The sequence below is a fragment of the Acidovorax sacchari genome (assembly GCF_042847045.1).
GTDB classification, from domain to species: domain Bacteria; phylum Pseudomonadota; class Gammaproteobacteria; order Burkholderiales; family Burkholderiaceae_C; genus Paracidovorax; species Paracidovorax sacchari.
In genome coordinates, this window is sequence record NZ_AP035783.1 from 1,342,638 (window position 1) to 1,397,870 (window position 55,233).

Here is a 55,233-nt window from a genome sequence, read left to right on the forward strand (position 1 = left end):
TTGGCGCTGTCCTCGATGGGCTCGGCACGTCCGAGCTGGCTGTCGCCCGTGGTGAGGTGCACCACGCTGCCGCCGAGCTGGTACATGCCGGCCTCGAAGCTCACGCGCGTGCGCGTGCTGGCCTTCTCGAAGATCATGGCCAGCGTGCGGTCCGTGAGCGGATGGTGCTTCTCGTAGCGCTTGAACTTGCCCTTGATGACCGCCGCGCGCTCGAACAGGTAGGCGTAATCCTGGGCGGAGAGGTCCTTGAATTGCAGGTAGTGCTTCATGTCGGAGACGGCTTTCATTCGGCCAGGAAGGCCTTGACCAGCGGGGCGAGCAGGGACACGATCTCGTCGGCCTCTTCGCGCGTGAGGATGAGCGCGGGCACCATGCGGATCACGCTGTCCGCGGTGACGGACAGCAGCAGGCCGGCTTCGGCGGCACGGCCCACCAGCACGCCGCACGGCCGGTCGAGCTCGATGCCCAGCATCAGGCCCTGGCCGCGGATCTCCTTCACGCCGGGCAGCCCGCCCAGCTCGCGCTGCAGCGCCGCCTTCAGGTGCGCGCCCACGTCGGCCGCGTTCTGCAGCAGGCCGTCTTCCTCCATGATGCGGATGGTTTCCACGCCGGCCCGCATGGCCAGCGGGTTGCCGCCGAAGGTCGTGCCGTGGTTGCCGGGCGCGAAGATGTTCGCGGCCTTGGGGCCCGCCACCACCGCGCCGATCGGCACGCCCGAGCCCAGGCCCTTGGCCAGCGGCATCACGTCCGGCACGATGCCGGCCCACTGGTGCGCGAACCACTTGCCGGTGCGGCCCATGCCGCACTGCACCTCGTCGATCATCATCAGCCAGCCGCGCTCGTCGCAGAGCTGCCGCAGTTGCTGCAGGTACTCGATGCGCATGGGGTTCACGCCGCCTTCGCCCTGGATGGTCTCGAAGAACACGGCCACCACGTCCGGGTTGCCTTCAGTGGCCTTGCGGATGGCCTCGATGTCGTTCATCGGCACGCGGATGAAGCCTTCGACCAGCGGGCCGAAGCCGGCCTGCACCTTCGGGTTGCCGGTGGCCGACAGGGTGGCGATGGAGCGGCCGTGGAAGGCCTTTTCATAGACCACGATCTGCGGGCGCTCGATGCCCTTGTCGTGGCCGTACTTGCGTGCCAGCTTGAGCGCGGCCTCGTTGGCCTCCAGCCCGGAATTGCAGAAGAACACGTTCGTCATGCCGGAGCGTTCCACCAGCTGGGCGGCGAGCTGCTCCTGCAGGGGAACGTGGTAGTAGTTGGAGCTGTGGATCAGCTTGGCCACCTGCTCCTGCAGCGCCGGCACGAGCTTTGCATGGTTGTGGCCCAGCGTGTTCACTGCGATGCCGCCCAGCGCGTCGAGGTACTGCTTGCCGTTCACGTCCCAGACCCTGCAGCCCTGGCCTCGCTCGAGCGCGATCGGCAGGCGGCCGTAGGTGTTCATCACGTGGGGCGAGGCGGGCTGGGCGGAAGCGCTCATGCAGAAATCTCCAGGCGTTCAATGCGTATCGGGAAAGAATGCGCCGGTCCGGGGAGAAGGCCGGCCGGCGCGCGAAGCACGATTCTAGGTGCAGGGCATGACGGTGCCATTGCCGATTGCGCATCACAGCCATGCGAGCCGCCGGGAACGCCAGGGTCTTTGGGGTGGGTAGCTCTTATATAAGAGTTAGAATGCTGGTCAGTAGCGCCTGGCGGCGATCCTGCGGCGACTTCCCTCCACGACCCCCCGATCCCCCATGGTTTCCCCCAACTCGAAAGAAGTCTTCATCCAAGGCATCACCCACGACGGGAAAACCTTCCGCCCCAGCGACTGGGCCGAGCGCCTGGCGGGCGTCATGAGCCAGTTTCGGCCCGGCGGCGCGCGGCCCGGCAGCCACCTGAGCTATTCCCCCTGGTGCGTGCCCACCACCATGAATGGCGTGAAATGCGTGGTGGTCCACCGCGACCTGCAGACGCATGAGCCCATGGCCTGGGATTTCGTCATGAATTTCGCACGCGACAATGGCCTGCAGGTGGCCGAGGCCTGCCTGCTGCCGGACGGCGCGCCCGCTCCCGGCAAGGCCTGAGCGCTGTCCTGGCCCGCCGTGCTTGCGCACCGGGCACGACTGCCGGCCATCGGATCGGCACCCATGGTTTTGTTCCTGCGCCGCTAGCCGCCCCCCGGCCCTCCACCCATCAAAAAAGCCGCGCTGACGGCATTGCCATCCAGCGCGGCTCAGGCGGTACGCCTGGGCATGGCCTCAGAGTGCCTGCATTTCCTTGTTCAGGCTGCGCGGAGCGGCCGGTGCTGCGGCGGCAGGCGCTGCCGGCTGCGTGGCGGATGGGGAGAGATCGGCCGGAACATCCAGGTAGGGCAGGTGCAGGGCCGTGCTGGTCATGCGCCGGATCTCGTTGGTCGTGGCGGCGCTGTCGTTGATCTTGCGTCCATACGACGGGATGATCTGCTGCAGGCGTGGCTTCCAGCCGGCGTCCGCCATCTGCCGGGGGAACGCCTTGGCCATCAGGTTCAGCATGATGTAGGGCGCCGTCGATGCGCCGGGAGAGGCGCCCATCAGGGCCGCGATGGTGCCGTCGGCGTCGGTCACGATCTCCGTGCCGAACTGCAGCACGGCACCCTTTTCCGGGTCGCGCTTGATCACCTGCACGCGCTGCCCGGCGGTCACCAGGCGCCAGTCCTCGCGCCTGGCCTGCGGGAAGTAGGCCTGCAGTTCCTTGTAGCGGTCCTCGTCGGTGAGTTCCGCCTGCTGCAGCAGGTATTTCACGAGGTCGAGGTTGTGGATGCCCACGCGCAGCATGCCCACGAGGTTGTCGTGCGTGACGGAGGAGAACAGGTCGAACCAGGAGCCGTTCTTGAGGAACTTCGTGGTGGCCAGGGCGAAGGGGCCGAAGAGCACGACCGGCTTGCCGTCCAGGTTGCGTGCATCCATGTGCGGGACCGACATCGGCGGGGAGCCGGTCGAGGCGATGCCGTAGGCCTTCACGTCATGGCGCGCGGTGAGTTCGGGGTTCTCGGTGGCGAGGAACTGCCCGCCCACGGGGAAGCCCGCGTAGTTCTTCGACTCGGGAATGCCCGATGCCTGCAGCAGCTTGAGGGCCGCACCGCCGGCGCCCACGAAGACGAAGCGGGCCTTGACGGTCTTTTCCTTGCCGCCCTCGGCCAACTGGGCCACGGTCACGTTCCAGGTCTTGTCGGCGTTCTGGCGCAGCGCGCGCACTTCGTGCTGCAGGCTCAGCGTGAAATTCGGGCTTTTGCGCAGGCCCGCCATGAGCTGGTTCGTCACTGCGCCGTAGTTCACGTCGGTGCCCAGGGGCATGTAGGTGGCGGCGACCTTCTGGGCCGGATCGCGGCCCTCGATCATCAGCGGAGCCCATTTCCGGATCTGGGCCTGGTCCTCCGAGTACTGCATGCCGTAGAAGAGCGGGTTGCGGACCAGCGCGGCATGCCGCTTGCGCAGGTAGGCGATGTTGTCATCCCCCCAGACGAAGCTCATGTGCGGCGTCGGGTTGATGAAGGTGCCCGGCGCCTGCATGGCGCCCCGGCCGATCTGGTGCGCCCAGAACTGGCGCGACACCTCGAACTGCTCCGCGATGCCCACGGCGCGCTTGGTTTCGATGGAGCCGTCGGGAAGCTGGGGGGTGTAGTTCAGTTCCGCGAAGCCCGAATGCCCGGTGCCTGCGTTGTTCCAGCCGTTGGAGCTTTCCAGGGCCACGCCGTCCAGGCGCTCGAAGACCTGGATTTTCCAGTCGGGCTGCAGCTCCTGCAGGTAGGTGGCCAGCGTGGTGCTCATGGTGCCGGCACCGACCATCACCACATCGATGGGCTGGTCGTTCTCGGCAGGAGGGACGGAGCGGGGGAAGAGGGGCCAGTACAGAAACAGTACAGCGGCCAGGGCGAGCACCAGCACGGCGCCGGACAAGGCTTTGATCGTCTTTTTCATGGAACACGAAGGCAGCGCGCGGAAAAGGCCTGCCCTCAGGGATGGGCAGATCGGGCGGCATTACCGGAGAACAGGAATTTTTGGAAGCGGGATTCTCCCATCAAAGAGAAAACCTTTGCAAAAATCAAGCTTCGTTTTCCCAGGGCATGGTATTGAAGTACGAAGTTCCGGGAATGGTCCGCGTGCTGCGCCACTTGCGAGCCAGCGACAGGGAGCCCGGAAACGAAAAAACCGCCCGAAGGCGGTTTTCCGTTTCTTGCTGACAGCGCACCCGTTGCAAACGGCGGGCGGCAGGGCCACCCGGGCTGTTTTGCCTGAAGAGGGTCAGGCGGCCAGTGCCAGGGCTTTCACCTTGGCGGACAGGCGGCTCTTGTCGCGAGCGGCCTTGTTCTTGTGGAAGATGCCCTTGTCGGCGATCGTGTCGACCACGGACTGCATCTTCGCGAACAGTTCGGATGCCTTCGTCTTGTCGCCGGCCAGGACGGCCTTCTCGACGTTCTTGACGGCGGTGCGGTACTTCGAGCGCAGCGAGGTGTTGGCCGCGTTCAGCTTCACGTCCTGGCGCGCGCGCTTGCGGCCGGAGGCGAGGCGGGGGTTCTTTTTCTTGGGCTTGGCAGATGCCATGATGGATTCCTTAAGTGTCTGAGGATGATGTCAGCAAAGCCGGCGATTATAGCCCAGGCGGCCCCGGGCGCCTTCCCCGCCTCTGCTGCGGGGCCGCAGGCCGTGCTGCGCAGCGCATACACTCCTGCCCGTGTCCCTGTTCAAAGCCGCCTCCACCGTCTCTCTGCTGACCCTGGCCTCCCGCGTGACGGGGCTGGCGCGCGACCTGCTCATGGCATCGATGTTCGGCGCCAGTGCGCTCACCGACGCCTTCAACGTCGCCTTCCGCATTCCCAACCTGTTCCGCCGCCTCTTCGCCGAAGGGGCGTTCAGCCAGGCCTTCGTTCCCGTGCTGGCCACGCACCGGGCGCAGCACGGCGAGGACGCCACGCGTGCGCTGATCTCGAGCGTGGCCACCGCGCTCTTCTGGGTGCTGCTGTTCACCTGCATGGCGGGCGTGCTGGGCGCGCCGCTGCTGGTCTGGCTCCTGGCCAGCGGCCTGCGGCAGAACCCCGAGGGCTACGGCGCGGCCGTGCTGATGACGCGCTGGATGTTCCCCTACATCGGCTTCATGTCGCTGGTGGCGCTGTCTGCTGGGGTGCTCAATACGTGGAAGCGCTTCGCCGTGCCGGCGGCCACGCCGGTGCTGCTCAATCTCTGCATGATCCTGGCCGCGTGGCTGGGTGCACCGCAACTGGCAGCGCGCGGCATCGAGCCCATCTACGCGATGGCGGGAGGCGTGATGCTGGGCGGCATTGCGCAACTGGCCGTGCAACTGCCGGCGCTGCACCGGCTGCGGCTGCTGCCGCGCATCGGCATGTCCCCCGGCGCGATCCGGACCGCCTGGCAGGCACCCGGGGTGAGGCGCATCCTCGTGCTCATGGGGCCCGCGCTGCTGGGCGTGGGCGTGGCGCAGATCTCCCTGATGATCAACACGCAGATCGCCTCCTACCTGGCACCGGGCAGCGTCACCTGGCTGTTCTACGCGGACCGCCTGATGGAGTTCCCCACCTCGCTGCTGGGCGTCGCCCTGGGCGTGGTGCTCACGCCGCAACTGGCGGCCGCCCGTGCCGCCGGCGACGCGCAGCGCTACTCCGCCATGCTGGACTGGGGCCTGCGCATCGTGGTGGTGCTGTCCGTTCCGTGCGCCGTGGCCCTGCTCACCTTCGCACAGCCGCTGGTGGCCACGCTGTTCCACCATGGTGCGCTGCACGATGGCGACGTAGGGCAGATCGCCCTGGCGCTCGCAGGCTACGGCGTGGGGTTGCTGGGGCTCGTCGCCATCAAGGTGCTCGCTCCCGGCTATTACGCCAGCCAGGACATCCGCACTCCCGTGCGCATCGCGGTGGCCGTGCTGTGCGTGACCCAGCTGCTCAACGCCGTCCTGGTGCCGACGCTGGAACACGCGGGCCTGGCGCTGTCCATCGGGCTGGGCGCGCTGGTGAATGCCCTGTGGCTGCTGGTGGGTTTGCTGCGCCGCGGCAGCTTCCAGCCGCAGCCCGGCTGGGGACGCCTGTTGCTGCAGGTCGTGGCGGCCAGCGCCCTGCTGGCGATTTTCCTGATCTGGGCCAGCCGGTACATCGACTGGATCGCTATGCGGGCCCACGAGGCACAGCGCGTGGGATGGCTCGCGGTGTTCCTGGCGGGGGCGGCGTTGCTGTATTTCGGCGCGCTGTGGGCGGCGGGGATGAAGCTGCGCCAGCTGCTGCGCCGCTGAACCCCGACAAAAAATTTACCAATGCGTGGAATGCGTCTGCTTGACGCCCCCCGGCGCACGCCCGTACAACCACTGGCATGGCTCTGAGCTATTCCCTCCCGACACCGCTCGAATACTTCGCCGCCCTCGTGCAGAGCGACGAACAATTCCCCTTGCTGGAAGCCGCGGCCTGCATCGCCCACGACGAATACCCCGAATTCGACGTGCAGCAGTTGCTGGGTGACATGGACCAGTTGCTGGCGCGCGTGCGCCGCCGGTTGCCGGAGGACGCCTCGTCCCTGCAGCGGCTGCGGTCGCTCAACCAGTTCTTCTTCCACGACCTGGGCTTCGGCGGCAACGTCAACAATTACTACGACCCGGACAACAGCTATCTGAACGCCGTGCTGCGCACGCGCCGGGGCATCCCGATTTCCCTGGCCGTGCTGTGGATGGAACTGGCGCAGGGTCTGGGGCTGCATGCGCGGGGCATCTCGTTTCCCGGGCATTTCATGGTCAAGGTGCTGCTGCCGCGCGGACAGGTGGTGCTGGACCCGACCACCGGCCAGTCCCTGTCCCGCGAAGACCTGGCCGAGCGGCTGGAGCCGTTCCGGCGGCGCAGCGGCCTGGTGGACGATTTCGAGGTGCCCCTGGGGCTCTATCTGCAGGCCGCCCCGGCCCGCGAGGTCATCGCGCGCATGCTGCGCAACCTGAAGGAAATCCACCGGTCGCAGCAGGACTGGGTGCGCCTCGCGGCCGTGCAGGAGCGGCTGGTGCTCCTGCTGCCCGATGCCTGGGGCGAATGGCGGGACCGCGGCCTGGCGCGGGCCGAACTGGGCCATGCGGAAGGGGCGGTGTCGGACCTCGAAACCTACCTGGCCCATGCCGAGGATGCGCTCGACGTCGATGCCATCGCCGCGCGGCTCGAGCAACTGCGGCGTGCCGGGGACTGACCCTACTGCCGCGCCGTGCGGATATTGGCGGGCAGTGCCTGGGGATGGCTGGTGCGCAGCGGGTTGATGTCCAGCCCGCCGCGCCGGGTGTAGCGTGCATACACCGACAGCTTGATCGGGCGGCAGCGCGTCCACAGGTCCATGAAGATGCGCTCCACGCACTGTTCATGGAACTCGTTGTGGTTGCGGAAACTGACCAGGTACTGCAGCAGGCCGGCCTGGTCGATCTGGGCGCCGCTGTACTGGATGCGCACGCTGCCCCAGTCCGGCTGCCCGGTCACCAGGCAATTGCTCTTGAGCAGGTGGCTGGTGAGCGTTTCCGTGACGGGGGCCTCGCCGTGGTTCGCATGCAGCAACTCCGGCGCGGGGCTGTAGTGCGTGCACTCCACGTCCAGGCGGTCCAGCAGCAGGCCGTCGAGCTCCTGCACGGGCTCGCGGTCGAACATCTCGGGCAGCACCAGTTTCACGCCCACGGTCGCCTGGCGGTCCGAACCGCGCCATGCGGCCTCGCTGATGTCCGTCCGGATGCGCGCCTGTACTTCCGCGGCATCCGCGAATCGCGTGTTGTTGAAGCTGTTCAGGTAGAGCTTGAACGACTTGCTCTCGATGATGTTGGGCGTCTCGCAGGGAACGGTGATGTGCGCGAGCGCGACCTGCGGCTTGCCGCGCAGGTTCAGCCACGACAGTTCGAACGCGGTCCACAGGTCCGCCCCGAAAAAGGGCGGGGCGCCCGTCACGCCGATCTCGTCGCGCTTGGGCTGGCGGGGCAGGGGGAACAGCAGCGAGGCGTCGTACTGGTCGGCGTAGCCGGAGACACGGCCCAGCTGGGATTGGTCGGGAGTATTCATGGTGTGTTCGCAGGCGTCATTCGAAGCGCCGCTCGCGCAGCCACTTCGTGGCGATCCATTTGTCGCCGGCGACGACGGGGGCTCCGCCATGGAGCGTGCGCGTGGAAGGGTGGGGGCGCTCGTAGCTGAAGAACACCGCGTTCCCGCGGCGCGGAGCCACTTCCAGATGTACGTCGGGGAAGGTGGTGCCACCGCCCTTTTCCGGATCGTTGAGGTAGATGACGATCGTGGCCACCCGCTGTCCGCCCCGGCGCAGGATGGTCGGCGTGCCGGGCTCCGCGGGGTCGAAGTAGTCGTAGTGGGGCTTGTATTCGGCGCCGGGCCGGTAGTGCAGCACCTGCAGGCCCTCGCCGTTCTCCAGGGGCCAGTTCACCAGCCGGGCGATGCGCGCCTCCAGCCGTGCCACCATGGGGTTTTCTTCGCGCTGGAAGAACATGCCGTTGCTGGTGCGGTCGTCGTTGACTTCCTCGCCGCCCGTGCGCGTGGCGACGGTGAGCGACCGGGCCATCCGGGGGCGTGCCGCATCGATGATGGCGTCGCATTCCTCCGGCGACAGCAGGTTGCCGAACAGCACCACGCGCGGCTGGGCCATGGCCATGAGCACGTCCACGCGGCGGTCGCCGACGTCGATGCTGCCGGGGGATTCCGCCAGGTCCGGCTCGGGCACGCGCGAGGCTGCCGGGTGGCCCTGCTGCACCGCCAGCGTGTCCAGGTGTTCGCGCAATACGTGTTCCATCGCATAGGTGGCCACGTCCTCGCTCCAGCCAGCGTCGAGCATGGATTGCAGCACGGCGGGCGCACCGAAGCCTGCCTGCGCCTGCGCGACGATCCAGGTGCGCAGTTCCGGCGTGATGGATTGGGAGAGGGCGGCGTCCGTGTCGGCGCGCGCTGCGAGGGGGCGGTTGGCGGACATGTGTTCGGTCGGGAAAGTGGATGGGGAAGCAGCCATCGGCAGTCGGGTACGTTAACCCCCGTGCCAAACACGGCCGCCGAGTGCGGTTTTTAGGGCACGCCTCAGCCGGCGTCCTTGCGGCGGAAGACGAGGCGGTCCTGCGCCGAGGCGGATGCGTCGAACGCATAGCCTTCGAGATCGAACCCTTCCAGCTGGCGGGGCGCCACCACGCGGTGCTGGATGGCATAGCGCGCCATCAGCCCGCGCGCGCGCTTGGCATGGAAGCTGATGATCTTGTAGCGGCCGCCCTTCCAGTCCTCGAACACGCATTCGATCACGCGGGCCTTCAGAACCGCGGTGTCCACGGACTTGAAGTACTCCTGGGACGCGAGGTTCACCACCACCGGCGTGGCGTCGGCCGCGAGGCGCTGGTTCAGGTGGTCGGCGATGCGCCTTCCCCAGAACCGGTAGAGGTTGGCGCCGGCCTCCGTGGCCAGCCGCGTGCCCATTTCCAGGCGATAGGGCTGCATCCGGTCGAGGGGCCGAAGCACGCCGTAGAGGCCGCTCAGGATGGCAACGTGGTCCTGTGCCCAGCGCAACCCGTCGCCGTCCAGGCTGTGGGCGTCCAGGCCCTCATAGACATCGCCATTGAACGCGAAGAGCGCCTGGCGGGCGTTCTCGGCCGTGAACCGCGGCGACCATGCAGCATAACGCGCGGCATTGAGCCCGGCCAGCGCGTCGCTGATGTCCATCAGGGACGCGAGCTCCTGCGGAGACTTCTCGCGCAGCACGCCGATGAGCTGCGTTGATTCAGAAATGAAAGGGGGAAGGGTGTGGGCCAGGCCTGGCGGCAGGGGGGTGTCGTAATCCAGGGATTTGGCAGGAGACAGCAGGAACAGCATCGGTGCGGATTCCCTCGGGGCGAACGGATGGTGCGGAAAAAAATGCGGACGGCCGGCGGCGCCATGCACATGGCGCCGCCGGCCGTCCGGTTCCGTCAGGCGACGGACGAAGGCTGCTGTTCGAACGGCAGCTTCAGGTCGCGCAGGTCGCGGCGGGTCTCCACGAGCACCAGCGGACCTTCATCCAGCACGACGGCCGGAGGCCGTTCGCGCGGCACATGCACCGGGCGGGGCTCCGCGGCGATCGCTGCCTGCGCGGCGGCGATCTTCTCCGCATCGGAGTTCACCCACTGCAGGCCCGAGCTTTCGGCGATCCGGTTCAACTCATCCACCGGCAGCTGGAAGGCCTGCACGCGTGGCAGCCCCGGCACGGCCGCGGCTGCGGCCGGTGCAGGCGCTGGCGCGGCGACCGGGGCGGGCGCAGGGGCCGTTGCCACGGGTGCAACTGCGGCAGGTGCCGGCGCTGCCACCGGGGTGCTTGCCGGTGCCTGCGCGGGTTCCGCAGGGGTTTCGCTGTGCGAGGCTTCGGATGCCACCGGCGCGCCGGTGGGCACCGGTGCGCCGCCTCCCTGGCTGAAGTAGCTGCGGCGCGGCGCTTCCTGGGCAGGGCTTTCGCCGCCCACGTCCTGCACAGCCTGTGCCGTGGTGGATTCGGCCACCGGTGCGGCTTCCGCCTCGGCGCCTTCACGCGGCGCACGCTCCCGGCGGTCACGCCCGTAGCGGTCGCGCGACCGGCGCTCGCGGCGCGGCTCCTCGCCCTGAGCGGAGTCCGCGGCCGGGCTGCCGGCTTCTCCGCCGGTCAGGTCCAGATCGGGCAGCGAGGCCATCGGGGACGTGTCCACGAACTCGGCCTGGCCTTCTTCTCCGCGCGGACGGCGGTCGCCGCCGCGTTCACGGCGTTCACGTCGCTCGCCGTTGCGAGGACCCCGCTCGCCACGCTCCTGCGGTGCGGCACCCTGGCCTTCGATGCCGACGTCCGGAGCCACCGCCGCCATGCCGGCGTCAGTGCCCAGCGGCTGCTGACGCGGTGCGTCCCCGGCCTCCCGGCGCTCGCGGCCACGGCCGCCTTCGCGGCCTTCACGGCCATTGCGGGGCGCGGATTCTCCTTCGGCACGACCGGATGCATCGCGTCCGTTCTCGCGGCCGCCTTCGCGGTCGCGATCGCGCTCCCGTGCCGGCCGGCCTTCGCGGCCCTCGGCATCGCGCGGGCCCCGGCCGTTGCGCGGCGCTTCGCCTTCGGCGCGATCGGGGCGCTCTCCGCGCTCGCCACGGCGTCCTCGGCCTTCCGCGGCACCGTTCTCGCGCTGCCCGTCACGGCCGCCGCCGTTGCCGTCGCGTCCTCCGCGCCGGCCTCCACGGCGTCCGTCACGCGGGGCATCGGCGGCAGGCGCGGGGGCCGGCGCAGCGGCCGGCGCAGACACCGGTGCCGGAGCGGGGCGCGGTCCGAAGCCGAAGAGGCTCTTGAGCCATGCGAAGAAGCCCTGTTCCTGGGGCGCAGCCGGTGCCGGCGCAGGGGCCGGTGCAGGCGCCTGTGCCGGGGCGGGCGCGGCGGCCGCGTGCGCGCCGTTGCGTGCGCCCGCCGTGCGCTGCGTTTCGGGGCGCGGCTCGGCGACCGGGGCCGGCGCATCGGGCAGAACGCCCTTGATCACCGGGGTCTGCTTGTTCGTCGGCTCCTGGGAGCGGCGCGTCACCGTGGTCGGGTCCTCCATCTCCTCGGCCAGCTTGTAGCTCGCGGCGATGTGGTCCAGGCGCGGGTCGTCGTGCTTCAGGCGCTCGAGCTTGTACTTGGGCGTCTCCATGGTCTTGTTGGGAACCATGAGCACGCTCACGCGCTGCTTGAGTTCGATCTTGGCGATCTCTGTGCGCTTCTCGTTGAGCAGGAACGAGGCCACCTCCACCGGCACCTGGCAGTGCACGGCGGCCGTGTTGTCCTTCATGGACTCTTCCTGGATCATGCGCAGGATCTGCAGCGAGAAGCCTTCCGTGTCGCGCACGTGGCCCGTGCCGTCGCAGCGCGGGCAGCGGATGTGCGCGCCTTCGCTCAGCGAGGGCTTGAGGCGCTGGCGGCTCATTTCCATGAGGCCGAACTTGCTGATCGTGCCGAACTGCACGCGGGCGCGGTCCTGGCGCAGCGCGTCGCGCAGGCGGTTCTCGACCTCGCGGCGGTTCTTGCTCTCCTCCATGTCGATGAAGTCGATCACGATCAGGCCGCCCAGGTCGCGCAGGCGCATCTGGCGGGCCACCTCGTCGGCGGCTTCCAGGTTGGTGCGGGTGGCGGTTTCCTCGATGTCGCCGCCCTTGATGGCGCGGGCCGAGTTCACGTCCACGGACACCAGCGCTTCCGTGTGGTCGATCACGATGGCGCCGCCGGAGGGCAGGGTCACGGTGCGCGCGTAGGCGGATTCGATCTGGTGCTCGATCTGGAAGCGGCTGAACAGCGCAGCGTCGTCGCGGTATCGCTTGACCTTGGCGGCATGCTCGGGCATGACGTGCGACATGAACTGCTGTGCCTGTTCATAGATGTCGTCCGTATCGATGAGGATGTCGCCGATGTCGTTGTTGAAGTAGTCGCGGATCGCGCGGATCACCAGCGAGGACTCCTGGTAGATCAGGAAGGCACCCTTGCCGCCCCTGGCGGCGCCGTCGATGGCGGTCCAGAGCTTGAGCAGGTAGTTCAGGTCCCATTGCAGCTCGGGCGCCGAGCGGCCGATGCCGGCGGTGCGCGCGATGATGCTCATGCCCTTCGGGTACTCGAGCTGGTCCATCGCCTCCTTGAGCTCGGCGCGGTCCTCGCCCTCGATGCGGCGCGACACGCCGCCGCCGCGCGGGTTGTTGGGCATCAGCACCACGTAGCGGCCGGCCAGCGACACGAAGGTGGTCAGGGCCGCGCCCTTGTTGCCGCGTTCTTCCTTCTCGACCTGGACCAGCAGTTCCTGGCCTTCGCGGATCACGTCGTTGATGCGGGCCTGGCTGGGCGAGACGCCCTCGGCGAAATACTGGCGGGAGATTTCCTTGAAGGGCAGGAAGCCGTGGCGGTCCTCGCCGTAATCCACGAAGCAGGCTTCCAGGCTGGGCTCGACGCGGGTGACGACCGCCTTGTAGATGTTGCCCTTGCGTTGTTCGCGTCCCTCGATCTCGATCTCGTAGTCCAGCAGCTTCTGGCCGTCCACGATGGCGAGGCGCCGTTCTTCGGGCTGCGTGGCATTGATGAGCATCCGCTTCATGATGCGTTTCCTTCTTCGTATGGGTGCGGGACGCCGCGCAGCACAGGGTCTGCATGCGTCCCGGGTTCAACCGTTGACACAGGCTCTTCAGGAGCCATGGATGCCAGGGCCGACGCACTGAAACGAAGGGAATTGCCGCTGAAAGCCAGGCGGCCGCGAAGCTGTTGACTAGCTCGGCAGCCGGGGTGGTGGGGCGTGGATGGGGGCGATGAAGGAAGCGTGCTTTCTGGCCGGGAAGAATGTCGCCGGCAGGGCACGCCATGCGGGCGCCTGCGGCATGCGGACGGCCCGCGCCAGGGGCTGCTGCCCCTGCCACAGTGCCATGATCCAAGCCATCAGCGCCAACATGTTTTCGCTTTGATCCGCGGCAGGGGCGATCTCCGTGGAGAGGCGGCCTGCCGGTTGGGGATTCCGTTTGGGTGTTTCAATTTGTCAGCCGGACCGGGCGGCATGCGGGCCTTCGCAGGCAATCGGCCTGCAATCTGCGCGCACGACACCCGTTGGCATCGACCTTCCTGTGCGGCGTGTCGGGTCGGGTGGACTAAACTCCAGACAAATCAACCACTTACACAACGTCGCACAGGTGAAACACATTATAGGGGCCAAACCGGCGCCCGGCCGTCCCCCCGCCGACTCCGAACCGGCTGCCGTGGCCGTGCGCTGGATGGAGGTCGATGCCGAGTCCGCGGGGCAGCGGCTGGATAACTTTCTGATACGCGAACTGAAGGGCGTGCCCAAGACGCACGTCTACCGCATCATCCGCAGCGGCGAGGTCCGCATCAACAAGGGGCGGGCCGCGGCCGATACCCGCGTCGAGGCAGGCGACGTCGTCCGTGTGCCGCCGGTGCGCATTTCCGACAAGGTGGCCGCCAGGGCGGAGCGGCCCGCGCCGGCCCGGGAGTTTCCCCTGCTGCTGGAGGACGAGCACCTGATCGCCCTGGACAAGCCCGCCGGCGTGGCGGTGCACGGCGGCAGCGGCGTGAGCTTCGGCGTCATCGAGCAACTGCGCCAGGCGCGCCCGCAGGCCCGCTTCCTGGAGCTGGTGCATCGCCTGGACCGGGAAACCTCGGGCATCCTGCTGGTGGCGAAGAAGCGTTCCGCATTGACGCACCTTCAGGACCAGTTCCGGGAGCGCGAAACCGGCAAGACCTACCTGGCCCTCGTGGCGGGTGAGTGGCCGGAGCGCCTGAAGGTCATCGACGCGCCCCTGCACAAATACCTGCAGGCCGACGGCGAGCGCCGGGTGCGCGTCACCACCGAGGACGATCCCGACGGCATGCGCTCCATCACGCTGGTCAAGGTGCGCAGCCGCGTGCCGGCCCGGCCGGCCGAGGGGCTGCCCGCCATGGCGCTGCTGGAGGTGACGATCAAGACCGGCCGCACCCACCAGATCCGGGTGCACCTGGCCAGCCGGGGCCACGCGATCGTGGGCGACGACAAATATGGCGACTTCGATCTGAACCGCCGCGTCCAGAAGCACGGGCTGCGTCGCATGTTCCTGCATGCATGGCGGTTACAGTTCAGCCACCCCGCCAGCGGAGAGCGCATCGAACTGCATGCCGAACTGCCGGCGGAGCTGTCCGGCTTCCTCCCCGCCGCTCCCGCTCCCACCTGACGCCCGCCGCTCCATGTCCGCCACCCGTGCCCGCCGCTTCGATCTCATCGCCTTCGACTGGGATGGGACCCTGTTCGACTCCACCGCCATCATCGTGCGCTGCATCCAGGATGCCGTGCGCGACGTGGGCGGGCAGGTGCCCAGCGACCGCGACGCCGCCTGGGTGATCGGCATGGGGCTGATGGAGGCGCTGGCGCATGCCGCCCCCCACGTGCCGCGCGAAAAGCATGCGGAGTTGCGCGCCCGCTACGGCTACCACTATGCGCGCCACCAGAACGACCTGAGCCTCTTCGGGGGGGTGTTGCCGATGCTGGAGGACCTGCGCGCCTCCGGCCACCTGCTGGCCGTGGCCACCGGCAAGAGCCGGCGGGGGCTCGATGAAGTCCTGCACACGGTCTCGCTGCGGGGCATGTTCGACGGCTCCCGGACGGCCGATGAAACCGCCAGCAAGCCGCATCCCCTGATGTTGCACGAGTTGATGGCGGAATTCGGCGTGCCGCCCGAGCGGCTGCTGATGATCGGCGACACCACCCACGACCTGCAGATGGCCCGCTCGGCCGGCTGCGCCAGCGTGGGGGTGAGTTACGGAGCGCACGAGCCCTCCGGATTCCATGCGCTGGAGCCGCTGCATGTCGCCCATTCCGTGGCCGATCTGCACGATTGGCTGGTGCGCAACGGCTGATTGCCCGGTGTGCTGCTGGAGGATCGAACATGACCGACGCCCCGGGACCGGCCATTCCCCTGTGCCCGAGCGATGCCCTGCGGGAGGGCGGCGACGCCGTTCCATTCGATGTCGTGTGGGCCGGGCAGTCCTGCCGCGCCTTCGCCATCCGCTACCAGGGGCAGGTCCATGCCTACCTGAACCAGTGCACCCATGTGCCCATGGAGATGGATTGGCAGCCCAACCGCTTCTTCGATGACACCGGGAACTGGCTGCTTTGTGCCTCGCACGGCGCGGCCTACCGCCCCGACACCGGCGCATGCGCGGGCGGCCCCTGCCGTGGCGGACTCGTGAAGATCGCAATTTCGGAAGAGTCCGGAGTGGTGCGCTGGCATACTGGGTCCCAGTTGCAACCCGTGGAATTTTGAGACATCCCATGACCGATCCGACCCGGAAAGAACCCTCCGGCCTGGAAGCTGATCCGTCGCCCACGCCTGATCTGTGGGCCAAGAGTGCTCCTGAAAATATAGCTAAAGATGCGCCGTCCGCGACCGTGAAGGCCCCCGGCTGGGAGCGGGACGTGCTGGAAAAGCTCGTATTCGCCACCCTCGCCGAGCAGCGCTCCGCACGTCGCTGGCGTGTTTTCACCCGCATGGCGTGGCTGGTTTTCCTGGTCGCCGTGGCCTGGGTGTTGCTTGCGCGCGACGTTGCGGCGCCCAGCAAAAGCACGCCCCATACGGCCGTGGTGGACATCAAGGGCGAGATCGCGTCCGGTGCCGAGGCGAGCGCGGAATTCGTGGTCGCTGCCATGCGCAGCGCGTTCGAGGATTCCGGCTCCCAGGCCGTCGTGCTGCTCATCAACTCCCCGGGCGGCAGCCCCGTGCAGGCCGGCATCATCAACGACGAGATCATCCGGCTCAAGGCCAAGTACAACAAGCCCGTCTATGCAGTGGTCGAGGAAACCTGCGCGTCGGCCGCCTACTACATCGCGGCCGGCGCCGACCAGATCTTCGTGGACAAGGCCAGCATCGTGGGCAGCATCGGCGTGCTGATGGACGGGTTCGGCTTCACCGGCACGATGGAGAAGCTCGGCGTGGAGCGCCGCCTGCTGACGGCGGGCGAGAACAAGGGCTTCCTCGATCCATTCAGCCCGATGTCCGAGAAGCAGCGCACCTATGCGCAGACCATGCTCGACCAGATCCACCAGCAGTTCATCCACGTGGTGCAAAAAGGGCGGGGCGATCGCCTCAAGCCCACGGCGGACACGTTCAGCGGCCTGTTCTGGACGGGCCAGCAGGCCGTCGACATGGGGCTCGCCGACCACCTGGGCAACCTCGATTACGTGGCCCGCGAGGTCGTCAAGGCCGAGGACATCATCGACTACACGCGCCGGGACAACGTGGCCGAACGCCTGGTGAAGAAGTTCGGCGCCGCCATGGGCGAAACCGCCATCCGCGCCCTGGGTGCCAGCCTGCCGGCCGTGCGCTGAACGGGCAGGCTTCCCTCCAGCACAAAGAGGTGCCGCGGCGCCTCTTTTTCGTTGCCGCCGAGGCTGCCGGCCTCAACGCCCGATGGCGAACACCACGGGCGTGCGGCTGTCCAGCATCTCGGGCTGCTGGCGCCAGTGGCGCACGAGCTGGCTGGCCGTGCGGGCGCTGGCCAGGGTCAGGCCGCTGGCAAATGCCAGCCGGGTGTGGGGTTGCAGCGTCTTGACCAGGGCCTGCCACAGCGCTGGGTTGCGGTAGGGCGTTTCGATGAACAGCTGCGTCTGCCCCTGCCGCAGCGCCAGCGCCTCCAGTTCCCGGATGCGCTGCGCGCGCTGGGCCGCATCCTGAGACAGGTAGCCATTGAACGCGAAGTTCTGGCCGTTGAGGCCGCTGGCCGCCAGGGCGAGCAGCAGCGAGACGGGGCCGGTCAGCGGTTCCACGCGCACGCCGAGGTCATGGGCCGCGCGCACCACGGAACTGCCGGGGTCCGCCACGGCGGGCATGCCTGCCTCGCTGACCAACCCCATGTCGTGGCCTGCCATCGCCGGTCCCAGCAACGGGCCGGCATCGAAGCCGGCCGCGCCGCCCGAGGCGCCCTGGTGGTCCCCCTTCTTGTGGACCTCGCGTGGCAACTCGGTGATGGACTGTCCCTGCAGCGGTGCTGCCAGCGGATGGAGCGCATCGATGCGCTTGAGATAGGCGCGCGTACTCTTCGCGTTCTCGCAGATCCAGTGGGTGATACCTGCCGCCTTCCGCAGGGTGCCTGCGGGAAGCGCATCCTCCAGCGGCGCCTGTTCATCGCATCCGAAATCCAGGGGAGCCGGAACGAGATACAGCGTGCCGCGCTGCCGGGGTATGCCGGTCGCCTGGGGCGGGAGGGTGGGGTGGGCCTGCTCCGTCATGGCAGCACCAGGCCCGCGTCGCGCAGCATGCGGCAGGTGCGTATCAGCGGCAGGCCCACCAGTGCCGTGGGGTCGTCGCTCACGATGGCGTCCAGCAGGCTGATGCCCAGGCCTTCGCTCTTGGCGCTGCCCGCGCAGTCATAGGGCTGCTCGGCACGCAGGTAGCGCTCGATCTCCTCGTCCGTGAGATCCCGGAAGCGCACTTCCACCGGCGCGAGATCCGTGGCCTCGAAGCCCGTGGCAGCGCAGGCCACGGTCACGGCCGTCTGGAACACCACGGTCCGGCCGCGCATGCACTGCAGCTGGGCTACCGCCCTCTCATGGGTGCCCGGCTTGCCCAGCGGGGTGCCGGACAGGTCCGCCACCTGGTCGGAACCGATGACGACCGCATCGGGGTGGCGCAGGGCCACGGCGCGCGCCTTGGCCTGCGCGAGCCGCAGGGCCAGATCGCGTGGCGACTCGCCGGGGCGGGGGGTTTCGTCCACATCGGGCGCGGAAACGTCGAAAGGCACTCCCAGCCGGGCGAGCAGTTCGCGCCGATAGCGGGAGGTGGAGCCCAGTACCAGCGGGCGGAGAGGGGAGGCGGGGGCAGACATGGCGGCGATTCTCTTACACTGCCGCCATGACCAAGGAATTCTCTCCCCAGCGCCTCGACGTCAAGGCATTCGCGCAGGCGGGCGGTCATCTGTCCGGCCACGATTCGCTCCTGAAATACGAGCGGCTGGCGCAGGAGGCCAAAGGGCTGCACCCTGACCTGCTCGTGGACTGGACGGCCGATGGCGAAGTGCGGACCACGCACGGCATCGGCGGCCAGGTATGGCTGCGCCTGCGTGTGCGCGCTGCTTTCCCCATGACCTGCCAGCGCTGCCTCGGGCCGGTGGACGTCCCCCTGGAGGTCGATCGCGAGTTCCGGTTCGTCGCCGACGAAGCGACCGCCGAGGCGCTCGACGACGAGAGCGAGGAAGACCTGCTGGCCCTGAGCCGCGAATTCAACCTGCGCGAACTGATCGAGGACGAACTCCTCATGGCGCTGCCGCTCGTGCCCCGGCACGACGAATGCCCTTCCCCCGTGCGGATGGCCTCCAGCGATGAGGATTTCGAGGAGGCCAGCGCGGACAAGCCGAATCCCTTCGCGGCGCTCGCATCCCTCAAGACCGGCAAGCCTGGGGGTTGAAAAACCATTTGGGCTATAATCATGGGCTTCGCGCGAATCCCCTCGTGTCTTCAATGGGCTGATCGCGTTTTTACCAACCCACCCTTTCAAGACCAGGAGCCACCATGGCTGTTCAACAGAACAAAAAGTCCCCCTCCAAGCGCGGCATGCACCGTTCGCACAACGCCCTGAACGTGCCCGGCATCGCTGTCGAGCCCACCACCGGCGAAACCCACCTGCGCCACCACATCAGCCCCAACGGCTTCTACCGTGGCCGCCAGGTGCTGAAGAACAAGTCCGAAGCCTGATCTTCGCCCGCGCACCGAGGCCCGCTGCTACACATGCGGTAGCGCGGGCCTTTGTTTTGTCCGCTGTTTCTTTTTCCGGATCCCGCTCGCGTGCGATCCGGCGAGTCGCCCATGATCACACTGGCTGTTGACTGCATGGGGGGCGATCACGGCCCCCGCGTCACGCTGGCGGCCTGCCGCCAATTCCTCGAACACCATCCGCAAGCGCGGCTGCTGCTGGTGGGCCAGCCCGAGAGCCTGGGCGGGTTCGCGCACGAGCGCGCGCAGATCGTCCCGGCCAGCGAGGTTGTCACGATGGACGACCCCGTGGAGGTGGCCCTGCGCCGCAAGAAGGACTCCTCCATGCGCGTGGCGATCCAGCAGGTGAAGGACGGCGCAGCCCAGGTCGCCGTGTCGGCGGGCAATACCGGCGCGCTGATGGCGATTGCGCGCTACCTCCTGAAGACCCTGGACGGCATCGACCGGCCCGCCATCGCCACCCAGATGCCCAATGCCCGGGGCGGTGCGACCACGGTGCTGGATCTTGGCGCCAACGTGGATTGCAGCGCCGAGCACCTGTTGCAGTTCGCCGTCATGGGCGCGGCCCTGGTGTCGGCGCTGCACGAGGGCACGGAAGAACCCGCGGTCGGACTGCTCAACATTGGCGAAGAGGTCATCAAGGGCAACGAAGTCATCAAGCGCACCGGCGAGCTGCTGCGTTCCGCGGCCGAATCCGGCGACCTGAACTTCTATGGCAACGTGGAAGGCAATGACATCTTCAAGGGCACGGTGGACATCGTCGTGTGTGACGGTTTCGTGGGCAACGTGGCGCTCAAGGCCAGCGAGGGGGTCGCATCGATGATCGTCGGCGCGCTCAAGCAGGAGTTCAAGCGCGGCATCTTCACGAAAATCGCGGCAGTTGTGGCCTATCCGGTGCTATCTGCGCTGATGCGGCGCATGGACCACCGGCGCTACAACGGTGCGGCGCTGCTCGGGCTGCGGGGGCTTGTCTTCAAGAGCCACGGGTCGGCTGACATATTGGCGTTCGAGCAGGCTTTGATCCGCGCGTATGATGCGGCCCGCAACAACCTGCTCGATCGAGTCCGTTCGCGGGTTGCGCATGCCGCGCCCCTGCTGGGGCCCGCCGCCGCGCAGCCGTCGCCCTGACGGACCGTTTCGGGCCCCAATGAATGAGCCGTTATTCCCGCATTACAGGCACCGGCAGCAACCTGCCCCCGCGCCGTCTGACCAATGCCGACCTCGTGGCCGAACTGGCCGGGCGGGGCGTTGAGACCTCGGACCAGTGGATCGTGGAGCGCACGGGCATCCGCGCCCGGCATTTCGCCGAGCGGGACGTGTGCAGCAGCGATCTGGGGCTGGAGGCAGCGCGGCAGGCGCTGGATGCCGCGGGCGTGCAGCCTGCGGACATCGACCTCATCATCGTCGCCACGTCCACGCCGGACATGGTCTTCCCTTCCACCGCGTGCATCCTCCAGAACAAGCTGGGCGCCAATGGCTGCCCTGCATTCGACGTGCAGGCAGTGTGCAGCGGCTTCATCTATGCGCTGACGGTGGCGGATTCCATGATCCGCTCGGGCGCGGCCCGCCGCGCCCTCGTCGTGGGCGCCGAAGTGTTCAGCCGGCTGCTCGATTTCAACGACCGCACCACCTGCGTGCTGTTCGGCGACGGTGCGGGTGCCGTGGTCCTGGAGGCCTCCGAGACGCCCGGAATCCTTGCGAGCGACCTGCATGCAGACGGCAGGCACGTCGGCATCCTGTGTGTGCCGGGCAACGTGTACGGCGGCGAGATCCTCGGCGATCCGCTGCTCAAGATGGACGGCCAGGCCGTTTTCAAGCTGGCCGTGGGCGTGCTCGACAAGGCGGCCCGCGCCGTGCTGGACAAGGCCGGCCTGAAGGAGTCGGACGTGGACTGGCTGGTTCCCCACCAGGCCAACATCCGCATCATGCAGGGCACGGCCAAAAAGCTGGGCCTGCCGATGGACAAGGTGGTGGTCACGGTGGACCAGCACGGCAACACGTCGGCCGCATCCATTCCCCTGGCGCTCGACCATGCTGTGCGCTCCGGCCAGGCCCGCCCCGGCCAGAACCTGCTGCTCGAAGGCGTAGGTGGCGGCTTCACCTGGGGCGCCGTGCTGCTCACGCTCTGAGGCCTGCCGCGGCCCGCGCCGAAGCGTGGCCCCGGTGCCTCCCATGACCTGAATTTCCCTCATGACCACGAAGAACTTCGCATTCGTCTTTCCCGGACAGGGATCGCAATCCGTCGGCATGCTCGACGCCTGGGGCGGCCATTCCGCCGTGGCCGAAGCCGTCCAGGAGGCCTCCGACGCACTCGGCGAGGACATCGGCCGCCTGATCCATGAAGGCCCCAAGGAAATCCTGGCGCTGACCACCAACACCCAGCCCGTGATGCTGGTCGCCGGTGTGGCGGCCTGGCGCGTGTGGCTCGCGGAAGGCGGCTCGCAACCCGCTGCGTTGGCCGGCCACTCCCTGGGCGAATATTCCGCCCTGGTGGCCTCCGGCGTGCTCACACTGTCGCAGGCGGCTCCGCTGGTGCGGCTGCGCGCCGCCGCCATGCAGGAGGCCGTGCCCGTGGGCATGGGTGCCATGGCCGCCATCCTCGGGCTCGAATCGGCCAAGGTGGTGGAAGGCTGCGCCCAGGCCACCGCGGCCTTCGGCGCGGGCAGCGCGGATGTCGTCGAGGCCGTGAACTTCAACGACCCCGCCCAGACCGTCATCGCCGGCACCAAGGCGGGCGTCGAAAAGGCCTGTGAAATGCTCAAGGCCGCGGGCGCCAAGCGCGCGCTGCCCCTGCCCGTGTCCGCGCCGTTCCACTCCAGCCTCATGAAACCGGCCGCCGAGAAGCTGCGCGAGGCACTGGCCGGCCTGTCCCTGGCCGCTCCCCGCATTCCCGTGGTCAACAACATCGACGTGGCAGTGGCGCAGGAGGCGGACGCGATCCGCGATGCGCTCTACCGCCAGGCCTTCGGGCCCGTGCGGTGGGTGGAGTGCGTCGGCGCGCTCAAGGCACGGGGTGCCACCCACGTGATCGAGTGCGGCCCCGGCAAGGTGCTCACGGGCATGGCCAAGCGCATCGACGCGACCCTGGTGGCCGGCTCCGTGTACGACCCCGCATCCCTGCAGGAAACCCGCGAACTGCTGGCCTGAGACGGCTTCCCGGAGAGACACCATGACCCTTTCGAATTCTTCTGGCAACGCCGCCCGCATCGCCCTGGTGACGGGGGCCTCCCGCGGTATCGGTGCCGCCATCGCTGCCGAACTGGCGGCGCGGGGCTTCCGCGTCGTCGGCACGGCGACCACCGAGGACGGCGCGCAGCGCATCACCCAGGCGCTGTCCGCCCATGAGGGCTGCCGGGGCGCCGCCCTCGACGTGAACGACGCCGCCGCGCTGGATGCGCTGATTGACGGCATCGTGAAAGAGCAGGGCGGCCTGCATGTGCTGGTCAACAACGCCGGCATCACGCGCGACCAGATCGCCATGCGCATGAAGGACGACGACTGGGATGCCGTGCTCGACACGAATCTCAAGGCGGTGTTCCGCGCCTGCCGTGCCGTGATGCGGCCGATGATGAAGCAGCGCTATGGGCGTATCGTCAACATCACGAGCGTGGTGGGCGCCTCCGGCAATCCGGGCCAGGCCAACTACGCCGCAGCCAAGGCGGGCCTTGCCGGCATGACGCGCTCTCTGGCCCGCGAGCTGGGCAGCCGTGGCATCACGGTGAACTGCGTGGCCCCCGGTTTCATCCGCACCGACATGACCGCCGAACTCTCCGAAGAGCAGCACAAGGCCCTGCAGACGCAGATCCCGCTGGGCCACATGGGCCAGCCTTCGGACATCGCCAAGGCCGTCGCCTACCTCGCTTCGGACGACGCGGGTTATGTGACCGGCCAGGAGTTGCATGTCAATGGCGGCATGTACATGTAATTGATGAAAGTTGACGCCGGTTGTTCCGCCCGGCGGGCCATTTCGAGGTGTATCCCGATACGGCTAGAATCGCGGATTCATTCACAACCCCCAAAGGGAAACCATGAGCGATATCGAAGCACGTGTCAAAAAAATCATCGCCGAGCAACTCGGCGTGGAAGAGTCGCAAGTCACCAATGAAAAGGCTTTCGTGGCCGACCTGGGTGCCGACTCGCTCGACACGGTGGAGCTGGTGATGGCGCTGGAAGACGAGTTCGGCATCGAGATCCCTGACGAAGACGCAGAGAAGATCACGACGGTCCAGAACGCCATCGACTACGCGAACACCCACCAGAAGGCCTGAGCCTGCGGTCTCGCCTTCCCCTCGGATCGCCCTGCGGTCCGGTATCAGCACGAAAGAGTCTTAGCGCATGAGCCGTCGTCGCGTCGTCGTGACCGGCCTGGGTTGCGTCAGCCCCGTCGGTAACACGGTGGCGGAAGCCTGGGCCCGAATCCTTGCCGGTCAGTCCGGCATTGGCCTCATCACCAAGTTCGATGCTTCGAACTTTGCCTGCAAGATTGCCGGCGAGGTCAAGGATTTCGACCTGAATGCCTATATCAGCGCCAAGGATGCGCGCACGATGGACAGCTTCATCCACTACGGCATCGCCGCGGCGGAGCAGGCCGTGCGCGATGCGGGCCTGCCTGTGGACGAAGCCCTGGATGAGGAGCTGGCCACCCGGATCGGCTGCATCATCGGCTCGGGCATCGGCGGTCTGCCGCTGATCGAGAACACGCATGCGGAGCTGGAGAACCGCGGCCCGCGCCGCATCACTCCCTTCTTCGTCCCAGCGTCCATCATCAACATGGTGGCGGGGCATGTTTCCATGCGCTTCGGTTTCAAGGGGCCGAATCTCTCGGTGGTCACCGCCTGCACCACGGGCCTGCACTGCATCGGCGAGGGCGCCCGCAAGATCGAGTACGGCGACGCCGACGTGATCGTCGCGGGCGGCACGGAATCCACGGTCTCGCCCCTGGGCGTGGGCGGGTTCGCCGCCATGCGTGCGCTGTCCACGCGCAACGACGATCCCGCCACGGCATCCCGTCCGTGGGACAAGGACCGCGACGGCTTCGTGCTGGGCGAGGGTGCAGGCGTGCTGGTGCTGGAAGAGTACGAGCATGCGAAGGCCCGCGGCGCGAAGATCTATGCCGAACTGTCCGGCTATGGCATGAGCGCGGACGCCGGCCACATGACCGCCCCCAGCATGGACGGCCCGCGGCGTGCCATGCTGTCGGCCCTGCGCAATGCCGGCATCAATGCCGACGAGGTCGATTACCTGAACGCACATGGCACTTCGACGCCCCTGGGCGATCTGAACGAGACCAATGCCATCAAGGCGGCGCTGGGTGACCATGCCCGGAACATGGTGGTGAGCTCGACGAAGTCGATGACCGGGCACCTGCTCGGCGGTGCCGGCGGCATCGAGAGCGTGTTCACCGTGCTGGCGCTGCACGACCAGAAGGTGCCCCCCACCATCAACATCTTCGAACAGGATCCGGAGTGCGATCTGGACTACTGCGCCAATACCGCGCGGGACATGAAGATGGATGTCGCGGTGAAGAACAATTTCGGCTTCGGCGGCACCAACGGCACGCTGGTCTTCCGGCGCATCTGACGGCGGCTGAACCGCCGTCACGGCTTCGAGGCACCCTGCATCCATGGCCGATTCCGCGCGGGAGGAGTTCCTCGCTCCGGTATTGCGCCATCCGGCAGGCGCGGGGTACCGGGTTCGCGGCTGGGTACTCGGGGCCGGTCTCGCAGGCTTCGCAGCGTGTTCGGCCTGGGCCCTCGCCGGAAGTGGCGGGTCCGCCTGGACTGCTGCCTGCGGGCTGGTGCTGTGGGGCGTGGTCCTGCTGCAGGGCTGGCATGCGGTATCCCGGTGGCCGTCCGGAGTTCTGGCATGGGATGGGCTGCTGTGGTCCCTGGACCGTGGCAGGGCGCATCCCCCGGTATGCGGGCGTCTCGAGGTTGCGCTGGATCTGCAGCGATTCCTGCTGGTGCGTCTCGTGGGCCAGGATGGCCGGCGGGCATGGCTGGGCCTCGAGCCGGGCCGCCAGGCCGCCGGATGGGCTGCGCTCCGCCGTGCGGTATATTCGCGCCCCAGACGGGAGCCCGCAGCCCTGGGGCCGACGATGCCCCCTGCTCATCGCCTCGATGCGTGAGCTCACGAATACATGAACGCTTCCCTGCCCCCGCCTTCCCCTGCCGACAGCGACCTCCAGCTCGTGGAGCGCACCGTGTCCGGCGACCAGCGGGCCTACGGGCTGCTGGTCGTGAAGTACCAGCGCCGCATCGAGCGCCTCATCGGCCGCATGGTGCGCGACTCGGACCTGGTGCAGGACATCGCCCAGGAAACCTTCCTGCGTGCTTACCGTGCGCTGCACCAGTTCCGCGGAGAAGCGCAGTTCTACACCTGGCTCTACCGCATCGCGGTCAACACGGCGAAGAAGGCCTTGATGGACATCAAGCGCAATCCGGTCATTTCCGAGAACGCATTGCGCGGCGGAGAGGACGAGGATGAAACTTCCCGTATCGGACACGAACTAACCACCGACGAAACGCCGGAAACCGTGATGGCCGCGCAGGAGATCGCCGCGGCGGTCAACACGGCCATGGAAGCGTTGCCGGAGGATCTGCGCCAGGCGGTCACGCTGCGCGAGATCGAAGGCCTGACCTATGAGGAAATCGCCGAGGTGATGCAGTGCCCCATAGGAACGGTGCGGTCGAGGATATTCCGTGCCCGGGAGGCGATTTCCGCCCGGGTGCGGCCTTTGCTGGAAAAGCAGACAGGCAAGCGCTGGTGATGCAGGTGTGCCCGGGAGGCCGGGGCAGCGTGCCGGCCCAAGGACGATAGCAGGTGAGAAGCATGAAAGACGATCCGACAATGCGTGAGCAGCTTTCCGCGCTGGCCGACGGCGGCATCGGCGAGGCCGAGTGGAGCGACACCTTCGCTTATGCCCAGACCGCCGAAGGCCAGGAGGCCTGGGCCGTCTATCACCTGATCGGCGACGTGCTGCGCTCCCCGGAGCTGGCCCGTCCTGGAAGTGCCGCGCTGGCCGATAGCGTGATGGCCCGGTTGGCACGGGAAGAGCGGCCGGCCGCCGAGGTGGCCCTGCCGGACGCTGCGGTCCCGCTGGTTGCTGCCGTCCAGGCCCAGGGCGAGGCGGCGAATGCCGCCGTGTTCCGCTGGAAGATGGTCGCCGGGCTCGCATCGCTGGCCGCGGTCGGCGTGCTGGGCTGGAGCGGCCTGTCCGGCGGGCTGTCGGCCGGTGGCGAAACCCGGCTGGCCGCAGTACCGTCCCGCCTGGAGGCGCCGGCCGCCACGACGCTGGTGTCCGCGACCGATCCCGCAGGTGAACCGCAGGTGATGCTGCGCGATCCGCGCCTGGACGAACTGCTGGCAGCGCACCGCCAGTATGGGGGCGCTTCCGCGCTCCAGATGCCGGCAGGTTTCCTGCGCAATGCCACCTTCGAGACACCCCAGCGCTGAGCGCTTGCAACACCGGAGATCGGGATTGGCAGGTACGCGCAACGCCGGTGGCTGGTGGAAGTGGGCCCGGTGCAGCCACCGGGTGAAGGCCATGGCGGGCCTGGCGGTATGGCTGGCATGTGCCCCGTGGCCCGGCGCCTGGGCAGGCACCGGGGACAGCAGCGGCAGCGCCGCGGCCCGGGCTGCATCGTCGGCCGCTTCCGCCCCGCAGGTCCGCGCCGAGATCGACGACTGGGTGGAGCGCATCCACCGGGCATCGCGCGAGCAGAGCTACCGCGGGAGCTTCGTGGTCTGGTCTTCCGCAGGGGGCATGACCAGTTCGCGCATCTGGCACGCCACGGACGGCAAGGTGCAGATCGAACGCATCGAGGCCCTGGATGGCTCGCCGCGCACCGTGTTCCGCAGGGACGATCTGGTGCGCACTTTCCTGCCGCGGGCTCAGGTGGTGAAGGAAGAGCGGCGGGACATGCCGGGCCTGTTTCCCCATCTGCCACAGGCGGAAAGCAGTGCCGTGCTGCGCAATTACCGGGCGCGGTTCCTCGGCAGCGACCGGGTGGCGGGCCAGGATGCCAGCATCCTGTGGCTGGAGCCCAGGGATGGATTGCGCTTCGGCTACCGCATCTGGATGGCGCAGCCGAGCGGCCTGGTCGTCAAGCTGCAGACTTTGGGCCTGCGCGGCCAGGTGCTGGAGCAGGCAGCGTTCTCGCAGATCGATTTCGACACCCCCCCCACTGTGCCGCAGCTGGCGGCGCAGATGGACGATACCCGCGGGTTTCGGCTGCTGGCCGTTCCGCTGCTAAAGACGACAGCGCGGGAAGCCGGGTGGCAGCTGAGCCGGCCCGTGGCCGGGTTCGTCCCTGGCGATTGCTACAAGCGGGATCCGGCCGTGCTGGCCAGAATGCCCATGCCGCCCCTGCAGTGCATTTTCTCGGACGGCCTGGCAACGGTGTCCCTGTTCTTCGAGCCCTACGACGCCGCGCGCCATGCCGGTGAGCCGCGGCGCATGGACATGGGCGCCACCCAGACCCTCGCCCAGCGGGTGGGCGGCGGCTCCACCTGGCTCACTGCCGTGGGCGAGGTGCCGCAGGAGACCCTGCGGCAGCTGGTGGAGCAGATCGAGCCCGTGCGTTGATCCGCGCGTGGCCGGTGAAGTGCCGGCCGTGGCGCAGGGAACCAAACACGGCCTTGTCCTTCACACCTTCGCATGCGTTTTTGCACAACATCGACGACTTTGCCCCGAAAAGAAAGAAAGGTCTTTCATGTTCCCCATGCCGTGTAACCCATCGCGTTTCCGGACACTCGTCCGCTCCCTCGCTGCCGCCGGAGCCGTCGCCCTGGTCCCCGCCGGTGCGCTGCACGCGCAGGCCGCCACGGCCAGCCCGACGCCGGTGGTGCAGGGATTGCCGGACTTCACCGATCTGGTGGACCAGGTCGGCCCGGCGGTGGTGAACATCCGGACCATCGAGAAGGCGCCCGACCGTTCCGCCACCAACGGCATGGACGAGGAGATGCTGGAGTTCTTCAAGCGCTTCGGTCTGCCCATGCCGGGCGGTCCGCGCCAGCAGCGCCCCCAGCGGCCCGATGACGAGCAGCCGCGCGGCGTGGGTTCCGGCTTCATCCTCACCTCTGACGGCTACGTGATGACCAACGCCCATGTGGTGGAGGGCGCGCAGGAAGTGCTCGTCACGCTGACCGACAAGCGGGAGTTCAAGGCCAAGATCGTGGGCTCGGACAAGCGCACCGATGTGGCGGTGGTGAAGATCGACGCCACGGGGCTCCCCGCGGTGAAGGTCGGCGACATGAATCGGCTGCGCGTCGGTGAATGGGTGATGGCCATCGGCTCGCCGTTCGGCCTCGAGAACACGGTCACCGCCGGCATCGTGAGCGCCAAGCAGCGCGACACGGGCGACTACCTGCCGTTCATCCAGACGGATGTGGCCATCAACCCCGGCAATTCGGGCGGCCCGCTCATCAACATGCGTGGCGAGGTCGTGGGCATCAACAGCCAGATCTACTCGCGTTCCGGCGGATTCATGGGCATCTCCTTCGCCATCCCGATCGATGAGGCGATCCGGGTGAGCGACCAGCTGCGGGCCACGGGGCGCGTCACCCGCGGGCGCATCGGCGTGCAGATCGGCCAGGTCACGAAGGATGTGGCGGAATCGATCGGCCTGGGCAAGACGCAGGGCGCGCTGGTCACGGGCGTGGAAACCGGTTCGCCGGCCGACAAGGCTGGCGTGGAGGCCGGCGACATCATCACCCGCTTCGATGGCAAGAGCATCGAGAAGATCTCCGACCTGCCGCGCCTGGTGGGCAATACCAAGCCCGGCAACAAGAGCACCGTGACGGTGTTCCGGCGCGGGGCCACGAAGGAGCTGCCCATCACGGTGGCGGAGGTGGAGCCCGACGACAAGCCGGCGGCCGCAGCCGGAGACCGCGGCGCGAAGCCCAAGGCATCGCCCGCCGCCCTGCAGCTCGGCCTCGCGGCCGCCGACCTGACGGATGCGCAGAAAAAGGAACTGAAGGTCAAGGGCGGAGTGCGCGTGACGGGCGTGACCGACGCGGCGGCCAGGGCAGGCCTGCGGGAGGGCGACGTGATCCTGGGGGTCGCCAACACCGAGGTCTCCAGCATGAAGGACTTCGATGCCGTCCTGGCCAAGGCAGACAAGTCCAAGCCCATCAATGTGCTGTTCCGCCGGGGTGACTGGACCCAGTACGCCGTCATCCGCCCGAGCCGGTAAGACACGGCAATGACAGGCAAAGGCCCCATCCTGGAGTGGGAATTGGGGCCTTTTCACGGCCTGGGGATCTCCCTCTGGGCAGGGGTCTTGGTCATACCGGCAGAGGAAAAAAGTTCTATCTATGCATTTGGATAGAATGCTGCAGGTTTTCAGCGGCATGTCTGCATATGCGAAGCCGGTAACATCACCATATGGGATCGCTCCTTTTCATGCACAGGTGTTCCACAGATCGCCCACAAGTTGTTCTCATGATGTGCCGGGATATTGTGAATAAGCTGTGCATAAATACTGCGTTGCAGGGTGGCAACGCGCCCTGCGGGTCATGACGCGGGCTTTCCCTGTCGGCCTTTTTGCCTACAATGAAGCTCCAACCATCGCAGTTGCCAAAGATTGTTGGTTCAGGGCGCGTCACCACTTGACGCGCCCTTTTTTCTTGTGCGCGCCGTTCTAATTCAACTACTTGTCGCTTCTCGTTGATGAATCACATCAGAAATTTTTCGATCATTGCGCACATTGATCACGGCAAATCGACGCTCGCCGACCGCCTGATCCAGCGCTGCGGCGGCCTGGAAGAGCGCCAGATGGAAGCACAGGTGCTCGATTCGATGGACATCGAAAAAGAGCGTGGGATAACCATCAAGGCCCAGACCGCTGCGCTGCAATACAAGGCCAGGGACGGGCAGGTCTACAACCTCAACCTGATCGACACGCCCGGCCACGTGGACTTCTCGTACGAGGTCTCGCGTTCGCTGTCCGCCTGCGAGGGCGCACTGCTCGTGGTCGATGCCTCGCAGGGCGTCGAAGCCCAGACGGTGGCCAACTGCTACACCGCGCTGGACCTCGGCGTGGAAGTGCTGCCCGTGCTCAACAAGATGGACCTGCCGCAGGCCGATCCGGACAACGCCAAGGCCGAGATCGAGGACGTGATCGGCATCGATGCGACGGATGCGATTCCCTGCTCCGCCAAGACCGGCATGGGCATCGACGAGATTCTCGAGCTCATCGTCGCCAAGGTGCCTGCGCCGCGCGGCAATCCCGATGCGCCGCTGCGGGCCATGATCATCGACAGCTGGTTCGATCCCTACGTGGGCGTCGTGATGCTGGTGCGCGTGGTCGATGGCCGGCTGCTCAAGGGCGAGCGCTTCAAGATGATGGCCTCGGGCGCTGCCTACAACGCCGACAACCTGGGCGTCTTCACTCCGGCCAACGAGCCGCGCGATGCGTTGAATGCGGGCGAGGTGGGCTACATCATCGCCGGCATCAAGGAGCTCAAGGCCGCGAAGGTGGGCGACACCATCACGCTGGAAAAGAAGCTGCCCAACAACCTGGGGCCGGCCGAACAGGCCTTGCCCGGCTTCAAGGAAATCCAGCCGCAGGTGTTCGCGGGCCTGTACCCGACCGAGGCCAGCGAATACGACCAGTTGCGCGACGCGCTGGAGAAGCTGCAGCTCAACGATGCCTCGCTGCATTTCGAGCCCGAGGTGTCGCAGGCGCTGGGCTTCGGCTTCCGCTGCGGCTTCCTGGGCCTGCTGCACATGGAGATCGTGCAGGAGCGCCTGGAGCGCGAGTTCGACCAGGACCTGATCACGACCGCACCCAGCGTGGTCTATGAGGTGGTCAAGGGCGACGGCGAGGTCATCATGGTGGAGAACCCCTCCAAGATGCCCGACCAGGGCCGCATCCAGGAGATCCGCGAGCCGATCGTCACCGTGCATCTCTACATGCCGCAGGAATACGTGGGCCCGGTGATGACACTGGCCAACCAGAAGCGCGGCGTGCAGCTGAACATGGCCTACCACGGCCGCCAGGTCATGCTGACGTACGAACTGCCGCTGGGCGAGATCGTGCTGGACTTCTTCGACAAGCTGAAGTCGGTGTCGCGCGGCTATGCGTCCATGGACTACGAGTTCAAGGAGTACCGCGCCTCGGACGTGGTGAAGGTGGACATCCTGCTCAACGGCGAGAAGGTCGATGCGCTGTCCATCATCGTCCACCGCAGCCAGTCGGCCTATCGCGGCCGCGCGGTGGCCGCCAAGATGCGGGAGATCATCAGCCGGCAGATGTTCGACGTGGCGATCCAGGCGGCCATCGGCGCGAACATCATCGCGCGCGAGACCATCAAGGCCCTGCGCAAGAACGTGCTGGCGAAATGCTACGGGGGCGACATCACCCGCAAGCGCAAGCTGCTCGAGAAGCAGAAGGCGGGCAAGAAACGCATGAAGCAGATCGGTTCCGTCGAAGTGCCGCAGGAAGCCTTCCTGGCCATCCTGCAAGTGGAGGAGTGATCCGATGCAAGCCATGCAATATGTGACCGCCGCGATCCTGGCGGCCTTCGTGGGTTACGTGGGCGCCTGGTACGTGGGCGCCATCGAAGGCAATTTCGCGCTGCTGCTGCTGCTGGCGACGGTGGTGACCGGCGCCTACTGGCTGGCCGAGCGCTTCATCTTCCTGCCACGGCGCCGCCGTGCGGCCCAGGCTATCGAGGAGGCAGCCGTGCAGCGGCGCGCCGAGCTGGACCGCATGGGCATCGCCAAGGTGGACGGCGACGTGCAGGAGGCGAAGGACCGCATCCTGATGCAGCCGTGGTGGCTGGACTGGACGGCGGGGCTCTTCCCGGTGATCGCCATCGTCTTCGTGCTGCGCTCGTTCCTCTTCGAGCCGTTCAAGATTCCCTCCGGATCGATGATCCCGACCCTGCTGGTGGGCGACCTGATCCTCGTGAACAAGTTCACCTACGGCATCCGGCTGCCGGTGATCAACAAGAAGATCACGCAGGGCACGCCGCCCCAGCGGGGCGACGTGATGGTGTTCCGCTATCCGCCGCAGCCCAGCATGGACTACATCAAGCGCGTGGTCGGCGTGCCGGGCGACGAGATCGCCTACCTGAACAAGCGGCTCACGGTGAACGGCAAGCCGGTCGAGACCACGGCGCTGCCCGATTTCCTCGACGAGGACACGATGCGCTACTTCAAGCAGTACGACGAGCACCTGGGCGCCAAGCCGCACCGCATGATCAACAACCCGGACGTGCCGGCATTCATCCAGGGGGCCAGCGACTATGCCTTCCGCGAGAATTGCCGCTACAGCGTGGAAGGGGTGGTGTGCAAGGTGCCCGAGGGCCACTATTTCATGATGGGCGACAACCGCGATAATTCGCTCGATTCACGCTATTGGGGCTTCGTGCCCGACGCGAACATCGTCGGCAAGGCCTTTTTCGTGTGGATGAATTTCAGCAACCTGAAGCGCATCGGCGGTTTCCAGTAGCGGCTTGCCGCGGGCCGCGGCGCTCCCCAATACATACCTAAGAAGAGGGTCCGGACCATGGGTCTGCATCAGCACCACCTGCCTCGCTCCGCATCGAACACCCCGCGGGCGGTCCGGCGATCCCGCCAGCGCGGCCTGTCCTTCATCGGCCTGGTGTTCCTCGCCGTGTTCGCGGTGGCGGTATTCGCCGTCGGCGGCCAGTCCGTGCCCATCTTCCTGGAGTACCAGGCCATCCGCAAGGCGGCCGCCAAGGCAGCGCGCGAGGCATCCACGGTGCCGGAGGTGCGGGCCTCCTTCGACCGGGCAGCCACCATCGACAACATCAGCTCCATCAGCGGCAAGGACCTCGAAGTGACGAAGCGCAACGACAAGATCGTGGTGTCCTTCAGCTACTCGCGAGAGATCGCGCTCGTCGGCCCTGCCTACCTCGTGTACCGCTTCCACGAGCAGACCAACTGATCCTTTTCTACCTTCCTTCTCCGTTTTGGTTTCACCCAGCCTTTCCGCGCTGCAGGACCGCCTGCAGCATGCCTTCTCCGATCCATCCCTGCTGCAGCGGGCCATCACGCACCGCAGCTTCTCGGCCGACCACAACGAACGCCTGGAGTTTCTCGGCGATTCGGTGCTGAATCTGGCCGTATCGAGCCTGCTCTACCAGCGCCTGCGCGACCTGCCGGAAGGCGATCTCTCCCGGGTGCGGGCCAACCTGGTGCGCCAGGAAGCCCTGCACGGCCTGGCCCTGGGCCTGCAGCTGCCGCAGGTGCTGCGCCTGGGCGAAGGCGAGACGAAGTCCGGCGGCAAGCAGCGCCCGTCCATCCTGGCCGATGCCCTGGAAGCCCTGATCGGGGCCGTCTACCTGGATGCCGGCTACCAGTGCGCAGAGGCACTGGTGCATCGGCTCTACCAGGACGTGGAGATCAATCCACGCATGCAGGCGGCCGAGAAGGATGCCAAGACCGCATTGCAGGAGTGGCTGCAGGGCCGCAAAATGAAACTGCCGCAGTACCGCGTGGTCGCCACCGTGGGGGCCGCCCACCGGCAGACCTTCGACGTGGAATGCGATATCCCGGAACTGGGCCTGACCGAGCGCGGCATCGGCGGATCGCGGAGGGCGGGCGAACAGGCTGCCGCCGCCGCCATGCTGGCCACCCTGAAAGCGAAACACCCATGAACTCCTCTCCCCCCCCGCTCCCGGCGCACCCCAGGACGACCTGGAGGCCATGCTGGCGGCGGCACGCCCCGGCGCGGCCGCGCCGGGTGCAGGTTCCGGTGCGCAGGAGACCCCGGCGGCCCTGGGCCCGCAACGCTGCGGGCTCATCGCCATCGTGGGCAAGCCCAATGTCGGCAAGTCCACCCTCATGAACGCGCTGGTGGGCCAGAAGATCAGCATCACCTCGCGCAAGGCGCAGACCACCCGCCACCGCATCACCGGCATCCGCACCCAGGGCGCGACGCAGTTCGTGTTCGTCGATACGCCGGGCTTCCAGACCAAGCACAGCACGGCGCTCAACAAGTCGCTCAACAAGACGGTGATGGGCGCGATCGGCGACGTGGATCTCATCCTCTTCGTGGTCGAGGCCGGCAGCTTCACGCTGGCCGACGCCAAGGTGCTGTCGCTGTTCAAGCCCGGCATCCCCACGCTGCTCATCGCCAACAAGCTCGATACCGTGCACCGCCGTGCGGAGATCGCCCCGTGGCTCAAGGGCATGCAGGAGCGGCATCCGTTCGCGGAGTTCGTGCCGATGTCGGCCAAGAACAAGGGCGACATCGAGCGCCTCTTCGGGATCTGCGAGAAGTACCTGCCCGAGCAGCCCTGGTGGTATGCCGAGGATGAGCTGACGGACCGCAGTGAGAAATTCCTCGCGAGCGAGACCGTGCGCGAGAAGCTGTTCCGCTTCACCGGCGACGAGCTGCCCTACACCTCCACCGTGGTGATCGACAAGTTCGAGGAAGAGCCCAGCAAGACGCACAAGCGCTTCGTCCGCGTCGCGGCGACGATCGTCGTGGAGCGCGATGGCCACAAGGCCATGGTGATCGGCGAAAAGGGCGAGCGCCTCAAGCGAATCAGCACCGACGCCCGCATGGAACTCGAGAAGCTGCTGGGCGCCAAGGTGTTCCTGGAGGTCTGGGTCAAGGTGCGTTCCGGCTGGGCGGACGACGAGGCCCGGGTGCGGTCCTTCGGGTATGAGTGACGAACACCCCCCTGAGGCGCTGCGCGCCTGCCCCCCTCTCCTGCGGGAGGGGGGACGACGCCAGCGGCCCGGCGAAGCCGGTTCCGCGGCGTCTGCTGGCGTGGCCTGCTCCGCGGCCTTCTGAAGGATGTGGGCCGCGCCGGTTTCATGCGCCGTGGCCCTTGCCGGAGGGCCATGGATGTGCGTTGATCGGCATCACGACCTTCCGCATGGAAGTCTGCCCCGTCTCTCCGCATTCGCGGACCCTTCGCAGAAATAGTCGCCCTCCATGGCCGCACGCCGCATTTCCGACGAACCCGCCTATGTGCTGCACCGCTACGACTGGAGCGAGTCCAGCCTGATCCTGGATGTGTTCACGCGCCACCATGGGCGGGTGGCGCTGGTGGCCAGGGGGGCGAAGAAGCCGACGTCCAATTTCCGGCCCGTGCTGCTGCCGCTGCAGCCTTTGCGCGTCACCTATACGCTGAACGGCGAGGGGCGGGAGGAGGTGCATGGGCTCAAGGGGGCCGAGTGGGTGGGCGGACACGTCATGCCGACGGGCGACGCGCTGCTTTCGGGCCTGTACCTCAATGAATTGCTGATGCGGCTTCTGGCGCGCGAGGATACGCATGCCGCGCTGTTCGATGCCTACGCCGGCGTGGTGCGGGTGCTGGCGAGCGAGCATGGCGACGCGCTGGAGCCCGTGCTGCGCAGCTTCGAGTTGCTGCTGCTGCGCGAGATCGGGCTGCTGCCCGCGCTGGATGTGGAAACGTCCACGCTAGCTCCGCTGGCTGCGGCGGCCCGTTATGCGCTGGTGCCGGAGGCCGGCCTGCGGCCGGCCCTTCCGTCGGACCGCAGCACGCTCGGCGGTGCGCAGTGGCGCCAGCTGGAGCGTTCGCTGGGCGACGCCCAGCCCTACACGGCCACGTTGCGTGCGATCGTGGCGGGGATTGCCGCCAGCGCTTCTCCGGCCGCGGATCTCAAGCCGCAGCTGCGTGCCCTGCTGCAATACCATTGCGGCAGTCCCCTGCTGCGGACGCGGCAGCTCATGATCGATCTCCAATCCCTATGACCCAGCATTCCGTGCGTACTGCCCTGTCGGTGAACGTCAACAAGGTGGCCCTGGTGCGCAATACGCGCCACCTGGGCATTCCCAGCGTGGAGCGCGCCGCGCTGCTGTGCCTGGAGGCGGGCGCGCAGGGCATCACCATCCATCCGCGCCCGGACGGGCGCCACGTCCGCGCGGGCGACGTGCCCGCGCTGGCTGCGCTCCTGCGCCAGTGGCCGGACCGCGAGTTCAACATCGAGGGCAATCCGTCGCAGAACCTCATGGAGTTCATCCGGGCCGTGCGGCCGCACCAGGCCACCTTCGTCCCGGACGGCGAGGACCAGTTCACCAGCGACCACGGCTGGAGCTTTCCGCAGGACGCCGAGCGCCTGGCGCCCCTGGTGGCCGAATGCCGCGGGCTGGGCGTGCGCGTGAGCCTGTTCATGGATGCGGAGCCGGCGCAGATGGCTGCCGCGCGTGCCGTGGGTGCCGACCGGGTGGAGCTCTACACCGAACCCTATGCCGCGGCCTGGGGCACGCCTGCGCAGGAGGCACAGCTCGTGCGCTACGCGGAAGCGGCCCGGGCGGCGCTGGATGCCGGGCTGGGCGTGAACGCCGGGCATGATCTCAACCGGGACAATCTCGCGGCCTTCGTGGCGCGCGTGCCGGGCCTGATGGAGGTGTCGATCGGGCATGCCTTCGTCGCGGATGCACTGGAACTGGGCTACGCCGCCACCGTGCAGGCCTACCAGCGCTGCATCGATGCCGGCATGGCGCAGAGGCAGGCCGGCGCATGATCTACGGCATCGGCACCGATATCTGCGATGTCCGCCGCATCCGGGCGAGCCTGGAGCGGCATGGGGACCGTTTCGCCGAAAAGGTGCTCGCGGCCGGCGAACTGGACACCTGGCGCGAACGCAGCGCGCGCTGGCCCGAGCGCGGCGTGCGCTATCTGGCCACGCGCTTTTCCGCCAAGGAGGCTTTCAGCAAGGCGATCGGCATGGGCATGCGCATGCCCATGACCTGGCGCGACTGCGAGGTGGCCAAGCTGCCCAGCGGCCAGCCCGTCATCGTGCTGCACGGTGCGCTCAAGGCCTGGTTCGAGTCGCAGGGGCTGCGCTGCCACCTGAGCGTCACCGACGAGAGCGACTATGCGGCGAGCTTCTGCGTGGTGGAGCGGGGGGATCCGGGCGAGGGCGCCCGCCCGGATGCCGCGCAACCCCCTCCGGCCTGAGCCGCATTGCTCCCGTCCCTCGTTTCTTTTTGCGCACGTACTTCCGTTTCCTGCATGACTGCCCACATCGAACACGCACCCGTCATCCTCGACATCGCCGGCACGGCGCTCACTGCGGCCGACCGCAGGCGCCTGGCCCATCCGCTCACCGGGGGCATCATCCTCTTCGCCCGGAACTGGGAAAGCCGCGCGCAGATGCTGGGGCTCACGGCCTCGATCAAGGCCGTGCGGGACGACCTGCTCATCTGCGTGGACCACGAGGGGGGCCGGGTGCAGCGCTTCCGCACCGACGGTTTCACCCACCTGCCGCCGATGCGTGCACTGGGCGCCCTGTGGATGGACGACGGCCGCCAGGGCCCGGGTGGCGGCGCGATGCGCGCGATGGATGCCGCCAGCGCCGTCGGCTACGTGCTGGCCAGCGAGTTGCGCGCCTGCGGCGTGGATTTCTCGTTCGCACCGGTGCTGGATCTGGATTGGCCGTCTGGCGGGGACGGGGCCGCAGGCAGCGCCTCGGCGAGCAGCGTGATCGGCGACCGGGCCTTCCACCGGGACCCGCGCGTGGTGGCGATGCTGGCCAAAAGCGTGGCGCACGGCATGCTCAAGGCAGGCATGGCGCACTGCGGCAAGCATTTCCCGGGACACGGCTTCGTCGCGGCCGACTCCCATACCGACATACCCGTGGACCGGCGTACCCTGGGCGCGATCCTGGCCGATGACGCCGCGCCGTATGCCTGGCTGTCGAACACGCTGACCGGCGTGATGCCGGCGCATGTCATCTATCCGCGTGTGGACCGGCTTCCGGCGGGGTTTTCGCGCCGGTGGTTGCAGGACGTCCTGCGCCAGCGCCTGCGGTTCAGCGGAGCGGTGTTCAGCGACGATCTCAGCATGGAAGGCGCCCGCCGCATCGATGGCGATGCGGTGGACTTCGCGACCGCCACGCTCGCGGCGCTCGATGCCGGCTGCGATCTCGTGCTGTTGTGCAACCAGAGCCTGGTGGGCGAGGGACGCGAGCAGGGCAGAGCGCTTGACGACGTGCTCGATGCGCTGGAGCGTGCACGCGGCGAAGGGCGCTGGCATCCCAGCCCGGACAGCGAGGCCCGCCGGCTCGCCCTGCTTCCACAGACGCTGCCCCATCCCTGGGACGAACTCATGCTGGAGCCGGATTACCTGCGGGCGCTGGACTGCCTGCCTTGACGCCAGATTGTTTGTAACCAAGTGATTCGCGCCCCGCGCGCGGCTTGTTTTTCGTAACAAGCCGGGGCGCATGGGAAAACACTGCCGTGGAGGGCCATGGCATCGCCGCAGGCCGGACACATCGGGCTACACATGGCGTCAACGCGTGCCCAAGCATGGCGTTACGGACAGCAAGCAGTGCCCGCGGCCATGAGGGCGGCGCGGCCCTTGCCGGAGGTCTTCCCATGGTGCGTGATCCTGCTCTCCCTGACGTCGCCGTCTCCATCCGGCCCCACCGAGCCGTATTGGGCACGGCCATCACCTGCATCGCGGCCGCATGTGCGCTGGCCGGCTGCGATCGGGTCACCACTCCCACTCCCCAGGCGGCTGCCAGCGTGCCCGCTCCGGAGCCCGCGGCCGCCGCGCCTGCCGCCGCATCCGCGCCCGCCGCGGTGCCGGTGGCCTACACGCCGCCATCCGCAGACGTCCTCTACCAGATGGTGGCCCCGATCGCCCTCTATCCCGACAAGCTCGTGGCCCAGGTGCTCGCCGGCGCAACCTACCCGGACCAGGTCTCTGCCGCTGAAACCTGGCTCGGCCAGAATCCGGGGCTCAAGGGCAGTGCCCTGGTGAGTGCGGTGGATTCCCTGCCCTGGGATCCCAGCGTGAAATCCCTGACGGCGTTTCCCAACGTGCTGGAGCAGATGGCTTCCAACCTGCCCTGGACGACTGCCCTGGGCAAGGCCTATTACCATGATCCTGCCGACGTGATGAACGCCATCCAGGCCATGCGTGCCCGCGCCGCCCATGCCGGTACGCTGAAGAGTTCACCGCGCCTGCGCGTGGCGACGGTGGAAGCCCGTTCCCTGCCGCCGCCGCTGCCGCCGTCCCAGGCGCCCGTGGCGCTGTACCAGGGGCCGGCGGTGGTCGCGCCCCCACCCACCGTCATCACCATCGAGCCCGCCGAGGTGCAGACGGTTTACGTGCCGCGCTATGACCCGGCCGTGGTGTATGGCACGCCGGTGCCCGTGTATCCCAGCTACCGCTGGGCCGTGCCGGTGCAGCCTGCACCCGTGGCGGTCGTCGCGGGGCCGGACCCCGTGGCCGTAGGCGCGCTGGCCTTCGGTGCCGGTGTCCTGGTGGGCGCGCTGGCCAGCAGCCACCACCATGGCTGGGGATGGAACGACTGGAATCTGCACTGGGGGCCTCCGCCTCCGCCGCCGATCGCCTGGGGTCCCGCGCCGCCACCGCCCGCCTGGGGGCCCGCGGTGGTGTACCGCGGAGCCACCTACGTGTCGAACTCACCCACGGTGATCGAGAACATCCATAACCGCATCACGGTGAACAACCGCAATGTCTATGTGAATGCCCCGGGCCAGCCGCCGGGCCTGCCTGCGCCGGGTACGCCTGCCATGGGGTTCGCCGGCGGGCCGGGCGCACCCGTGCGCGCTGCCATGGCGCCGCCGATGGGCCCGAACGGGCCGCACGGCCAGTCGCTGGCCGCGGCGCTGCAGGACAGCCACGCGGCAGGGCAGCGTCCCATGCCGTTCGAGCAGCGCCACATGCAGGCACCGCCACTGCCCGGCGACCGGAGCGGCTTCCACCCATCCCAGGCCCTCATGCAGGGCCCGGGCGGGGCACCGATGCCGGTGGCGCCGGGCCAGCCCGCCGCTGCGCACGCTTTCGCCCAGCCGGGGGCAGCGGCCGCGCCCGGTGCGCCGCGCCCATTGTCCGCGGCGTTCCAGGACAGCCGCGCCGGCCATGGCACGCGTCCCATGGAACCTCAGCGTCCCCCGGAGCTGCAGCGTCCCGCCGAACCGCAACATGCCGCCGAACCCCGGAACAACCCGGCGGCACCGGCCATGGCGTCCGCCATGGGCCTGGCTCCGGCAGGACAGCAGCCGCGGCCGGAGAACGGGCATGCCCATGGCGCCATGCCCGAGAACCGGAACCAGCATGCCGCCTTCGGGGCGCCTCCTTCCGCCATGCCGGCTCCGTCGCAGCGCCCGCAGATGCCCACGGATATGTCGATGGCCCATGCCCTGCAGCAGCCTCGCCAGATGGCGGCGCCTGCTCCGCACATGCAGCAGCAGCCCATGCATGCCGAGCCGCGCAGCATGCCGGTTGCGGCCATGCATGCGCCGCAGCAGCCTGCACCGCGGCCGGCCATGCACGAGGCCATGCGGGAATCCCGGCCCGCGCCGCAGCAGCAGTCTCCGCACCACGGAGGCGGGCACAGGCCGCACGAAGGCGGCTGAGGTGCTGAATGGAGGGCAGCGGAGGGTGGCCGGGGGCCCTCCCGTCAGGCCGATGGCTGTGCCGGGGCGTCCGGCGCCACCGGGTCCGTGGCGTGCGCGGGCGCGGTGGGCTGTGTCTGCGCCGCATCCACCGGCCGGGGCGGCGCGCTGGTCCAGCGCCGCACCACGCGCTGGAAGATGAGTGCGTTGGGGATCTGCAGCAGCACGGGCGCCTCCAGCGTGCCGTGGAAATCCTCGAGCGTGGTGTAGAGCAGGTTGATGTCCACGACGCGGCCTTTGGCGCCCGGCTTTTCAGCGGTGTCCAGCACCTCGATGTAGTCGCCCAGCCGGAAAGGCCCGACGGTGAAGATCAGCAGGGCGCAGAACAGGTTGGAGAGCACGCTCCACGCGGCGAAGAACGCGACCGCGCCCACTGCCGCGAAGCCGGTGAATGCCGTCCACAGCACGGTGGCCGACACCCCCAGCCGTTCCAGCACCAGCAGCACGGCGCTGCCCATGATGATCCAGCGCACCAGGCCGTTGATGGGCACCATGAGCTCGATGGGCCAGTGGTAGTGGCGGCCGGCACGTTCGAGCAGGCGGCGCAGCGTTCGCTGCAGCAGCAAGGCCAGCACCAGGATGAGCACGATCTGGAAGCCCGGCACGATGATGTCGAGCCATTCCTGCATCCAGTCGGGAAGGTAGGTGCGGATCCGGTTCATGGACAGGGGGTGCAAGGCGGTCAGTGTTCGGGAAATGGTTTGGGAAAGAACGGAAGGATGGCTCACCCACGGAGGGAGCATCCCTGCCGGCGAGGGTTCCGCAGGCCGTTCCTGCAGCTGCCTGGGCGGAAAGCGCGCGTGGCGCAGGGGTCAGCCGCGCAATTGCTCGATGGTATCCATCTGCATTTCGAAGCTGAAGAAGCGCGCGCGGCCCTGGGCCTTGGCGGCGTAGAGCGCTTCGTCCGCCCGCATCAGCATGGCTTCGGCGCTGGTGCTGTCGTCCGGCACACAGGTGGTGATGCCGCCCGAGACCGTCAGGCTCGCACCCAGCGGCGAGTCGGGATGCGCGATGGCACGCTGGCTCACGAGCTTGCCGAGCGCGCGCGCGAAGGTCATCGCTCCGGAGCGCGGCGTGTTGGGCAGGATGAGGGCGAACTCCTCGCCGCCGTACCGTGCCGCCACGTCCCGCGGACGCACGCATACCTCCTTCAGCAGCCGGCCCACTTCGCGCAGGCAGGCGTCGCCCTGGACATGCCCCACGGCGTCGTTGAAGCGCTTGAAGTGGTCGAGGTCGCACAGCATCAGCGTGAGCGGCATGCCGTCGCGGCGCGCAGCGAGGATCTCGCTGTGCAGGATGCGGTCGAAGCCGCGCCGGTTGACGAGGCCGGTGAGGGTGTCCACCTCCACCATCTCGTTGAGGCGCTGGTTGGCCAGGTGCAGTTCCTCGGACATGGACACGAGCCTGCGGCGCATGTCCAGCAGGCGCCGCATGGCACGCAGCTTGGCCACCAGCACGATGGGCTTCACGGGCTTGACGAGGTAGTCGTCCCCGCCGGCCTCGATGCCGCGCCAGACATCCAGGTCGCTGTCCAGGCCAGACAGGAAGATGATCGGCGTCCATCCGCCGGCCTCGGCCTCGCGCATCTGCTGGGCGACCCAGTAGCCGTCCTTTTCGTCCGAGAGCCGGATGTCCAGCAGCACCAGGTCGGGGCGCCGCAGCTTGAAGAGCTGCAGTGCCACATCGCTGGAGGCCGCTTCCATCACGTCGGCCACTCCCGCATGCCGGAGTTCGGCCACGAGGGCGGCCCGCACGGAGGCCTGGTCTTCGACGACCATGACGGAGAAGGGCCCTGCCGAAGGGAGGGGATCGCCATGCCGGCCTGGGGCGGCGGGAGAAGTGGGGGGCATGGCGGTCATCGGCCTTCCTCTCTACGGACCGGGCGGTGGGTGCATGGCCGCAGCGGCTTCAATGCTCCCGGCGCAGGGCGGGGAACAGGATCACGTCGCGGATGCTGGGGCTGTCGGTCAGCAGCATCATAAGCCGGTCGATACCGATACCGCAGCCACCGGTGGGAGGCATGCCGTATTCGAGGGCGCGGACGAAATCGTGGTCGAAATACATGGCCTCGTCGTCCCCGCTGTCCTTGGCTTCCACCTGGGACTGGAAGCGGGCGGCCTGGTCTTCCGCGTCGTTGAGCTCGGAGAAACCATTGCCGAACTCGCGGCCCGTGATGTAGAGCTCGAAGCGCTCCGTCACCTCCGGGCGCGTGTCGTTGGCGCGCGCCAGCGGGCTGATCTCGGTCGGGTGTTCCATGATGAAGGTGGGCTGCCAGAGCTTGTCTTCCACCGTTTCCTCGAAGTAGAGCACCTGCAGTCCTGCGAGCGAGCGGGTGGACAGGCGGTCCTTCTCCTCGGAGAGGCCGAGCTTGCGCAGCGCGGCGATCAGCCACGCGGCATCGTCCACGCCGTTGCCGGCCTCGGTGTGGCGCAGGATGGCCTCGCGGATGGTCAGGCGCTCGAAGGGTTGCGACAGGTCCACCGCGCGGCCCTGGTAGGTGAGCTGCAGGCTGCCCGCCGCCTTCGTGGCCGCGTCGCGCACCAGCTGTTCGGTGAAGTCCATCAGGTCGCGGTAGTTCCAGTAGGCCGCGTAGAACTCCATCATCGTGAACTCGGGGTTGTGGCGCACCGAGATGCCTTCGTTGCGGAAGTTGCGGTTGATCTCGAACACGCGCTCGAAGCCGCCGACCACCAGGCGCTTGAGGTAGAGCTCGGGCGCGATGCGCAGGTACATCTCCTGCTCCAGCGCGTTGTGGTGCGTCACGAACGGCTTGGCATTGGCGCCGCCGGGAATGGGGTGGAGCATGGGTGTCTCCACCTCCAGGAAGCCGTGCTGCACCATGAACTCACGGATGCCGCTCACGGCCTTGCTGCGCGCGATGAAGCGCCTGCGGGCCGCCTCGTCGGTCATCAGGTCCACGTAGCGCTGGCGGTACTTCACTTCCTGGTCGGCCACCCCGTGGAACTTGTCGGGCATGGGGCGCAGGCTCTTGGTGAGCAGGCGCAGGTTCGTCACCTTGACCGAGAGCTCGCCGGTCTTGGTCTTCATGAGGGTGCCCTCGGCACCGACGATGTCGCCCAGGTCCCAGTGCTTGAACGCGGCATAGGCTTCTTCGCCGATCGCGTCGCGCGTCACGTAGAGCTGGATGCGGCCATGGGTCGCGCCGAGCGAGCCGTCCTGCACGGTGGCGAAGCTGGCCTTGCCCATGACGCGCTTGAGCATCATGCGGCCGGCAACGCTGACCGGCACGGGGTTGGCTTCGAGCGTTTCTGCCTCGGTCTCCGCGTACTGCACCTGCAGGTCGGCCGCATGGTGCGCGGGCTTGAAGTCATTGGGGAAGGCCACGCCCTTGCCTTGTGCCTGGGCCTCCCGGAGGGACTTGAGCTTGTCGCGGCGCTCGGCGATGAGCTGGTTGTCGTCGGAGGGGGCGGCAGTGGGCGCGGAAGGATTCTGGGGGGGGAGCATAGAAACGAGCGTATGCGCCGTGGTAGCGGCTGGTGGACTGGCTGAACCCGCTATTTTAGTTTTTTGCCCGTCATCCAGCGCACCATGGCCAGCAGAACGGCAGCAGATGTTCCTGCCAGGGTCCATATGTGCGCCACCGGATCGATGCCGGGCCATGCGAGCGGAAGACACAGGACGGCCATTTGCAGCACGTTGAACCCTATGGCGGCCCATGAGAAGGGACGCGCCAGTCCGCGCTGGAACGGCAAATGGCCGTACGCAGCGAAAAGGCAGGCGCATCCCTGCCAGATCACCAGCGCCGGCAGATAGCCTTCCAGGCCCTGCCATGCGGATGGAATCCACCGTGCATGGAGCGCCCAGGCGGCGGCCAGGCCCGCCAGCATGGTGCAGGCCGCGCCCGACAGCCCGATTCGCAGCGACAGCGTGGCATGCTCGCGCCCCTGTGAAAGCAGCACCTGGGGCCACGCGGCGTACACCACGGCAGGCAGCAGTCCCAGCAGCCGCAGCAGAACGGCCAGGTAGCTTGCCTCCGTGGCCCCATGGAAGCGCTGCCACATGACGAGAACCGCCATGCCCGCCGCGGCATCGGCAGCGGTGTGCGCGATGCGCAGGATCGGGCCCCGGTCGTCCTGCTGGGACGGGCGCGTTTCTCCTGGCATGCGACGGGCGCCCTCCGGCGGGGCCGGCAGGGTGCGTGCATCGCGCGCGGGACGCAACAGCCAGAGCGCGCCGATCGCGTAACTGCCAGCCGCCGCCGCGAAGAGCGCCGTGGCACCGGCGCCAGGCAGGAGCAGTCCTGCACTGCCGGCCGCCGCGAGCGCGGCGAGCGGAGGGACCGACCGGGCCAGCGCGGCCGACTGCGCGGACGCCGTGCGCAGGGCCCACGGCTGTGCCATGTACCAGCCCAGCTGCAGCAGTGCCAGGAGGGCCGCCCAGGCCAGGCATGCGCCGGGGCGTCCCAGGTCCGCCAGCCAGACGGCCGCCGCCGCGATCGGAAGCAGGAGGGTCCAGCGCCACAGGCTGGCGCGCATGGCTTCCCGGAGGGCCAGGCCCGGAGGGTGGTGGATGTTGGCGAGGAACCGCAGCTGGCTCTGGGCAAGTGCGAGCGTCATCCAGAAGAAGCCGATCTGGCTCACCACCGTGAAAAGTCCCACCTCCCGGGGCTGGAAAAGCCGCAGCATGAGCAGGCCGAAGAGCCCCTGGGCTGCGAGCGAGACGGCGCTCGCGGCTGCGATATGCGTCGTGGTGCCGAGCAGTTTCATGCGCGCTCCTGCCACCGGCGCCATATGTGCATGCGGGCCAGCAGTGCATTCCAGGCATGCGCCTCCATCGGTGGGACGGTGCGGGGCCGCTGGTCCAGGCCGGGTCCCAGCAGATCCGCATAACGCGCCACCGTCGCTTTTGCGGGAAGGTAGATGAACCGCGCGCCCGACCTGCGCTCGAATTCCCGCACCCACGGGTAGTCGGTGGAGACGGTGGGCAGTCCGACTGCGCAGTATTCGAGCAGCTTGGTGGAGGTCTGCCGGTCGTAGGGTGGGCATGCCGGCACCAGGTTCAGGCCGTAGCGCGCCTGCGCGAGCAGGGCCGGGACATCGCCCTGCGGCACGCGTCCCACCATCGTCACGTTGGGCAGACGGCCCATTGCGGCCCGCAGATCAGAGGGCGGCTCCCCTATGAGCAGCAGCGTGCGTCCGGCCGGTGCCAGGGCTTGCAGCAGCGGCGCGAAGCCGCGCAGCCGGTGCATGTCTCCGAGGTAGGCAAAATCGAAATTCGTGCCGGGCGGCGTGCCGGAGTGCGACAGGAAGGCCGCCGGTACGCCCATGTCGCGGTATTCGAACGGAATCCCGTCGCTGAACCCGAGCCGTTGGCGCACCCAGGCGTTCTGGAAGATCCGGTAATCCGGGGTGGGCTGGCGCCATGACTTGATCCTGTCCTTGAGCCAGGCGCAGGGCGGCACCGATGCCGACGCGTATTCATGCACGTGGAATGCCCCGGAATGGCGCCGGGCGTCGGCCGGGGGCACGAGTCCGCAGATCCACCACAGTACCTCGGCATCGCCGGGTACCGTGTCGGGATGGCTGTGCAGCACGGCCTGGTGTCCGGATTGCTGCAGGAATGCGGAGTACGCCCCCAGTTCCGGCAGGTAGGCTTGCCCGGAATGGATGAAATGGATCAGCATCGTCCGGATGCCTCCCGCAGCACCGACTGCCACCCCGCCAGGAAGTCCGCATGCCGGTACTGCTCCAGAATGCGCTGCAGATCCGCCTGCACGGTCGCGGCGGGCACTCGCAGCGTGGCGAGCACGGCATCGGCCAGGGCCTGCGCCGAGCTCTCGCGCGCGAGCAGGTAAGGTGCGTGGTCCTGCAGCATTTCCTGCAGGGCCGGTATGGGTACGCCGACGCAGGGCACCCCCATCGACAGCGATTCCAGCGCGGCCATGGGGCAGCCTTCATAGCGCGAAGCGAGCAGGGTCAGATCCTGTTCGCGGCAAAATCCGGCACTGTCGTCCACATGTCCCAGCCATCGAAGCCGTCCCGCCTGCTGCAGGTCCTTCGAGGCGGTTTCCAGGGCGCCGCGCAAAGGCCCGTCGCCTGCCAACGACAGGTGGAATTCGGGAGGCAGCCTGCGCAGGGTCTCCAGGAGCAACTGCGGGTTTTTTTCGACGGACAGGCGCCCCATGTAGCCCATGCGTACGGGGCCGTGTCTTCCCATGGCCAGTGCCGACTGCGCAGGGGCGGAGGACGGCGGGGCCGGGTTGTGCACGACGCGCAGCACGGGAGATCTCCGGCTGCCACCCCCCATGAACCGCTGGAACGCCGCTTGCGATGCTCCGGAGACGAACACGCAATGCGAGACACGCCCGTAGAGCCAGCGCAGCCACGCCTGCTTTCCGGCTCCGGCGCGGGCCTGCGCCAGCACCGTATCCACCGGCCCGTGCACCCACACCACGGAGCGCCTGCGCGTCGCGAGGCCCAGGGCCCAGGCCACGTAGGCCGGGCGGAAATTGTGCGCGGCGAGCAGCACATCGCTGCGCCGGGCTGCCGCGAGCAGGGCCGCCCCCCTCTGCGGCGCGGCATGCTGGATGTCCACCGGCCAGCCCGCAGCGCGCAACCCTTCGACCAGCGTCCGGGTGACCGTCGCGACACCTCCTGCCTCCGGTGCGTCGTGCAGCAGGCAGATGCGCGGGGGTGTGCGAGTGCCTGGGGATAATCGGGACATGGATGCAATCTCCGGATACTTATCGGGCGAAGACTTCGATGACGACTATCGCTATCGGCCCCGGATGGCCTTCGCTTCGCTGGCGCGCGGCGACCTGCTCGAACAATGGTGTGCCGGGCGATCGGTTCTGCATGTGGGGTTTGCCGATCACCAGCCGCTGATCGCCGCGCGGGTGGCCGATGGCGGCTGGCTGCATGCGCGCCTGAGCCGCAGCGCGCGCCAGTGCCATGGCATCGATATCAACCGGCAGGCGGTGGAGGCGGCCCGGCTCCTCGGATTCCAGCATGTGCACGCGCTGGACATCCACGCCGCGGATTCCGAAGGCTTCCTGCGGGGACTCGGTGTGGATCTCGTCATGGTTCCCGATGTGCTCGAGCATCTGGGCGATCCCGCGGCGTTCATGGCGCGGCTCGCGCAGATTTTTCCCGCCGCGGATTTCGTGGTGTCCGTGCCGAACGGACTTGCATTGCGCAATGCGGTGAACATGCTGGGCGGCGTCGAGCGCGTCAACACCGATCACCGGGCCTGGTTCTCGCCCTACACCCTGAGCAAGGTGCTGGCCGATGCCGGCCTGAGTGTCGAGGAGTTGCGCGGGTGCATGGTCAGTCCGGCAGGCAGCCTCAAGGGGCGCCTGCTGCGGGGCCTCGTGCGCCGGCGGCCGCTGGGAGCGGACGTGCTGGTCGCACGCGCGCGGGTGGGGATGTCCTGACGCCACGCTGCTACCGGGAGCCGAATCCGCTGGCCACGATGCGCAGGGTCTTCCAGGCGATCAGCAGATCCAGTGCCACGGAATAGTGCGCGACGTAGTAGAGGTCGTAACTGAGCTTGATGGCGGTCAGCTCCTCGCTGTCCGCGTAGCCCTGCTGTACCTGCGCCCAGCCGGTCAGGCCGGGACGCACCAGGTGGCGGTAGGGGTAGGCGGGGATGCGTTCCGCGAAGCTGTGCACGAATTCCGCCTGTTCGGGCCGCGGGCCGATCAGGCTCATGTCGCCCCGCAGGACGTTCCACAACTGGGGAAGCTCGTCGAGGCGGGTGCGGCGTATGAAGCGACCCACCGGCGTGATGCGATCGTCGTTGGGCTGCGCGAAACGCGCGCCCTGCTCCGCTGGCGCATGGCGCATGCTGCGCAGCTTCCAGATGCAGAACTCGCGCCCGTTGCGGCCCACGCGCAACTGCGAGAAGAGCATGGGGCCCGCGGAATCCAGCTTCACAGCCACGCCCGCGGCCAAGCACAGGGGAAGCCAAAGCGGCAGTGTGGCCAGCGTGACGGCCAGGTCCACCATGCGCTTGATCGTGTCGTAGGCCGGGTTGCCGTCCAGCGTCCACAGATCCTGTGCATGGTTTTCAGGCAGCACCATCCGGCCGCTCAGCAGTTCGGCCACCGCTTCGACACTGTAGAGGCGGATGTGCTGCAGCCGCAAACCGCTGATTTTCCGATCGCGGGCCGCGTGGGAGGGGGCATGCCGGTCCAGCACCACGCCCGCCCAGCCCCAGGCGGTCGCGTCGTCGAGACCCCGTTCCGGCCAGGGTACGAGCATGATGTCCTTTCTGCGAGCTTCGTCTGCGCCGGGACCCAGGAGCGCCTGCAGGCGCTGCGGGACCGTATCGTCCAGACAGATCAGGCACAGTCCGTGCCGGCGCAGGTCGCGCCAATGGCCGGCCAGGAACCAGGCCAGCGACAGCAGGTACGACAGCAACACGGCTCCCCGGGAATAGGGGCGCTGCAGCAGCGCAAAGCCGAGCGGAGCCGCCAGGTACGGCACGGCCGTCGCCACGAAGAGGAAGCTCCTGCCCTCGAAACGCGGGAGGTGGGCGCCGCTGTACAGCCAGTAGGATGCGATGGCGTAGGGGATGGCGCACCACAGGACGGTTGCGGGGAACTGGTAGGTCGCCCAGCCGCGGCGCTGCAGTTCCAGACCGGTCAGATAGGCTGCGAGCAGCATGACCGTTCCCGCCAGCGACCAGCGCAGCACCGCGCCTTGCCTGTGCGCCGTGGAAGATCCGAGTTCGCGGTGGGGAATGCTGTTCATGCGATTCAGGAGCGGGGATGCCGCAGGGCAGCGGCATAGACGTCGCGCACTGCAGACGCCATGCGCTCGGCGGTGTAGTGCCGTTCGTAGCGCTGCCGGGCGGCAGCGCCGAGCCGGGCGCGCAGCGCGGGGGACTCTACCAATTGTCGCAGTGCAGTGGCGAGGGCTTCCGGGTCCGCGGGCACGAGCAGGGCGTGCCCGGGTTCGGGCAGCAGCTCCCGCACGCCGGGCAGATCACTGGCCACGATCGCCATGCCCGCACGCATCGCCTCGATGAGCGAGATGGGCAATCCTTCATGGTCCGACATGAGCACGAATATCCCGTGGCGTGCGAGCTGGTCGGGTACATCGTCCACGTCGCCCTTGAAATCGACCGACGACTGCAGGCCGAGCCGGGCTGCCAGCGCTTCGTGCGCCGGCCTGTCGGGGCCGTCCCCGATGAGGGTGGCGTAGCAGTCCTGTCCGGTCGTGTCCCTCAGCCGGGCCAGGGCATGCAGCAGCAGGTCGTGCCGCTTCGGCGGGGCCATGCGGGCGACCATGGCGATCGAAGTGCTTTCGCGCTTCGATGCCGTGGCATCGGACGGTGCGGCGATGTCGTCAACGCCATTCACGACAGTGTCCAGGCGTCCGACCGGCAGCGGCAGGCTGCGCGCAAGGGCACGCTCGTGCTCCGAGACGCACACCATGCGTCGGGTGAGCGGGGCCAGCAGCGCCTCGGTGGTCCAGGCCATCGCCCGGCGCGGCCAGGCATTGCCGGCCTTGAATGCGAAGCCGTGCACGGTATAGACGACGGGAACACCCGACAGCGCTCCAGCGAGACGCGCTACCACGCCCGCCATGGCGCTGTGGGCGTGCAGCAGGTCCGGGGACTCCGTTCGCACGATGCGGAGCAGATCGCGCGTGGCCCGCAGGAGGCGGACCGGTCGCAACCCGTTGTCCAGCACGGGAATGCCGTGCACCCGCAGGCCCAGCGTTTCCAGATCCCTTCCCAGCGGGGAGCGCGGGCCGGCCCCGCCGATGGCGGCCTGCACGGCCACACCCTGCTTGGAGAGCGCGGCGCACAATGTGCGCACGTGGCTCTGCGCTCCTCCCGTTTCGCCTTTGGTGATGACCTGCAGGGCTTTCACGGCGTGCGCATGCCGGGCGCTGGCCGAATGGCGCGGAGCCTGCTCATGGCGCGATGCCCGTGCGGTCCAGCACGTCGCCCACGAGCTCGAGCCGCAGCAACGGGCTGTCGAGCTGCATGAGCTGCTGCTTCAGGTCGATCGGCACCGGCAGCAGCTCGCACCAGCGGTTGGCCACCCAGCCGCAGTCGTCCAGCTGGGCGGCGCTGGGCAGGGACAGGCTGGCGTCGTCGGGGTTGCGGTCGCGCAGGCGTGCCAGCACCTGTTCCAGGGCCGCCGCGGCCTTGCGCAGGTCCGGTGGCACGGGCACGGCCACGTCCGGCGGCAACTGCTCGATGTCGGCGATCCAGAGACCGTGCGGCAGCAACTGGCGGCGCACGATGCGGAACCGCTCCGACCCCTGGGCTTTCATGGCGATGAGCCCGGGGTGGGAATCGTCGAGTTCCGAGATGGCCGCCAGCGTGCCCACGTCGTGGAATTTCTCGGGCGCCGCGCCGGCCTGGCGCACCTCGTGGCCGTCCGTGAGGGCCACCACGCCGAAGGGTGCGCCGGCCTGGCGGCATTTGCGCACCATGTCCAGGTAGCGCACTTCGAACACCCGCAGGGCCAGCAGGCCGCCCGGGAAGAGCACCGTGCCCAGGGGGAACAGCGGCAGCGAACTGAGCGTGAGCGGCGCCTGGGGCGGGGGCTCGTGGGGAGGTGGGGCGAAGGTCATGGGCGGGGCCTGTACGGCCCGCTATCATCCCACGGCGAACGGGCCCGCGACGGGCCCGCCTATGACGAGGTCCCATGCTCTTCCAGATTGCTTCTTTCCTGCTGGACGTGATCGGCGGCCTGCTCACCGGCGCCTGCCTGCTGCGCCTGTACATGCAGGCGCAGCGCGTTCCCTTTTCCAACCCGGTCGGCCGGCTGGTCTTCGCCCTCAGCGACTGGCTGGTGATGCCGCTGCGCCGCATCATCCCGCCCACCGGCCGCTGGGACTGGTCCAGCTTCGTGGCGGGGCTGTTGATCCAGCTGGCGCAGTACCTGCTGCTGTGGCTGCTGCTCGGCGGCCTGCTGGGCCTGGCCTGGCTGCCCTGGATGGCCCTCTTCGGACTGGCGCGTGTGGCGGTCTCCGGGATGATGGGCCTGCTCATCGTCGGCGCGATCCTTTCCTGGGTGCAGACGCGCTCGCCGATCGCGGATGTCATCGGGCGCCTCTGCGACCCGATCCTGCGGCCCCTGCGCCGCGTGGTTCCCCTGCTGGGCGGGGGGGATCTTTCGCCGCTCGTGGCCATCGTCCTGCTGCAGGTGGTGATGATCGTGCTGGGCCACCTGCAGGGCGCCGTGATGCGATAGGCGCAAAAAAAGCCGCCGCACCCTTTCCGGGGCCGGCGGCTTTTTTTTCGTGTGGCGGTGGCTCAGGCGACCGAGTCGGCCGGCAGGCGCTGCAGCATGGCCAGGCTCTTGGCGACGGTATTGCGCAGTTCGCGGCGGTCGCAGATGAAGTCCACGGCGCCCTTGGTCTGCAGGAACTCGGCCCGCTGGAAGCCTTCTGGAAGCGTCACACGCACGGTGGATTCGATCACGCGCGGGCCCGCGAAGCCGATGAGCGCCTTGGGCTCGGCGATCACGATGTCGCCCACGAAGGCGAAACCGGCCGAAACCCCGCCCATGGTCGGGTCGGTCAGCACGCTGATGTAGGGCAGGCCCTTCTTGGCGAGCCGGGTGAGCGCAGCATTCGTCTTGGCCATCTGCATGAGCGACAGCAGGCCTTCCTGCATGCGCGCGCCGCCGGTGGCGGTGAAGCAGATGAACGGCACCTTCTGCTCGATGGCGGTTTCCACGCCGCGCACGAAGCGCTCGCCCACCACGCTGCCCATGGAGCCGCCCATGAAATCGAACTCGAAGCAGGCCGCGACGACGTTGATGCTCTTGACCGAGCCGCCCATCACGATCAGCGCGTCGGTCTCGCCGGTGTTCTCCAGCGCTTCCTTCAGGCGCTCGGTGTACTTGCGGCTGTCCTTGAACTTGAGCGCATCCACCGGCAGCACTTCCTGGCCGATCTCGTAGCGGCCTTCCGGGTCGAGGAAGGCGTCGAGGCGCGCGCGGGCATTGATGCGGTGGTGGTGGCTGCAATGCGGGCAGACGTTCTGGTTGTGCTCCAGGTCGGTCTTGTAGAGCACGGTCTCGCAGCTCGGGCACTTGATCCACAGCCCCTCGGGCACCTGGCGGCGCTCCGTCGGGTCGGACTGCTGGATCTTGGACGGCAGAAGTTTTTCGAGCCAGGACATGGTGTATTCCTCAAAATGAATGGCAGACCGCAGCGCCACAACGTTCAAAACCGGCGCGGCCCAGGCCAGTGGACGCCGTGGGGCCGGCTCCGCCGGCCCACCGGCGTCGTCCCCCTTCCCGCGCAAAGCGCGAGAAAAGGGGGAAGCGGCAAAGCCGCTCAGGGGGATGATCCCTGGATTCTACGTGTCGAGCGCCTTGCGCACCCCCCGCAGGAAGTCGATGGCCAGGGGCACGACCCGCTCGTGGGGCTGATCGTCCAGCAACTGGATGATGCGGCTGCCGATCACCACGGCATCCGCGACGCGGCCGATGGCCTGCGCGGTGGCCGCATCGCGGATGCCGAAACCCACGCCGACGGGGATGTGCACATGGCGGCGGATCACCGGCAGCATGGCTTCCACGGCCGAGGTGTCGAGGGCGCCCGAGCCGGTCACGCCCTTGAGCGAAACGTAGTACACGTAGCCGCTCGCGACGCGCGCCACCTGCTGCATGCGCTGCTCCGTGCTGGTGGGCGCCAGCAGGAAGATCAGGTCCATGCCATGCGCGCGCAGCCTGGCGGCGAAGTCCTCGCACTCTTCGGGAGGGTAATCCACGATCAGTACCCCGTCCACGCCGGCCTCGGCCGCATCGCGCACGAAGGCGTTGTCTCCGTGGCGCTGGTCGTAGCGTTCCACCGGGTTGGCGTAGCCCATGAGCACCACCGGGGTTTTCGTGTTGCGCTGGCGGAACTCGCGCACGTAGCCGAGCACCTGGGCCATGCCCACGCCCAGGGAGAGGGCCTTCTCCCCGGCCTTCTGGATCACCGGGCCGTCGGCCATGGGGTCGGAGAACGGCACGCCGAGCTCGATCACATCGGCGCCGGCCTCCACCATGCCGTGCATCAGCGCAGGCGTGATGTCCGCGAACGGGAAGCCGGCGGTCACGTAGGGGATGAGGGCCTTGCGGCCGCGGGCCTGCAGTTCGGCGAAGGTCGCCGCGATGCGGCCCTGTGCGGGCTCCATGGCTGCCACGGGCGCGGAGGTCGTCATGTCGGTGCTCATGCTGCGGGTCCTCCCTTGACGGCATGGCCCCGCATGGACGGGCGGTCGTAGAAATCCACCCCAGAGAGATCCGCCACCGTGCCGATGTCCTTGTCGCCACGGCCCGACAGGTTCACGAGGATGGATTGGTCGGTGCGCAGGGTCTTGGCGAGCTGCATCGCGTAGGCCACGGCATGGCTGGATTCCAGCGCCGGGATGATGCCCTCGGTGCGGCAGAGGTAGTGGAAGGCGTCGAGCGCTTCCCTGTCGGTGATGCCCACGTACTCGGCGCGGCCGATCTCCTGTAGCCAGGCATGCTCGGGCCCGACGCCGGGATAGTCCAGGCCGGCGCTGATGCTGTGGGTCTCGGTGATCTGGCCGTTCTCGTCCTGCAGGATGAAGGTGCGGTTCCCGTGCAGCACGCCCGCGCTGCCGCGCTGCAGCGATGCCGAATGCTTGCCGCTGTCCAGCCCCTCGCCGGCAGCCTCCACGCCGATGAGGCGCGTCTTCTCGTGCGGGATGTAGGGATGGAAGATGCCCATGGCATTGCTGCCGCCGCCCACGCAGGCGATCACCGCGTCGGGGTGCTCGGCGGCGATGCGCTGCTCGGCCAGCATGCCGGGCATCTGCGCGAGGCATTCGGTGCCGATCACGCTCTGGAAGTCACGCACCATCATGGGATAGGGATGCGGGCCCGCCACCGTGCCGATGATGTAGAAGGTGTTGTCCACGTTCGCGACCCAGTCGCGCATGGCCTCGTTGAGCGCGTCCTTGAGCGTGCGGCTGCCCGAATCAACGGGCACCACGGTGGCGCCCAGCAGCTTCATGCGATAGACGTTCGGGCTCTGGCGCTTCACGTCTTCCGCGCCCATGTACACCACGCATTCGAGACCATAGCGCGCGCAGATGGTGGCCGTGGCCACGCCGTGCTGGCCTGCACCGGTCTCGGCGATCACGCGCGGCTTGCCCATCCGGCGGGCGAGCATGGCCTGGCCGATCACGTTGTTGATCTTGTGCGCGCCCGTGTGGTTGAGGTCTTCCCGCTTGAGGAAGATCTGCGCGCCACCCATCTCGCGGCTCATGCGCGCGGCATGGTAGACGGGCGAGGGCCGGCCCACGAAGTGCGCGAGTTCGCTGTGGAATTCCTTCAGGAAGTCCGGGTCGTTCTGGTAGCGCGCATACGCCTCGCGCAGTTCGGTGAGGGCATGCGTGAGCGTCTCGCTCGCGAAACTGCCGCCATAGCGGCCGAAGTGGCCCGAAGCGTCGGGCTGTTGGTAGGAAAGCATCAATCGTTCTTCGCAAAATGCCCATCGGCCGCGCGCACGGCGGCGATGAAGCGTTGGATCTTGCCGGCGTCCTTGATGCCCCGCAGCGGACGGCCGTCGGGGTCTTCGGCTTCCACGCCGGAACTGACGTCAACCGCGAGCGAAAGGCCGCGCGGCCGCACCTGCAAGATGCCATCGGTCACGTTTGCAGGCGTGAGTCCACCAGACAAAACGAGGTGAGAGCCGACGCTTGGTGG

Annotated in this window: 54 protein-coding genes (2 of these 54 running past the window's edge); 31 read left to right on the plus strand and 23 right to left on the minus strand. The window is 68.0% G+C overall.

Features of this window, described 5'->3' with window-relative positions; all coding sequences use genetic code 11:
• Both argF and ACGHC0_RS06010 read right to left on the minus strand, forming a co-directional pair.
• Positions 1-287, minus strand: the beginning of a protein-coding gene (gene argF / locus ACGHC0_RS06005; protein ID WP_415267690.1) for an ornithine carbamoyltransferase. Its footprint begins 643 nt before the window's first position; only the first 287 of its 930 coding nucleotides appear in the window; the start codon lies at positions 285-287; its stop codon lies off the left edge, out of view.
• Positions 284-1,480: an aspartate aminotransferase family protein gene (locus tag ACGHC0_RS06010; protein ID WP_415267691.1), complete on the minus strand. Its 1,197-nt coding sequence runs from the start codon at positions 1,478-1,480 to the stop codon at positions 284-286. The genes argF and ACGHC0_RS06010 overlap by 4 nt, the downstream gene beginning before the upstream one ends.
• Positions 1,481-1,736: 256 nt before the next feature.
• On the opposite strand from ACGHC0_RS06010, the gene ACGHC0_RS06015 reads away from it, so the two are divergent.
• Positions 1,737-2,066 (plus strand): DUF3579 domain-containing protein, encoded by a 330-nt coding sequence (locus tag ACGHC0_RS06015; protein WP_208942179.1) that lies wholly within the window; start codon positions 1,737-1,739, stop codon positions 2,064-2,066.
• Between the two features lie 174 nt (positions 2,067-2,240).
• Here the strand turns inward: ACGHC0_RS06015 and mqo are convergent, their stop codons facing one another.
• Positions 2,241-3,938, minus strand: coding sequence for a malate dehydrogenase (quinone) (gene mqo / locus ACGHC0_RS06020; RefSeq protein WP_415267692.1), 1,698 nt, complete (start codon positions 3,936-3,938; stop codon positions 2,241-2,243).
• Between the two features lie 324 nt (positions 3,939-4,262).
• The gene (rpsT, locus tag ACGHC0_RS06025; protein WP_011794312.1) at positions 4,263-4,562 is read right to left on the minus strand and encodes a 30S ribosomal protein S20; all 300 of its coding nucleotides are present in this window, start codon (positions 4,560-4,562) and stop codon (positions 4,263-4,265) included.
• Between the two features lie 130 nt (positions 4,563-4,692).
• On the opposite strand from rpsT, the gene murJ reads away from it, so the two are divergent.
• A complete protein-coding gene (gene murJ, locus ACGHC0_RS06030) occupies positions 4,693-6,258 on the plus strand; it encodes a murein biosynthesis integral membrane protein MurJ (RefSeq protein ID WP_208942181.1) in 1,566 nt (521 codons plus the stop codon).
• A 77-nt stretch (positions 6,259-6,335) separates the two neighbouring features.
• Positions 6,336-7,187, plus strand: a complete 852-nt coding sequence (locus ACGHC0_RS06035; protein WP_208942182.1) for a SirB1 family protein — start codon at positions 6,336-6,338, stop codon at positions 7,185-7,187.
• Positions 7,188-7,189: 2 nt separating this feature from the next.
• Here ACGHC0_RS06035 and queF read toward each other — a convergent pair whose 3' ends face one another.
• The 4 genes from queF to ACGHC0_RS06055 all read right to left on the minus strand — a co-directional run bounded on the left by queF (position 7,190) and on the right by ACGHC0_RS06055 (position 13,053).
• On the minus strand, positions 7,190-8,035 hold the full coding sequence (gene queF / locus ACGHC0_RS06040; RefSeq protein ID WP_208942183.1) for an NADPH-dependent 7-cyano-7-deazaguanine reductase QueF: 846 nt from the start codon (positions 8,033-8,035) through the stop codon (positions 7,190-7,192).
• 16 nt (positions 8,036-8,051) lie between these two features.
• The gene (locus ACGHC0_RS06045) at positions 8,052-8,948 is read right to left on the minus strand and encodes a 2OG-Fe(II) oxygenase (protein ID WP_208942184.1); all 897 of its coding nucleotides are present in this window, start codon (positions 8,946-8,948) and stop codon (positions 8,052-8,054) included.
• Positions 8,949-9,049: 101 nt separating this feature from the next.
• Complete coding sequence (gene yaaA, locus ACGHC0_RS06050) at positions 9,050-9,829, minus strand: peroxide stress protein YaaA (protein ID WP_415267693.1); 780 nt, start codon at positions 9,827-9,829, stop codon at positions 9,050-9,052.
• Between the two features lie 95 nt (positions 9,830-9,924).
• On the minus strand, positions 9,925-13,053 hold the full coding sequence (locus tag ACGHC0_RS06055; RefSeq protein WP_415267694.1) for an Rne/Rng family ribonuclease: 3,129 nt from the start codon (positions 13,051-13,053) through the stop codon (positions 9,925-9,927).
• 583 nt (positions 13,054-13,636) lie between these two features.
• Between ACGHC0_RS06055 and ACGHC0_RS06060 the strand changes: the two genes are divergently transcribed.
• Genes ACGHC0_RS06060 through ACGHC0_RS06075 form a run of 4 tightly spaced genes read left to right on the plus strand, consistent with a single transcriptional unit; the run spans position 13,637 to position 16,818 of the window.
• On the plus strand, positions 13,637-14,668 hold the full coding sequence (locus ACGHC0_RS06060) for an RluA family pseudouridine synthase (RefSeq protein ID WP_415267695.1): 1,032 nt from the start codon (positions 13,637-13,639) through the stop codon (positions 14,666-14,668).
• Between the two features lie 13 nt (positions 14,669-14,681).
• A complete protein-coding gene (locus ACGHC0_RS06065; protein ID WP_368354436.1) occupies positions 14,682-15,350 on the plus strand; it encodes an HAD-IA family hydrolase in 669 nt (222 codons plus the stop codon).
• Between the two features lie 29 nt (positions 15,351-15,379).
• Positions 15,380-15,757, plus strand: coding sequence for a Rieske (2Fe-2S) protein (locus ACGHC0_RS06070; protein ID WP_368354437.1), 378 nt, complete (start codon positions 15,380-15,382; stop codon positions 15,755-15,757).
• An 8-nt stretch (positions 15,758-15,765) separates the two neighbouring features.
• Positions 15,766-16,818 carry a S49 family peptidase gene (locus ACGHC0_RS06075; RefSeq protein WP_368354438.1) on the plus strand — a complete coding sequence of 351 codons (1,053 nt, stop codon included), beginning with the start codon at positions 15,766-15,768 and terminating at the stop codon, positions 16,816-16,818.
• 72 nt (positions 16,819-16,890) lie between these two features.
• Here ACGHC0_RS06075 and ACGHC0_RS06080 read toward each other — a convergent pair whose 3' ends face one another.
• Positions 16,891-17,718: an SAM-dependent methyltransferase gene (locus ACGHC0_RS06080; protein ID WP_415267696.1), complete on the minus strand. Its 828-nt coding sequence runs from the start codon at positions 17,716-17,718 to the stop codon at positions 16,891-16,893.
• On the minus strand, positions 17,715-18,314 hold the full coding sequence (locus tag ACGHC0_RS06085) for a Maf family protein (RefSeq protein WP_415267697.1): 600 nt from the start codon (positions 18,312-18,314) through the stop codon (positions 17,715-17,717). The genes ACGHC0_RS06080 and ACGHC0_RS06085 overlap by 4 nt, the downstream gene beginning before the upstream one ends.
• Before the next feature lie 26 nt (positions 18,315-18,340).
• On the opposite strand from ACGHC0_RS06085, the gene ACGHC0_RS06090 reads away from it, so the two are divergent.
• The 22 genes from ACGHC0_RS06090 to ACGHC0_RS06195 all read left to right on the plus strand — a co-directional run bounded on the left by ACGHC0_RS06090 (position 18,341) and on the right by ACGHC0_RS06195 (position 40,541).
• Positions 18,341-18,892 (plus strand): YceD family protein, encoded by a 552-nt coding sequence (locus tag ACGHC0_RS06090; protein ID WP_368354441.1) that lies wholly within the window; start codon positions 18,341-18,343, stop codon positions 18,890-18,892.
• Between the two features lie 104 nt (positions 18,893-18,996).
• On the plus strand, positions 18,997-19,179 hold the full coding sequence (gene rpmF / locus ACGHC0_RS06095) for a 50S ribosomal protein L32 (protein ID WP_005794249.1): 183 nt from the start codon (positions 18,997-18,999) through the stop codon (positions 19,177-19,179).
• 111 nt (positions 19,180-19,290) lie between these two features.
• On the plus strand, positions 19,291-20,325 hold the full coding sequence (gene plsX / locus ACGHC0_RS06100; protein ID WP_368354442.1) for a phosphate acyltransferase PlsX: 1,035 nt from the start codon (positions 19,291-19,293) through the stop codon (positions 20,323-20,325).
• A gap of 23 nt (positions 20,326-20,348) precedes the next feature.
• On the plus strand, positions 20,349-21,326 hold the full coding sequence (locus ACGHC0_RS06105; protein WP_368354443.1) for a beta-ketoacyl-ACP synthase III: 978 nt from the start codon (positions 20,349-20,351) through the stop codon (positions 21,324-21,326).
• A 61-nt stretch (positions 21,327-21,387) separates the two neighbouring features.
• Positions 21,388-22,344 carry an ACP S-malonyltransferase gene (gene fabD, locus ACGHC0_RS06110; RefSeq protein WP_415267698.1) on the plus strand — a complete coding sequence of 319 codons (957 nt, stop codon included), beginning with the start codon at positions 21,388-21,390 and terminating at the stop codon, positions 22,342-22,344.
• A gap of 22 nt (positions 22,345-22,366) precedes the next feature.
• The gene (gene fabG / locus ACGHC0_RS06115) at positions 22,367-23,122 is read left to right on the plus strand and encodes a 3-oxoacyl-ACP reductase FabG (RefSeq protein ID WP_368354445.1); all 756 of its coding nucleotides are present in this window, start codon (positions 22,367-22,369) and stop codon (positions 23,120-23,122) included.
• Between the two features lie 103 nt (positions 23,123-23,225).
• Positions 23,226-23,465: an acyl carrier protein gene (gene acpP / locus ACGHC0_RS06120; protein ID WP_003058049.1), complete on the plus strand. Its 240-nt coding sequence runs from the start codon at positions 23,226-23,228 to the stop codon at positions 23,463-23,465.
• A gap of 67 nt (positions 23,466-23,532) precedes the next feature.
• Complete coding sequence (fabF, locus tag ACGHC0_RS06125) at positions 23,533-24,777, plus strand: beta-ketoacyl-ACP synthase II (protein WP_368354446.1); 1,245 nt, start codon at positions 23,533-23,535, stop codon at positions 24,775-24,777.
• A gap of 559 nt (positions 24,778-25,336) precedes the next feature.
• Positions 25,337-25,966: an RNA polymerase sigma factor RpoE gene (gene rpoE, locus ACGHC0_RS06130; protein ID WP_013593661.1), complete on the plus strand. Its 630-nt coding sequence runs from the start codon at positions 25,337-25,339 to the stop codon at positions 25,964-25,966.
• A 62-nt stretch (positions 25,967-26,028) separates the two neighbouring features.
• Positions 26,029-26,652 (plus strand): sigma-E factor negative regulatory protein, encoded by a 624-nt coding sequence (locus ACGHC0_RS06135; protein WP_368354447.1) that lies wholly within the window; start codon positions 26,029-26,031, stop codon positions 26,650-26,652.
• A 91-nt stretch (positions 26,653-26,743) separates the two neighbouring features.
• Positions 26,744-27,784, plus strand: coding sequence for a MucB/RseB C-terminal domain-containing protein (locus tag ACGHC0_RS06140; RefSeq protein ID WP_405045356.1), 1,041 nt, complete (start codon positions 26,744-26,746; stop codon positions 27,782-27,784).
• A gap of 127 nt (positions 27,785-27,911) precedes the next feature.
• Positions 27,912-29,393 (plus strand): DegQ family serine endoprotease, encoded by a 1,482-nt coding sequence (locus tag ACGHC0_RS06145; protein WP_415267699.1) that lies wholly within the window; start codon positions 27,912-27,914, stop codon positions 29,391-29,393.
• 476 nt (positions 29,394-29,869) lie between these two features.
• Positions 29,870-31,678 (plus strand): translation elongation factor 4, encoded by a 1,809-nt coding sequence (lepA, locus tag ACGHC0_RS06150; protein WP_368354450.1) that lies wholly within the window; start codon positions 29,870-29,872, stop codon positions 31,676-31,678.
• 4 nt (positions 31,679-31,682) lie between these two features.
• Complete coding sequence (gene lepB / locus ACGHC0_RS06155; RefSeq protein ID WP_368354451.1) at positions 31,683-32,657, plus strand: signal peptidase I; 975 nt, start codon at positions 31,683-31,685, stop codon at positions 32,655-32,657.
• A gap of 57 nt (positions 32,658-32,714) precedes the next feature.
• Entirely contained in the window at positions 32,715-33,116 is a 402-nt protein-coding gene (locus tag ACGHC0_RS06160) for a DUF4845 domain-containing protein (protein ID WP_368354452.1), read from the plus strand.
• Between the two features lie 25 nt (positions 33,117-33,141).
• On the plus strand, positions 33,142-33,828 hold the full coding sequence (rnc, locus tag ACGHC0_RS06165) for a ribonuclease III (RefSeq protein WP_019703684.1): 687 nt from the start codon (positions 33,142-33,144) through the stop codon (positions 33,826-33,828).
• Between the two features lie 49 nt (positions 33,829-33,877).
• Entirely contained in the window at positions 33,878-34,849 is a 972-nt protein-coding gene (gene era, locus ACGHC0_RS06170) for a GTPase Era (protein WP_415267700.1), read from the plus strand.
• A 268-nt stretch (positions 34,850-35,117) separates the two neighbouring features.
• The gene (gene recO / locus ACGHC0_RS06175) at positions 35,118-35,900 is read left to right on the plus strand and encodes a DNA repair protein RecO (RefSeq protein ID WP_415267701.1); all 783 of its coding nucleotides are present in this window, start codon (positions 35,118-35,120) and stop codon (positions 35,898-35,900) included.
• On the plus strand, positions 35,897-36,673 hold the full coding sequence (locus tag ACGHC0_RS06180) for a pyridoxine 5'-phosphate synthase (protein ID WP_368354455.1): 777 nt from the start codon (positions 35,897-35,899) through the stop codon (positions 36,671-36,673). The genes recO and ACGHC0_RS06180 overlap by 4 nt, the downstream gene beginning before the upstream one ends.
• Positions 36,670-37,110 carry a holo-ACP synthase gene (acpS, locus tag ACGHC0_RS06185; RefSeq protein WP_368354456.1) on the plus strand — a complete coding sequence of 147 codons (441 nt, stop codon included), beginning with the start codon at positions 36,670-36,672 and terminating at the stop codon, positions 37,108-37,110. Before ACGHC0_RS06180 ends, acpS begins: the two co-directional genes overlap by 4 nt.
• Positions 37,111-37,164: 54 nt before the next feature.
• The gene (gene nagZ, locus ACGHC0_RS06190) at positions 37,165-38,304 is read left to right on the plus strand and encodes a beta-N-acetylhexosaminidase (protein WP_415267702.1); all 1,140 of its coding nucleotides are present in this window, start codon (positions 37,165-37,167) and stop codon (positions 38,302-38,304) included.
• Positions 38,305-38,528: 224 nt separating this feature from the next.
• On the plus strand, positions 38,529-40,541 hold the full coding sequence (locus ACGHC0_RS06195; RefSeq protein ID WP_368354458.1) for a DUF3300 domain-containing protein: 2,013 nt from the start codon (positions 38,529-38,531) through the stop codon (positions 40,539-40,541).
• Positions 40,542-40,585: 44 nt separating this feature from the next.
• On the opposite strand, the gene ACGHC0_RS06200 is transcribed toward ACGHC0_RS06195, so the two are convergent.
• From ACGHC0_RS06200 to ACGHC0_RS06225, 6 genes are all read right to left on the minus strand, one after another.
• Positions 40,586-41,242 (minus strand): mechanosensitive ion channel domain-containing protein, encoded by a 657-nt coding sequence (locus ACGHC0_RS06200; RefSeq protein WP_368355589.1) that lies wholly within the window; start codon positions 41,240-41,242, stop codon positions 40,586-40,588.
• Positions 41,243-41,392: 150 nt separating this feature from the next.
• A complete protein-coding gene (locus tag ACGHC0_RS06205; protein ID WP_368355590.1) occupies positions 41,393-42,430 on the minus strand; it encodes a diguanylate cyclase domain-containing protein in 1,038 nt (345 codons plus the stop codon).
• Positions 42,431-42,488: 58 nt separating this feature from the next.
• Complete coding sequence (lysS, locus tag ACGHC0_RS06210; protein ID WP_415267703.1) at positions 42,489-44,045, minus strand: lysine--tRNA ligase; 1,557 nt, start codon at positions 44,043-44,045, stop codon at positions 42,489-42,491.
• A gap of 50 nt (positions 44,046-44,095) precedes the next feature.
• The gene (locus ACGHC0_RS06215) at positions 44,096-45,307 is read right to left on the minus strand and encodes a hypothetical protein (protein WP_368354460.1); all 1,212 of its coding nucleotides are present in this window, start codon (positions 45,305-45,307) and stop codon (positions 44,096-44,098) included.
• Positions 45,304-46,224: a glycosyltransferase gene (locus ACGHC0_RS06220; protein WP_368354461.1), complete on the minus strand. Its 921-nt coding sequence runs from the start codon at positions 46,222-46,224 to the stop codon at positions 45,304-45,306. Before ACGHC0_RS06220 ends, ACGHC0_RS06215 begins: the two co-directional genes overlap by 4 nt.
• On the minus strand, positions 46,218-47,264 hold the full coding sequence (locus tag ACGHC0_RS06225; RefSeq protein WP_368354462.1) for a glycosyltransferase: 1,047 nt from the start codon (positions 47,262-47,264) through the stop codon (positions 46,218-46,220). The genes ACGHC0_RS06220 and ACGHC0_RS06225 overlap by 7 nt, the downstream gene beginning before the upstream one ends.
• Here ACGHC0_RS06225 and ACGHC0_RS06230 point away from each other — a divergent pair.
• Complete coding sequence (locus ACGHC0_RS06230; protein ID WP_368354463.1) at positions 47,263-47,973, plus strand: class I SAM-dependent methyltransferase; 711 nt, start codon at positions 47,263-47,265, stop codon at positions 47,971-47,973. The genes ACGHC0_RS06225 and ACGHC0_RS06230 overlap by 2 nt on opposite strands.
• Before the next feature lie 10 nt (positions 47,974-47,983).
• On the opposite strand, the gene ACGHC0_RS06235 is transcribed toward ACGHC0_RS06230, so the two are convergent.
• From ACGHC0_RS06235 to ACGHC0_RS06245, 3 genes are read right to left on the minus strand one after another with little or no spacing between them, the layout of a single operon-like run.
• Entirely contained in the window at positions 47,984-49,294 is a 1,311-nt protein-coding gene (locus ACGHC0_RS06235; RefSeq protein ID WP_368354464.1) for a sugar transferase, read from the minus strand.
• 5 nt (positions 49,295-49,299) lie between these two features.
• On the minus strand, positions 49,300-50,421 hold the full coding sequence (locus ACGHC0_RS06240; protein ID WP_368354465.1) for a glycosyltransferase: 1,122 nt from the start codon (positions 50,419-50,421) through the stop codon (positions 49,300-49,302).
• Positions 50,422-50,464: 43 nt separating this feature from the next.
• Positions 50,465-51,133 (minus strand): LON peptidase substrate-binding domain-containing protein, encoded by a 669-nt coding sequence (locus ACGHC0_RS06245; protein ID WP_368354466.1) that lies wholly within the window; start codon positions 51,131-51,133, stop codon positions 50,465-50,467.
• A gap of 74 nt (positions 51,134-51,207) precedes the next feature.
• Here ACGHC0_RS06245 and ACGHC0_RS06250 point away from each other — a divergent pair, with 74 nt between their 5' ends.
• Positions 51,208-51,756, plus strand: coding sequence for a YggT family protein (locus ACGHC0_RS06250; RefSeq protein WP_368354467.1), 549 nt, complete (start codon positions 51,208-51,210; stop codon positions 51,754-51,756).
• Positions 51,757-51,818: 62 nt separating this feature from the next.
• Here the strand turns inward: ACGHC0_RS06250 and accD are convergent, their stop codons facing one another.
• The 4 genes from accD to ACGHC0_RS06270 form a co-directional block, all read right to left on the minus strand.
• Entirely contained in the window at positions 51,819-52,691 is an 873-nt protein-coding gene (gene accD, locus ACGHC0_RS06255) for an acetyl-CoA carboxylase, carboxyltransferase subunit beta (RefSeq protein ID WP_368354468.1), read from the minus strand.
• A 180-nt stretch (positions 52,692-52,871) separates the two neighbouring features.
• Positions 52,872-53,732, minus strand: a complete 861-nt coding sequence (gene trpA / locus ACGHC0_RS06260; RefSeq protein ID WP_405045327.1) for a tryptophan synthase subunit alpha — start codon at positions 53,730-53,732, stop codon at positions 52,872-52,874.
• The gene (trpB, locus tag ACGHC0_RS06265; protein ID WP_368354469.1) at positions 53,729-54,997 is read right to left on the minus strand and encodes a tryptophan synthase subunit beta; all 1,269 of its coding nucleotides are present in this window, start codon (positions 54,995-54,997) and stop codon (positions 53,729-53,731) included. Before trpB ends, trpA begins: the two co-directional genes overlap by 4 nt.
• Positions 54,997-55,233 carry the 3' end of a phosphoribosylanthranilate isomerase gene (locus ACGHC0_RS06270; RefSeq protein ID WP_415267704.1) on the minus strand. It continues 534 nt past the right edge of the window, so 237 of the gene's 771 nt are visible here — the last part of the coding sequence; the start codon falls outside the window, past its right edge — the gene reads right to left on this strand; its stop codon occupies positions 54,997-54,999. Before ACGHC0_RS06270 ends, trpB begins: the two co-directional genes overlap by 1 nt.

What these genes read in the sequence shown, in the direction of transcription:
- lepB (WP_368354451.1), top strand. Translation starts at nt 31,683, where the DNA reads ATGCAAGCCATGCAATATGTGACCGCCGCGATCCTGGCGGCCTTCGTG.
- ACGHC0_RS06080 (WP_415267696.1), bottom strand. Translation starts at nt 17,718, where the DNA reads ATGACGGAGCAGGCCCACCCCACCCTCCCGCCCCAGGCGACCGGCATA.
- rpmF (WP_005794249.1), top strand. Translation starts at nt 18,997, where the DNA reads ATGGCTGTTCAACAGAACAAAAAGTCCCCCTCCAAGCGCGGCATGCAC.
- fabG (WP_368354445.1), top strand. Translation starts at nt 22,367, where the DNA reads ATGACCCTTTCGAATTCTTCTGGCAACGCCGCCCGCATCGCCCTGGTG.
- nagZ (WP_415267702.1), top strand. Translation starts at nt 37,165, where the DNA reads ATGACTGCCCACATCGAACACGCACCCGTCATCCTCGACATCGCCGGC.
- acpP (WP_003058049.1), top strand. Translation starts at nt 23,226, where the DNA reads ATGAGCGATATCGAAGCACGTGTCAAAAAAATCATCGCCGAGCAACTC.
- ACGHC0_RS06225 (WP_368354462.1), bottom strand. Translation starts at nt 47,264, where the DNA reads ATGTCCCGATTATCCCCAGGCACTCGCACACCCCCGCGCATCTGCCTG.
- ACGHC0_RS06200 (WP_368355589.1), bottom strand. Translation starts at nt 41,242, where the DNA reads ATGAACCGGATCCGCACCTACCTTCCCGACTGGATGCAGGAATGGCTC.
- ACGHC0_RS06230 (WP_368354463.1), top strand. Translation starts at nt 47,263, where the DNA reads ATGGATGCAATCTCCGGATACTTATCGGGCGAAGACTTCGATGACGAC.
- ACGHC0_RS06045 (WP_208942184.1), bottom strand. Translation starts at nt 8,948, where the DNA reads ATGTCCGCCAACCGCCCCCTCGCAGCGCGCGCCGACACGGACGCCGCC.
- ACGHC0_RS06215 (WP_368354460.1), bottom strand. Translation starts at nt 45,307, where the DNA reads ATGAAACTGCTCGGCACCACGACGCATATCGCAGCCGCGAGCGCCGTC.
- trpB (WP_368354469.1), bottom strand. Translation starts at nt 54,997, where the DNA reads ATGCTTTCCTACCAACAGCCCGACGCTTCGGGCCACTTCGGCCGCTAT.
- ACGHC0_RS06135 (WP_368354447.1), top strand. Translation starts at nt 26,029, where the DNA reads ATGAAAGACGATCCGACAATGCGTGAGCAGCTTTCCGCGCTGGCCGAC.
- accD (WP_368354468.1), bottom strand. Translation starts at nt 52,691, where the DNA reads ATGTCCTGGCTCGAAAAACTTCTGCCGTCCAAGATCCAGCAGTCCGAC.
- ACGHC0_RS06105 (WP_368354443.1), top strand. Translation starts at nt 20,349, where the DNA reads ATGAGCCGTTATTCCCGCATTACAGGCACCGGCAGCAACCTGCCCCCG.
- fabD (WP_415267698.1), top strand. Translation starts at nt 21,388, where the DNA reads ATGACCACGAAGAACTTCGCATTCGTCTTTCCCGGACAGGGATCGCAA.
- ACGHC0_RS06220 (WP_368354461.1), bottom strand. Translation starts at nt 46,224, where the DNA reads ATGCTGATCCATTTCATCCATTCCGGGCAAGCCTACCTGCCGGAACTG.
- ACGHC0_RS06035 (WP_208942182.1), top strand. Translation starts at nt 6,336, where the DNA reads ATGGCTCTGAGCTATTCCCTCCCGACACCGCTCGAATACTTCGCCGCC.
- lysS (WP_415267703.1), bottom strand. Translation starts at nt 44,045, where the DNA reads ATGCTCCCCCCCCAGAATCCTTCCGCGCCCACTGCCGCCCCCTCCGAC.
- ACGHC0_RS06015 (WP_208942179.1), top strand. Translation starts at nt 1,737, where the DNA reads ATGGTTTCCCCCAACTCGAAAGAAGTCTTCATCCAAGGCATCACCCAC.
- ACGHC0_RS06205 (WP_368355590.1), bottom strand. Translation starts at nt 42,430, where the DNA reads ATGCCCCCCACTTCTCCCGCCGCCCCAGGCCGGCATGGCGATCCCCTC.
- mqo (WP_415267692.1), bottom strand. Translation starts at nt 3,938, where the DNA reads ATGAAAAAGACGATCAAAGCCTTGTCCGGCGCCGTGCTGGTGCTCGCC.
- rpoE (WP_013593661.1), top strand. Translation starts at nt 25,337, where the DNA reads ATGAACGCTTCCCTGCCCCCGCCTTCCCCTGCCGACAGCGACCTCCAG.
- ACGHC0_RS06090 (WP_368354441.1), top strand. Translation starts at nt 18,341, where the DNA reads ATGACCAAGGAATTCTCTCCCCAGCGCCTCGACGTCAAGGCATTCGCG.
- era (WP_415267700.1), top strand. Translation starts at nt 33,878, where the DNA reads ATGCTGGCGGCGGCACGCCCCGGCGCGGCCGCGCCGGGTGCAGGTTCC.
- queF (WP_208942183.1), bottom strand. Translation starts at nt 8,035, where the DNA reads ATGAATACTCCCGACCAATCCCAGCTGGGCCGTGTCTCCGGCTACGCC.
- ACGHC0_RS06085 (WP_415267697.1), bottom strand. Translation starts at nt 18,314, where the DNA reads ATGTCTGCCCCCGCCTCCCCTCTCCGCCCGCTGGTACTGGGCTCCACC.
- trpA (WP_405045327.1), bottom strand. Translation starts at nt 53,732, where the DNA reads ATGAGCACCGACATGACGACCTCCGCGCCCGTGGCAGCCATGGAGCCC.
- ACGHC0_RS06140 (WP_405045356.1), top strand. Translation starts at nt 26,744, where the DNA reads ATGGCGGGCCTGGCGGTATGGCTGGCATGTGCCCCGTGGCCCGGCGCC.
- acpS (WP_368354456.1), top strand. Translation starts at nt 36,670, where the DNA reads ATGATCTACGGCATCGGCACCGATATCTGCGATGTCCGCCGCATCCGG.
- ACGHC0_RS06055 (WP_415267694.1), bottom strand. Translation starts at nt 13,053, where the DNA reads ATGAAGCGGATGCTCATCAATGCCACGCAGCCCGAAGAACGGCGCCTC.
- ACGHC0_RS06245 (WP_368354466.1), bottom strand. Translation starts at nt 51,133, where the DNA reads ATGACCTTCGCCCCACCTCCCCACGAGCCCCCGCCCCAGGCGCCGCTC.
- ACGHC0_RS06075 (WP_368354438.1), top strand. Translation starts at nt 15,766, where the DNA reads ATGACCGATCCGACCCGGAAAGAACCCTCCGGCCTGGAAGCTGATCCG.
- ACGHC0_RS06160 (WP_368354452.1), top strand. Translation starts at nt 32,715, where the DNA reads ATGGGTCTGCATCAGCACCACCTGCCTCGCTCCGCATCGAACACCCCG.
- yaaA (WP_415267693.1), bottom strand. Translation starts at nt 9,829, where the DNA reads ATGCTGTTCCTGCTGTCTCCTGCCAAATCCCTGGATTACGACACCCCC.
- rpsT (WP_011794312.1), bottom strand. Translation starts at nt 4,562, where the DNA reads ATGGCATCTGCCAAGCCCAAGAAAAAGAACCCCCGCCTCGCCTCCGGC.
- ACGHC0_RS06235 (WP_368354464.1), bottom strand. Translation starts at nt 49,294, where the DNA reads ATGAACAGCATTCCCCACCGCGAACTCGGATCTTCCACGGCGCACAGG.
- plsX (WP_368354442.1), top strand. Translation starts at nt 19,291, where the DNA reads ATGATCACACTGGCTGTTGACTGCATGGGGGGCGATCACGGCCCCCGC.
- ACGHC0_RS06145 (WP_415267699.1), top strand. Translation starts at nt 27,912, where the DNA reads ATGTTCCCCATGCCGTGTAACCCATCGCGTTTCCGGACACTCGTCCGC.
- ACGHC0_RS06250 (WP_368354467.1), top strand. Translation starts at nt 51,208, where the DNA reads ATGCTCTTCCAGATTGCTTCTTTCCTGCTGGACGTGATCGGCGGCCTG.
- fabF (WP_368354446.1), top strand. Translation starts at nt 23,533, where the DNA reads ATGAGCCGTCGTCGCGTCGTCGTGACCGGCCTGGGTTGCGTCAGCCCC.
- lepA (WP_368354450.1), top strand. Translation starts at nt 29,870, where the DNA reads ATGAATCACATCAGAAATTTTTCGATCATTGCGCACATTGATCACGGC.
- ACGHC0_RS06070 (WP_368354437.1), top strand. Translation starts at nt 15,380, where the DNA reads ATGACCGACGCCCCGGGACCGGCCATTCCCCTGTGCCCGAGCGATGCC.
- ACGHC0_RS06065 (WP_368354436.1), top strand. Translation starts at nt 14,682, where the DNA reads ATGTCCGCCACCCGTGCCCGCCGCTTCGATCTCATCGCCTTCGACTGG.
- ACGHC0_RS06180 (WP_368354455.1), top strand. Translation starts at nt 35,897, where the DNA reads ATGACCCAGCATTCCGTGCGTACTGCCCTGTCGGTGAACGTCAACAAG.
- recO (WP_415267701.1), top strand. Translation starts at nt 35,118, where the DNA reads ATGGCCGCACGCCGCATTTCCGACGAACCCGCCTATGTGCTGCACCGC.
- ACGHC0_RS06010 (WP_415267691.1), bottom strand. Translation starts at nt 1,480, where the DNA reads ATGAGCGCTTCCGCCCAGCCCGCCTCGCCCCACGTGATGAACACCTAC.
- ACGHC0_RS06195 (WP_368354458.1), top strand. Translation starts at nt 38,529, where the DNA reads ATGGTGCGTGATCCTGCTCTCCCTGACGTCGCCGTCTCCATCCGGCCC.